The sequence below is a fragment of the Paenibacillus sp. MDV22-iso6 genome (assembly GCF_058408365.1).
The window spans coordinates 585696-643366 of sequence record NZ_JBZVDZ010000001.1; the positions used below are offsets into that span (position 1 = coordinate 585696).

The following is a 57671-nucleotide window of genomic DNA, read 5'->3' on the forward strand; positions in this document are numbered from 1 at the left end:
AGATTTTGATCTACATCTTTTTCCGATACCCTTCAAAAAGGAGGTGAAAGTACTACGACATGCAATAACTGAAAAAAGGACTTTATGATTTTTAAAATGAAATCGATTTCATTTTGAGTATTTGATATTCGGCAGTCCAAATTATCATAAATCAAAGGAGATATGTTTATGAAGATATGGAAAAAGAGTGCGTTAGTGTTGCTGTCCACTTTTCTGGTAACGGCGGGTTCATATGGTTCATATATGCCCAAGACTGCGCATGCAGCGGGTGAACAGGTGGAGGTATGGATTTCAACTTCAGACCCTAATTCTGAACCAGCAGTGGGGCTTAGAACAGATGCGAGACTCACCAAGATTGCATCAAAAAACTTCAGCAGCAACTCAGGCAATGCGGATGTTACCATTACGGTCAACGAAAACCAAACGTATCAGCAGATGGATGGTTTTGGGGTGTCATTAACGGATGCGTCCGCATGGCTCATGAACTACAAGCTGGATAATAATAAGCGCGCGGAAGTGATGGAGAGGCTGTTTGGCAACACAGGCATTGGACTTAGCTTATTGAGACAGCCGATCGGAAGCTCCGATTTTGCTTGGGCCGCCTATACCTATGCCGATACGGCAAATGATACTTCACTCAGCCAATTCACGATCGACCGGGACAAGGCTTACATACTGCCCATGGTCAAAGCGGCAATCGCCAAGAATCCCAATATCAAAGTAATGGGTTCCCCATGGAGTGCGCCTGCCTGGATGAAATATTCCAACAATCTGAACGGCGGCAAACTGAAAGCAGAACACTACGGAACATATGCGAATTATTTCAAAAAGTACATTGAAGCCTACCAGGCTGAAGGGGTACCCATCTATGCTGTTACGTTGCAAAACGAGCCAATGTACGAGCCATCCCATTATCCTTCCATGGGTATGAATGTAGAGGATCAGACGGGCTTTATCGGCGATTATCTTGGACCAACACTCCGCAATGCCGGAATCAACACCAAGATTATTGCATTCGACCATAACTTTCTGAACTGGACCTTCCCGAACCAGGTCATTACGAATCTGAAGAACGCAGGCAAGGGTAGTTACGTATCCGGGAGCGCATTCCACCATTATGACAGTGGGGACGGATCAACAATGACCTCCATGCATAACAGTCACCCGGACAAGGAAGTTTGGTTCACGGAGGGTGGTTTCGGGAACTGGAATGATCCGCAGAATGGTACCTCATCTGGTTTCGATAATATGATGAATGAGTTCATTAATATTACGAGAAACTGGTCCAAATCGATCATTCTCTGGAATGCTGCCCTGGATCAAAAAGACGGTCCAGCATTGCTATCACCGAACAACACGAACAAAGGCATGATTACAATCCGCAACTCGGACAACCGTAATGACGCACCTGAGAATAATGTCACATATCACAAACAATATTATTTGCTGGGTCACTTTAGTAAATTTGTAGTACCCAATGCATACCGCATTGACAGCAACACCGGATCTGAAGTCAAAAATGTGGCTTTCCGCAATCCGGACGGTTCCAAAGTGGTAGTTGCCTACAACTCTTCCAGCTCGTCGAAAAATGTGAAGATCCAATGGGGCAGCCAAAGCTTCGTTGTCACTATTCCAGGCAAGTCCGCTATGACGTATAAATGGAATGGAAATGTTTCTTAAGGGGTAGCAGGAATTCAGATTCCCGCATCCAACAAGCTAGGGGCCGCGAGCAGTCGCGGCTCTTTTATTTGCTTTTATTTAAAGATCATCCACGGTATACATTTGTTGTGGTTTTTACATATTCAAGGATTTTACAATTTTAATATTATGAATTTTTAGTTTAACTGTCCTCTTACATTGGGTTGATATACTAGCCTGAGCTTTTATATGGGAGAGGGGTTAGACAACTTGAAAGACATCAATCAACGCTGGGTAGCGACGATCCTTGTGGCAGTAATGGTTATCCAATCATTCTGGACATTTGCAGGAATCGGACATGCTGCAGCATCAGAAAACCTTAATACCAGCAATTTAGCGAAAAACGTGGTGATCAGCCATTTTTATGGAGGCAAAAAAGACGACGTACTCGACGTGTACGGCAACGACTTTGTAGAACTATATAATCCGACAGCAGAACCTGTTTCGCTGAACGACTGGTCTATACAATTTGCTGATAACCAAAAGAATAACTGGAAAGTAGCTCAGCTAGGGACAATGACTGCCCAGATTCCGGCATTTGGTTATTATCTGATTGCGCTTGGCAGCAATGGTAATGTCGGGGAGCAGCTTCCACAGCCGGATGCGATTGAAGCTTCATTTAAACTAGATAACAACAATGGAAAGCTGGTTTTGTTGAATACGACACAACTGTTGACGGCCAATGATCCGATGGCTGACGCTTTACAGCAACATGTGGTTGATTTTGTTGGATATAATGCAGATGCTTATTGGGGAAGTCCGGCTCCACAAGCTGGCAAACAAAACACCATGCAACGATTGGTGTTCGATCCGCTAAATCCGGAGAAATCCACTAAAGAAGCTGCGTTTCCGAATCGCGGAAACAACTGGGACACTCGGAATAACGGAAATGACTTTGAGAAGGTCAAAGGGGCGAAGGCTCGCAATTCAAGCACAACTTCCGCCTATGTCATTCTGGAAAGTAATCAAAGGTTAGAAATGCAATCGGCTTCGAGCGTAGATCCTGTACATAACAAGATTGTGTTGAATGCATTTGGAGGCTTGGTTAAGCAGGGACCATGGTCATCCGACGACTTCAGTGTGCTCGGCCTCCCGGCAGGATTCACTGCTGAAGCCAATGCGAACGGAGATCAGATCGAAGTGACCATAACTGGAGACGATACCGGGAATGTGGTTTCAGACAGCCTTCTGACATTTGAGATTCACCCTGGTGCGTGGGATCAAGTACACAGACCAACCTCATCCTTAACGGTGTATCAAGGAAACAACACCGTAACTTTGGCTCAATTCACACCATCCAATAAGATTGTAGCAACATTGGACTCCTCATCGTCCAACATTCGTATGAACAGCGCGAAGGACTTAAATACCACGATCCAACTCAATCTTAGCGCCGGCGTTCCCGTGGATGGGGTATTGGACTCGAATGCTTACAGTGTGACGGGCCTTCCTGAGGGAGACTGGAGTATCCAGGCTGAGGGCCGAAGCAGTGATCGTACAATTACGCTATCCATTTCGGGTACATCCACTTCTGCTGTCATGAACTCCGTCATGTTGAATGTGACGTTAATGGCTGAGGCTGTGCAGGATCCGGACTGCCTGGCTTCGGAAGTGATCAGCGTCCCCCTGCTTCGGTACAGTCAACCACTTCTTGCTGATGAGAATCGCAAACATGTCGTTGAAAACAGCATCATAGCGGACAATACAGGTTTTAATGACCCTGCCACCAAAGAATATAAATATGGAAGTGACGCCATGGGAGCGAATGAATATACATTCCTGCGTGGTACACATTCCTTATTCAAGGCTGATCTGGCAGCGGGTCTTATTCCTTCACCGAATTCGGTCATTCCAGGCTGGAATGAGAAGGACATCCTTACGTACACGCAAGGCGATGCCCATATTCAGAATGTGGGAACTTTTAACGACAGTACTAATCAAATGGTGTTCAGCTTGAACGATGTGGATTCTTCCGGCATCGGCAGCTTTTATGATGATCTGATTCGCTTTGTTACAAGTATTTATGTAGTCAAATACGAAAAAGACAGCTCTGCGATTACCAATCTGCAGGACGCCGATTTCCGGGACGTATCTCGTACTTTTCTAGATACCTATAAGGATACTCTGATGAAGATTAATAGCGAGATAAGCCCCAAAAACACTAAGTTGACCAAAAGCAATGTAACTCCATATACGAAAGAGGTCATGGACAAAGTCTCCAAAGTGTCTTATGAGGAAGCATTGCAAAAGTTGCTCGGGAAGCGGGCACTTGATGGAAAATTAAACATTGCCGGCAACTCCGATAAGTTTGAAGCCGCTACAGATGCGGAGAAATCTTCCCTGCAAGACGCTTGGGAAGCATACAAATTGCAAGTCAGAAGCAATTTCCTCAATCTGAGCGATGATGAATTCGATGCCTATTTTAAGATAAAGGATATTGTACGCCGTATTCATCAGGGAATTGGCAGCATTGGGGTTGAACGCTACAATGTGTTAATCGAAGGAGCAAGTGAGGCCAATACGGATGATATTCTGCTCGACGTGAAAGAGCAGACCCGGGACGCCAATTTATCGAAAGATGCTTATCTTAAAACTTCAGTTGATCCCGATTCTTATCTGGGTGTACTCGAAGCAATGAATCGCTCGTATCTGATCAAGGAAGTCTCACCTTTTAAAGGGGATTACACGGATAAGCCGTTTAAGAACAAGCAAGAGCTGGAGCAGTATTTGGTCGATGCAGCCAAGGCTTACGCTTATGCAAGCTCGCGCTTGGACAAGGTATCCGATGAGTTGAACTACCGTTTTGAGGAACGTTTTGTAACAAATATCGTACCCATCTGGGATGATTTGCAGAACTTTATTCTTAATGCAGCGGAGGATTACTCCCACCAGGTCGCAGCAGATTTTGCGCTTGTAAAGGAAGATATGCGAACCGGGAAGCTGATTGACGTTTCCACATTGGATGATTTATCTGTTGATCAAGGCGCTTTGACTCCAGCATTCAATCCTGCAATCACGGCGTATACTCTGAATGTTGAACAAGCAACAGACTCCATCAGTATTACGGCGAAGGCTACGGATAGCCAAGCTACTTTGTCTGCTAAAGGTGAACCCTATGCAAACGGAATAAATCAATCTTTCGGGTTGTCTGTTGGGAAAAATGTAATTCCAATTACGGTGCAAGCACGTAATGGATCAAGCAAGACTTACAGTATAACTGTCGTCAGAGCCGGAGATTCCACCTCGGTTCCACCAATGTCTTCGACTCCTTCAACTCCAACTGGAGGAACGAATGGTGATCAAACGGGTACCAATGCCAACAGTGGAACGATTAGTGTGAATGGTGGATCGTTGAGCTTGGGCAGGGTCAAAATCAATGTGCCAGCCGGAGCGATGGAGAGCAGCATCGTCATTTCCGTAAATATAGTAAGCCAAACGTTGAATCTGTTTACCGATTCCACATTGAAACTGCTCGGAGATGTCTATGAGATTACTGCAAGCAAGAGCGGGAATTTCAGCAAACCGGTAACTGTCACCTTGCCATTCGACAAGAACAAGGTGGACTTTGACAAATCAATAGTGGGATTGTATTGGTTCAACGAGCAGGCCCAAAAGTGGGTTTCACTCGATAATATGAAAGTGGATCAAATGAATGGAACGGTATCGGGAACCATTAATCATTTTACCAAGTTTGCTGTTCTGGTATCCGATAAGATCGTAACGCAAGCTCCGGAAGGAACCAAGAATTTCACGGATCTCGTAGGACATTGGGCTTCCGGCAGTATTATGGATTTGGTTGAACTCGGTGTGATCCAGGGTTATCCGGATAACAGTTTCAGACCGGATAAAAAAATTACCAGAGCCGAATTTGTTACTCTTATCATTAAGGCTTTACATCTGCAAGGCTTTGCTGACAAAGGATTTGCGGATACTACGACGCATTGGGCGCAAGACGCAATTTCCACTGCGGCAGGTCTGGGCATTGTAAATGGATATAGTGATGACACCTTTGGTCCAGATGAATTGGTGACCCGTGAGCAAATGGCGACAATGGTCGTTCGTGCAGCGCAGATCGCTGATTCAGACAGTAATATCAGCTTCTCCGACGGCGCTGAAATATCCGGTTGGGCACGTTCAGCACTTGCTGCCGCCATTACTAATGGGCTTGTTAACGGTTATCCAGACGGAACATTGAAGCCAAAAGGGAATACAACTCGCGCAGAAGCCGCTGGACTCATCGAAAGAACTATTCAATTGACAAAACAATTCACAAAATAAATCCAAGATTTTAAAAAGGCTGCTCTCCAGCAAGTTTAACTTGCTGGGAAGCAGCCTTTCTGTATTGTTTGTATGTTTTTGTATTGCTTATATCTTTTTGTACCTGGTTCATTCGTTTTGTTACAATGATATCCCATTTTCGATAATGACGCGATTGAGCTTGGTATTCACCGGATTGGAAATCGTATCACCCACAGGACATTTACTTTCTAGAAATTGTACAAATGATTCAACTTTTTCTTCAGATGAGCTGGTTTTGATATAAAACGTGTATCGGATATCGGAATAACCGGGGCGTACATCAGATCGGTTAAAAAATCCGTCAAGATCCAGTTCACCTTCAACTTCAACTCTGAAATCATCAAGGACGACATCGAATTTGGATGCATAGACCCGGGCCACAATGGATTGACATGCGCCAAGGGAGGCAAGTAAAGCTTCTACAGGATTCATTCCTGTATCCGTACCACCGAGGTTTGTTGGCTCATCGATGATCAGTTCGAATTGTCTTGCTTTGGTGATTACTTTAACCCCATCTTGTAGGTGTGCAGTAGCTTTGAAAGTCTGAACATTAGCCATCCGATACCTCTCCTTTATAAAACATTGTATGTAACTTGGTTTAGTATGGATTATAGTTCCATGAATCACAAGTTGTCAATATAAGGATGGGAATAGAATTAGATATTCACTCTTTAAATTAAAAAATGGATAGCCTAATGCTATCCATTTCCCTAACATTTCAACTTCTCAGCCGGTGTACTTATTCACTCATAACATGATCATATTTTTCCTTCAAACGTTTGATATCTGCTCTCGGCGGCGCGCCGAACATGCGGGAGTACTCCCGGCTGAATTGCGACGCACTCTCGTAACCAACCCGGAATGCTACATCCGCAGCATCAGCTGACTCAGCCATAAGGAGACGACGTGCTTCCTGAAGCCTCAGCTGCTTCTGAAACTGAAGTGGGCTCATGGCGGTAATTTCTTTGAAATGTCGATGGAACGAGGACACACTCATATTGGCTGTCTCCGCAAGATCTTCGATTCGAAAAGGCTGCTCCCAATGTCGAACAATATGCTCAATGGCTTCCCGAATCCGGTAGCTACTGCTGCCTTCCACTGCAATCTGGGCCAGTTCAGCTCCATAAGGTCCCTGCAAAAGCCGGTACAGGATCTCCCGCGTATAGAGTGGGGCAAGGAACGGGATTTCTCCTGGTGTATCCAGCAGCCGAACCAATCGAAGTACAGCATCTTGAATGGAGGGCTCCATCTGTCCAACAAATAGGGCGCGTCTGGCGTTTTCTTTAGACGTGACCTTAATATTACATTCATTCAGTACTTCAAGAATCTGGTTCTGTGTAAACTCAAGCTTCAGACTCAGGTAAGGCATATCAGTGGATGCTTTTATAATCTGACCAATCACTGGAAGGTTCATGGAAGCAATTAGATAATTGGATGGTCCGTATTCGAATCTTTCCTGTGCCAGCAAGATTTCTTTCAAGCCTTGAACGATCACACAAAAGGAAGGCTTGTAAACCCTGTAAGCAGGCTCACTTATGCTGGAATGCTGATAGACATACAGGGAAGGGATTACCGTTTCCTTAGAGCTGTTATGAATGGAATGGCGCTTGATTAGTTCGGTGAGTTCCTGTTTCTGCTGCACTGCGTTATCGGACATACATATCCTCCTTGCAAGTTGTTCTTGCTTAATTATAAGACTTAACGACCTTAGACAAAAGTGGGACTGAGAGGATCAGGCAATCAATTAAGACAAATGATATACCGCTTCGCTCCTTCAGTTCGGCATAATAATATTATGCTCGCAGAATCAAGCAAGGGGACGCAAAAAGGCAATCAGCCAGCAAACCTGTAGTACTTCTACGAAAGCAGAAAATTTATCCTGAACAAAAGGAGGTATGGGAATGAGTCATGTATTAGTTTTGGGTGCCAACGGTCAAATCGCCCGCGAAGCGATAGACTTGTTTCTCAAGGAAACCGATGTCAGGCTAACACTCTATTTGCGGAAATCCAGCAGGCTTGGAAATATCGATTCGAATCGTGCGCGTGTGATCGACGGTGACGTGATGGATCAAGTCAAATTGAAAGACGCCATGAATGGCGTGGACGTTGTCTATGTCAATCTTGCAGGTGATCTGGAACAGTACGCCAGAACCATCGTGGAAACGATGAAATCTGCAGGAGTGAAACGACTAATTTTTATCAGTTCTATGGGGATCTACGATGAATTGCCTGGACAGAAGTACAGCAGTATATTGGACCCTTATCGTAAAGCAGCTTCCATTGTTGAAGCTTCAGATCTAGATTATACAGTCTTACGGCCAGCGTGGTTTACCAGATCAAACGAGATTGATTATGAAATAACCCAGAAAGGCGAGCCTTTCAAAGGAAGCGAAGTATCCTGCAAAAGCGTGGCCGCTCTGGTGGTTAAGCTGGCAGAGTCACCAGAACTGGAAATACGACGCAGTCTTGGTGTGAGTAAACCCCATTAATTCAGTGTACTCCTAAATGGAGATAATAAATTCATGTACATTAGTTCACATTCACATTCACATCATTTGAATGAAGAAAGGAAGTTATATGATGCAAAAACGAACACTGGGAAATAGCGGGTTAGAAGTTTCGGCAATTGGGCTTGGTTGTATGGGAATGAGCTACGGGTATGGTCCGGCTTCGGACAAAACGGAGATGATCGCGGTCATACGGGAAGCTGTTGAACGCGGTGTAACTTTCTTTGATACCGCCGAAGTCTATGGTCCATATATCAATGAAGAACTCGTCGGCGAAGCACTTTCCCCTGTACGTGATCAGGTTGTCATAGCGACAAAGTTCGGATTTGACATTCAAGGTGGCAAACAGAGCGGGATGAATAGCCGTCCTGAGCAGATCAGGAAAGTTGCTGAAGAGTCTCTTAAACGACTTAAGATCGAGGCAATTGATTTGTTTTACCAGCACCGTGTTGATCCGGATGTGCCGATTGAAGAGGTTGCCGGAGCCGTGCAGGATCTGATTCGAGAAGGTAAAGTGAAGCATTGGGGGTTATCGGAAGCTGGCGTGAACACGATTCGACGTGCGCATACCGTTCAGCCAGTCGCTGCTGTTCAGAGCGAATATTCCTTATGGTGGAGACGTCCGGAAGAAGAACTGATTCCAGCGCTTGAGGAGCTCGGTATTGGGTTTGTCCCTTTTAGTCCTTTGGGTAAAGGATATCTCACGGGAAGTTTTAATGCAAAAACAACGTTTGATCAGGGGGATTTGCGTAATATTCTGCCACGCTTCACGCCCGAGGCGCTCGAGGCCAATCAAGTGCTGGTTGATCTGTTGAAAGAGAAGGCGGAGAAGATGCAAGCTACCCCTGCGCAAATCGCACTTGCTTGGTTGCTGGCCCAAAAACCATGGATTGTACCGATCCCGGGAACGCGCAAGTCAAGTCGTCTCAAAGAAAATATGGGTGCGGCGGACATTGAACTTACACCCGAAGATGTACAGAGCATTAATGAAGCAGCTTCAAAAATCACCCTGATGGGTTCTAGATATACGGAAGAATTGGAGAGAAGAACGGGTCTTTGATCCATTTTAGTATGCCAGAAAGATGGGTGGAAAGGTTAAGTAAACGCTTATCTAACCAAGTGAAACAAATTGTAATCGAGAGATTGGAGTCCCAGATCAAATGGGAAGAGAATCCGATTTTCAAAGAATTGTATCTCAGTTATTGGATAAAATTAACTTCATAAAGGAGTGTTTGATTATGGAATATGTAAAACTGGGTCGTACCGGACTGGACGTTTCGAGATTATGTCTTGGTTGCATGAGTTATGGAGTCCCTGAACGCGGAATCGCTCCATGGTCGTTGAATGAGGAAGAGAGTCGTCCTTTTATCCAAAAAGCGCTGGACTTGGGTATTAACTTCTTTGATACAGCCAACGTCTATTCGGATGGTACAAGCGAAGAAATCGTGGGTCGTGCGTTGAAGGATTTTGCTCGTCGTGATGAGGTTGTTATTGCAACAAAGGTTTACTTCCGCATGAAGCCGGGGCCAAATGGTGCAGGTTTGTCGAGAAAAGCCATTATGAATGAGATTGATAACAGCTTGAAGCGCCTAGGCACCGATTATGTGGATCTGTATCAGATCCATCGATGGGACAGCAGTACTCCAATAGAAGAAACGATGGAGGCCCTTCATGATGTTGTTAAGGCGGGGAAAGTCCGTTATATAGGAGCTTCTTCAATGTACGCCTGGCAGTTTATGAAGGCTCAGCATACGGCGGAACGCAACGGCTGGACCCCATTTGTCTCCATGCAGAATCTATTGAATCTGATGTATCGGGAAGAAGAGCGGGAAATGCTGCCTCTCTGTCGTGAAGAGGGAGTGGGTGTAATTCCATGGAGTCCTCTTGCCAAAGGGCGTCTTACTCGGGATTGGGATGAGAAAACAGCCCGTTCATCGAACGACGAAGCAGGAGACCGACTTGCTGCGGGAATGGTTGATGCCGATCGTAAAATAGTGGAGACTGTCGCTGATATTGCGAACAAACGAGGTGTTTCCAGAGCAACCGTTGCACTGGCATGGGTATTGCAAAAAGAAGGTGTCACCGCACCAATTGTTGGTGCAACAAAAGAACATCATCTGGAGGATGCCGTAACAGCCTTGTCCGTGAAGCTAGATGCGCAGGAGATTGCAAGCTTGGAGGAATACTACGTACCACACAAAATATACGGCATGTAAGTTCCCTCTATCCCAGTAACGGAAAAAGGTTATCCTACTTAAATTACAATGTGCCAAAGGGTTGCCAATCAAAAAGAATTGTGTATAATTGGAGTCACATCAAAATACTCAAATGTTTTCTAGGGTTCCGCGACAGTTATGTCGGTCTGGTCCGAGAGAAAACTCACAGCCTATTGGTTGTGTCACGGAGGGACAAAAGCCTGGGAGATGAACTGCTTAATGCAGTTTGTTTCCCGGGCTTTTTTATTTTGGCTTCATGTAACTAATAATACACGTAGCAAAATTTGATAAGGAGTGTGACAGAAATGAACAAAACATGGTTGTCCGTCGTTATTGCAGCTTTATTTGAGGTCGGTTGGGTCATTGGATTGAAACATGCCAGTGGTTTTCTGGAGTGGGGGGCTACACTGATCGCGATTATTGTCAGTTTCACCTTGATGATTGCGGCTTCCCGCTCACTTGATGTAGGGACTGTATATGCGGTATTCGTTGGACTGGGTACAGCAGGGACTGTACTGGCAGAGATTATATTGTTTGATGCGGCGATTCAATCCGGGAAAATGCTGCTCATTGGGGTTCTTTTACTGGGCGTAATCGGTCTTAAAATGCTTAGCAAAGGAAAAACAAAGGAGGTACATGAATCATGAATTGGGTATTTCTTATTTTGGCAGGTGTCTTTGAAATGATTGGCGTTTTGATGATTAATAAATTGCACAAAGATCGTAACCTGATGTCAATCATACTGTTGGTTGCAGGTTTTGGACTAAGCTTCCTGTTCCTATCACTTGCGATGAAGACTCTTCCGATGGGAACGGCATACGCCGTATGGACGGGAATCGGCGCTTCCGGGGGAGCTATTCTCGGCATGATATTTTATGGGGAACCTCGAAATGCGTTAAGAATTCTGTTTATTGCCATGGTGCTTGGATCAGCAGTAGGGTTGAAACTGGTAAGTTAATAGATTGATGTTTCATCGTTTGTTCAGAGCTAATGTATGTTCAACCAAAATGGCATCCAGGGCTGAATTTTCAAAATATGATATACAGAAGTGCTTTTTAATGTTATCCTTATGTGTTACGTTTTGAAATGAGATATACGTCAAATGAATATTTGTTGCGTAAATTAAGGAGACCTAATGACATTTAAAGACTTGAATATTATACCCGCAATTTTGGAAGGCTTAAGCAAAGCAAACTATACTGCCCCTACACCTATACAGGAACAGGCGATTCCGGCCGTATTGGCAGGCAGAGATTTACTTGGCTGTGCGCAAACAGGTACAGGCAAGACGGCAGCATTTTCTGTGCCTATCATTCAGTTATTAAGCGAAAAGTCGAACGGTCCCAAAGCCGCACGCCATATTCGCTCATTGATTTTAACACCAACAAGAGAACTTGCGATTCAGATTTCAGATAATATTAAGGCATATAGCCGTTTTACCGATATTCGTTGTGCCGCAATCGTTGGTGGCGTTTCACAGAAAGTCCAGGAGCGTGCGCTCAATCAAGGTGCAGATATTATTATTGCAACGCCCGGTAGACTGATTGACTTGGTCAATCAAAAGCGTATTGATCTGAAACATGTGCAAATACTGGTTCTTGATGAAGCAGACCGCATGTTGGATATGGGCTTCATTCATGATGTGAAGCGAATCATTGCGAAGATGCCGAGCAAGAAACAGACGTTATTCTTCTCAGCTACAATGCCTCCTGAAATCACAAAAATGGTAAAAACACTGCTCGTTGATCCGGTAAAAGTAGAAATTACACCCGTCTCCTCCACAGTGGATCGAATTGAACAGTCTGTGTATTTATTAGAAAATGGCAAAAAACAGAGTCTGTTGAATCATATCTTGCAGGATAAATCTATTGTTTCGGCATTGGTATTCACTCGTACAAAGCGTGGAGCTGACCGTGTAACTCGCGATTTGTCCAAAGTGAATATTACGGCTCAGGCCATTCATGGCAACAAATCTCAAAATGAGCGTCAAAGAGCCTTGAATAATTTCAAAAGTGGAGTTACACGAGTACTGGTGGCGACGGATATAGCGGCAAGGGGCATTGATGTTGAAGAGCTGTCACATGTAATCAACTTCAACCTTCCTAATATTCCGGAAACGTATGTCCACCGAATTGGCCGTACAGGTAGAGCAGGGCATAGCGGAATGGCGATTTCCTTTTGTGAAAAGGAAGAGCTTCCGTTCCTGAAGGATATCGAGAAAGTAATCAAGAAGACCATTCCTGAAGTGAAAAATCATCCTTATCCGATGACAAGTGTGCCTGCTTTTGTAAAATCGAATCAAACATCGAAGTCTGCACCTCATAAATCTGCAGCCGATAAACCCGCGAAGTCAAAAGCGAATCCGGCTCGCAAACCTAAATCCGAGTGGTTTAAGAAGAGCGGTAAAGCTAATCACAGTAAGCCAAACGGTAGTAAGCCAAATAGCAGTAAACCAAACCACAATAGTACAAGTCACAGTAAACCAAAGAGCAGCAAAGTGAATAAAGCTCTCTAAAATAACGAGCAAATGCCTTCTCCATTTCGTGGAGGAGGTTTTTTTATGAACACAAAATCGATACGATATTGATAATCATTTTCAATAAGAATAGAATAATAGAGAGGAACTTAAAAAATGTCCCAAGGCCATTGTATCCAAGTAGTGACTTGAGGCAATCAGGAGGCGTAATTCATGTTCATTCAAACTCGCGTTATGGTAGTCGAAAAGGGCCATAGTCATAAACTGGTGGAACGTTTCAGTGCCCCTAGCCCTGTAGAAGAAATGCCGGGAATGATTGATTTCAGTGTAATGGTTAACAAAAAGAGTAAAGAACACGAAGAAGTGATGGTGCTGATTCGTTGGGAGTCGGAAGAAGACTGGAAGAATTGGGAGAAAAGCGATGTGCATATTAAAGGTCATAAGGAGAAAAGAGGACAGGAGAAACCCGAGTATCTGATTAGCACTACGGTAAATATGTACGAAGTACAGAAAGTGAAGACAGCTAGAGTATCGAATGCATAGTTCGAATGATGAAAAACCGATTTCATGAATTATTTCATGGAGTCGGTTTTTTTTGTTGTATGTCCATATAAGTTGCGTAGCGATCAAGGAAGCTGTCTGAGAAGATGATGCCTGTGATACAGGAAGAATAGTTGAAAATGAAATGCTTGATATTTACATGCAAACGTACATTCGGTATCATTAGATTGGGTAGGGAAAGTTGTTGTCTTCTGCGCAAAGGAGAGATACTGAATTGAAGAATAAGATTATAGAGTACTGTTTGAAGAAAAAAGGTGCAACAAAGGATTATCCCTTCGGAGCCGATCCTGTTGCTATGAAAATTGCAGGGAAAATGTTTGCGCTTATTTTTGAGGACAAGGCGGAAAACGTTCGCTTGAACTTAAAATGTGATCCGATCATTGCCGAAAACCTGAGAGAGCAGCATGAAGCCGTTCAACCGGGGTATCATATGAACAAAAAGCATTGGAATACCATTATTCTAGATGGCTCCTTGTCGGAGCAGGATATCTTTGTCATGATTGATCATTCGTACGATTTGGTTGTCAAAACGCTGTCCAAGAGTCTTTTGGAATCCATATCTTAATTAGACCACATGCAATAACAATTTAGACAGCAGGTGGTCGGCGCCAATTGCAGAAAAATCAGCTTTTTTTGAAAAGTAATAGCGGTAGTCCCAGGGTGTTAACTTCGTATCCTGAGACTACCGCTATTTTAGTTACGTGCACATTGCACGTTATCCCAAATTCATTTTGATTAATTCTCCTAATTGCTCAGACATGACTTCGGGTGGATGGGGCATTTCGTTCTTGATCCACCACTCAACGACCCCCACATAAGACATGACCACATATTGGAGAATGATATCCTCACTTAATCCGGATTTTCTGGCCTGAGATAAGTGTACTTCCTCCTTAAAATCCTCATTAAGAAATTCAACCAAGCGGTTGCGGAATTGTCCCGCTCCCTTACTGGCCATCATCGTCGAGAAGAACAAGTAATTCTGTTCCAAATAGGTAAACCAGGGAACGATGGATTCTTTCCATTCCAAGTCGGAAACCGAATGACAAATTTCACTTAATTCTTGGATATGCCCGTCAATGAGCTTGTCCAACAGATCATACTTATCGACGTAGTGCAGATAAATGGTGCCTCTGCTAACGTCCGCTCTATCGGAAATATCCTGTAGAGTAATATCATCGAAATTTTTTTCTGACATCAATTCAATCACTGCTGCTTTGATGGCTTCTTGTGATTTTCGAATTCTTCGATCCACTTTGGTCATGTGATTCTCACCAAACTTTCTAAAGATAATAAACAAATTTATGTTTAATGTTCACTAATTAACGAAACGCGTTCAATTAACAATGGTAAGCTTTCTTATTCTGTCTATAATTATTAACAGATGTTCATTAATATATCAATATTTGTTTTTATACAAAAACAGGTCAAAACATAGATTTCATAACTAGAGTGGGGGATGAATGATGCAACGTTTATGGACAAAGTCATTTATTCTAATGACGCTGGGTTTGCTTTTTTTATTTACTGCATTTTATATGCTGTATCCCACACTGCCACTTTTCATTAAAGAGATGGGTGGCAATGAAAAACAGGTGGGCTTGGCTATGGGAGCTTTAATGTTATCTTCCGTCATCCTTCGTCCTTTTGTTGGTGGACTACTGGATCGATTCGGCAGACGTCCGTTTATGATCGGAGGGTTGATTTTATTTATATTGGCGATGTACATGTACAACTGGGTTGGTGGAATTATCATGCTGATTGGACTTCGTATCGTGCATGGAATGAGCTGGGCTGTATCCACAACTTCCATGATGACAGCTGTGACTGACATGATTCCATCGGCTCGGCGCGGGGAAGGTATGGGGTGTTTTAGCACCTCCATGACGCTGGCAATGGCGGTTGGCCCCATGATTGGTCTGGGGATTATGCAAGGCACATCATATCAGACGATGTTTCTCTTTGCTGTTGGTTTGTCCGTCGTGGCCCTGCTTTTGACGCTAGGAGCCAAAATGCCATTTCAACCACATACGGACAGAAAGAAAATCCAAATCTTCGAAAAATCAGTCCTGCCTGTGATGGCGCCAATCTTTTTTCTTTTCATTGCATATGGGGGAATTACTACATTTGTGCCCTTGTTTGCGGAGCAGATCAAAGTCAATTCCGGCACATTCTTTCTGGTCTATGCCGCGACACTTGCACTATCCCGGCCCATTGCGGGAAAGCTGTCCGATAAGAAAGGAGAGACAGCGGTCATTCTCCCGGCGCTTATCATTACGATCATTGCTTTGATCGTGCTTAGCTTTGCAACCAGTTTGCTTGGCGTGCTCGCTTCAGCAGTTCTGTACGGGATCGGCTTTGGTTCCGCTCAGCCAGCTCTTCAGGCCATAACGCTCCGCCTTGCCCCCGAGGATCGGAAAGGGGCAGCCAATGCTTTCTTTTCAACGGCGACTGATCTCGGTATCGGACTGGGTGCGATGGTCTTGGGTCTGGTCTCTGAATACATGAGCTATCATATATTGTTTATGGTTAGTGCCTTGTCGGTCCTGGTTTCTTTTCTGCTTTTTATGATCTACGTAAGACGGTTGTTGAAAATCAAACAGACACTGCCTGCCAAAACGAGTGATTCCGTTTCATTGTAGTTGAATGGTAGTGTGTTAAATCAAATTTGTAGTATAATTTGTGCAGTTAAGAGCAGCAATTATTTCAGGATGCGGAGGCTTACTGCATGTTCATTAGAGAGATAGAAGAAAGAGATAATCAAGAAGTAGAGTCTCTGATTCGAAGTTGTTTGATCGAATTCGGGGCCAATAAATCTGGGACAGCGTGGGCTGATCCGAATCTGGGCGATTTTTATCATCTTTATCAACGCGAGGGCTCCAGGTATTGGGTGGTTGAGCATAACTCAACCGTTGTAGCTGGCTGCGGTATCGGACCCGTGGAGGGATTTTCACATATTTGTGAATTGCAGAAGATGTATGCCTTAAAAGAAGCACGAGGTACCGGAATCTCCTATGAATTGCTTCGGATTTCCCTTGATTTTGCCAATGAACACTATGAACAATGTTATCTTGAGACGCTTAACAATATGGTTGCAGCCAACAAGTTCTATATCAAGAACGGTTTTATTCCTTTAGAAGAACCGTTAAATGCAACGGAGCATTTTGCTTGTGATGCATGGTATATCAAAACATTATAAATTCCACAACTCATGCTCAAAGAGCCTAGTTCAAGCGGCAGATTGCCGACGATGAATTAGGCTTTTTGAGCATTTTATATACCCATTTACGTTAAAGAAACGTCAAACAGAGCTGCTCTACAATGCGGTCAGGAGAGTTGCCGCGTACGTTTTTTTGAAACAGATACGAATCATTACTCATGGCAGTCAGAAGCATGTCCGTTTTGAACAAGCTGATGGCCTGCGATTCGTCGCTCTCTGTTGCCATCTCTTCGAATAATCCAAATAGCTGTTGATGCAATTGGTCATAAAGAGGACTTGAGGTTCTGGACTCTGATCCTTGATATACTGCATTCTCGATGCCCGAGAGCAGCTCCGCATTTTTCTCTCTAAACTGGATAAACAACGTCAGCAGACCCCGCAATCGCTCAGTTGGTGGATACTGTGCGTTTTCCTGCAAATATATCTCCACATCATCGAAGAACAGCGCTGCGTTATCTTTGATCAAGTCCATACATAACTCACTTTTATTGCGGTATCGGCGGTATAAGGTACCCGCTCCAATCTGCGCTTCGGAAGCGATCTGATTCATGCTGACCCGCTCCACGCCGTGCAGCTCGAATAATGTGCTAGCCACATCCAAGATACGTTGGCGATTCTCGGCAGCATCCCGTCGCTCCGAACGAGAGGTTGTATTGGTTTTATCCACTGTCTGTCACTTCCTATCCTTCAACGTCCAAAATTTGACAAGGGGAGAACCCTCCGTTTAATATCAAGAAGAGGTTAAGCGGAGAGTTCTCCTTTTAATCTTAATCAAAACGAGAGGAATGTGCAACCCATGGAGAGTCATCATAACCAAGCTGCACTTCTGGTCATGGATATGCAGAACATCATTGTATCGCAATATGCGAAGCACGAGGATGCACTGTTCCCTTTTCAGAAAGCGATAGAAGCAGCTCGCAGACATAACGTACCTGTGATTTTTGTGAAGGTTGGTCATCGCCAGGATTCCCCTCCAATCAGTGAGCGCAACAAATTGTTTGGAAAAAAGTCGAGCCGTGGTGGAGAGAACGCAGCCAATCCGGCGATGAAAATGGCAATGGACATTCACGAATCGGTACAGCCGCTTCCAGGAGAGCACATTGTGGACAAGTTCCGCGTCAGTGGATTCTCAGGAAGCAACCTGGAAAACCTTCTTCAATCCCATGGCATTAATACACTTATTCTTAGCGGTATCGCAACAAGTGGAGTAGTGCTGTCTACCTTGTGTGAGGGGGCGGATAAGGATTACGCGCTGACTGTACTTTCTGATGCTTGTCTGGATAGGGACCCTGAAGTTCATCGAGTTCTAGTAGAGAGCGTATTCCCCAAACAAGCTGATGTAATGACAGTAGATGATTGGATAAATTCATTAATGTAAACCAATAAAATGGTCGAAGCGAAGGGATGGTAATTATGAGTGAGTTAGATCTTAATGTTTCACAAAAAGCAGCACTGAGCCTGTTTAGTGGGGAAAGTGGTGAAAATCCGTTTTCACTGATCAAGCAATTGCGTGAAACAGGTCCTGTTATTCCAGTATCCTTGCCAATGGGTGGTACAAATCGCGGGCAGTGGTTGGTCACACGAATGGAAGAAGCGTCACAGGTACTCAAAGATCATGCCCACTTCACGGTAGACCCACTCTCCATCGACGGCAATGAGAATATTCTGAAAGCCTATGTGGAAAACGTAGATCCAGATGCTCCTCCAACGTTCTTTACCGGAAAATCAATGCTCTCTGTAGATGATCCTGATCATCGGAGATTACGTCGACTGGTCTCCAAAGCCTTTACCCCCAAATATATGGAAAGTCTTCGTCCACGTGTGCAGCAGATCGCTGATGAATTACTGGATCAGGTTCAATCCCAGGGTGAGATGGACTTGGTCAAGGACTACGCCTTTCCCTTACCGATTCATGTGATATCCGATATGCTGGGAGTACCTAAAGCAGATCGCTCGCAAATCCAGACCTGGTCCTCCGCGATTGCACACGGTCTGGGCCTCGGAGTGCGTGAACCAGGAGTGGAGGAACACCTCAAAGCCTTCGGTGACTATACCGCACAACTGGTAGCTGAGAAACGCAAACATCCTGCGGATGATTTGATCAGTCAATTGATTGCTATAGAAGAAGAGGGCGATCGACTAAGTGAACCAGAACTGCTATCCATGATTACGTTATTGATCTTTGCTGGCCATGAGACGACATCCAATCTGATTGCTACGGGTGCAATGATGTTATTGGATCATCCTGAACAATTGGAGAAGCTTAAGGCTGATCTTAGTCTGGCACCTTCTGCTGTTGAAGAATTGCTGCGTTTTAACGGGCCTGCAACCATTGCTGGACCTCGTTTTGCGACTCAGGATATAGAGCTGGCAGGGCAACAGATCAAAAAGGGAGATATGGTCATCCCCGTGCTGAAATCAGCCAATCGGGATGAACTTCAATTTGAACAGCCAGAGGATCTGGATGTTACACGTCATATTAATCGTCATCTGGCTTTTGGTCATGGCATTCATTCCTGCTTGGGAGCTCCACTTGCTCGTGTGGAGGGAGATATCGCCTTTACAACATTGTTAAGACGCATGCCTAATCTGCGACTTAATATTCCTCGGGAAAACATTGAGTGGCATTTGGCGCTAAGTTCGCAGAGCCTGGCTGCCTTACCTGTCGCATTTTAGCAGCAAGAGTTAGAGCTAGCTTCTATCGGCAAGAAAAAAATATATACCCAAAAAATCCGCCATGTTTGGCGGATTTCTTGGGTTAGGCTATAAGTTTTATGACGATAGGCAACACTCCAGGAATAAAGCTGTTTGATATTATGCTAGATTGATCATCGCACATTACCCGGAAATTGTATGAAAAACGAAGAAGAATGATGAAGTAAAAAGCAATTTGATACAAAATAAATGATTTGTTACAATATTATCGACTGAATTAAACTTTACGTTTAAATTTCCTGTTTCATAAATACATAAGAGGTGGTGAACGAATGCTTGAGCTGAGTTTTGATAATCCGGATGAACTGGTCAAGGTCACGCATGCGTTATCGACTCGATCCAGAGTGGATATTCTCCGACTATTGATCTCGCAAAACCTGAATATCGTTGAAATCGCGGAAGCTCTCAAACTTCCCGTATCCACAGTAGCCAGCAACATCAAGGTTTTGGAAGCAGCAAGGCTGATTAATACCGAACTGCTGCCTGCCTCTCGCGGGGCGATGAAGGTATGCAGCCGCAATTACGATGATATTCATATTGCTCTTAATCTGGAGAAAGCAATACCCAAAGGCGACATTCAGGTATACGAAGTGGATATGCCTATCGGTCATTATAGTGATTGTGAAGTGTCACCCACTTGCGGCATGGCGAATGGCGAGGGCATGATTATTCGTGAGGATGAACCCGCCAGCTTTTATCATCCGAAGCATGTCGGAGCGCAGATTATGTGGTTTCGTAAGGGATATGTCGAATATTTGATGCCACTGGAGATTCCGGCAGAAGCGGTAATCGAATCGCTGGAATTGTCCATGGAAATATGTTCTGAAGCGCCAAACTATGATCATAATTGGCCTTCCGATATCTCCGTATGGATTAACGGTGTGGAAATTGGTATGTGGACATGTCCTGGTGACTTTGGAGATCGGCGCGGAAAGCTCAACCCGGCGTGGTGGTTTGAATGGTCAACACAGTATGGTTTATTAAAGACATGGCGGGTGGATAAAAATAAGACGACGCTGGATATGGAGAAAATTTCAGCAGTGGATCTGGCTCAGCTTAACCTTCAAAACAGCCATAAGTTAAGGGTGCGGATCGGTATGAAGCCGGATGCGGTTCATCAAGGAGGCGTAAATCTCTTTGGGAGACAATTTGGAGATTATGACCAAAATATCAAGATGACTGTACATTATGCTGTTCATTAGAATGAGATGAGGAAGAAAGGCCTTGGTTGCAGATATTATGTAACTAAGGTCTTTTTTTATTTGATAATTACACTAAATATGTTTGAAAGCGTTGACAAGTAATAATTACCCTTATATAATCCCCTATAGATACAGTAATAATGTAATAAAACAATTATATCGTTTGTATCTACAAATTAGAGTAAAGGGGATACTCGCATGAAAAAGAAGATCGGCAGGTTAGCACTGACATTATTGCTCTCATTCTCAACCGTTTTAAGTGCATGTAGCGGAGGCAGTAATGAGGCGGGTGAGAGTGGCTCTGGTGATGGAAAAGTGACATTGTCCTTCTGGACATTGTTCGATGGTGGTGATGGCGCAAACATGCAGACATTGGTCGATGAATTTAACAAAACCCATCCGGACATTGAAGTGAAGAATACCAAATTGGCCTGGGGCGAGTATTATACGAAGCTCGTAACTGCTGTGGGTAACGGCAATGGACCCGATATTGGGATTTCCCATTCCTCCAGACTGCCCGATCTGATCAATCAGGGGGTTGTCACAGAGCTTGATACTCCGGCTACGGATGCAGGTGTGGACTGGAGCACTTATAACCAGAATCTCTTGGATGCGGTTACTGTAGAAGGTCAACATTATGCAGTCCCCATTGACACGCATCCCTTTATCATGTTCTACAACAAAAAATTGTTAAAAGATGCAGGCTTGCTTGGTGAAGACGGAAAACCGATTCTGGAGCAATCGGCTGACGGGTTTGTGAGTTTCCTTCAAACTTTAAAGGAGAAGTTGCCTGCCAAAACGACCCCGTTTGCATTGTCCAATAATAATGATGACCCTTACCGCCTGTGGTGGTCGCTGTACTCCCAGTTGGGTGGTAACGACGTGGTGTCGGATGATCTGAAGTCCGCAGCCATTGATAAAGAGAAAGGCATCAAAGCCGCTGACTATATCCAGAAGCTTTATACCGAAGGCTATATCAAGAAGAATGATCCAGATTTCTATAAAAATTTTCAAAGTGGAACAGCCGCAATTATCATGACAGGGGTCTGGACGACAGGAACGTGGGAATCCACCAAAGGACTTGAGTTTGGTGCTATGCCAATTCCGAAATTCTACGACCAGGAAGCAACATGGGGAGATTCTCATACCATTGTTTTGCCACTGACTAAGGATGAGGACCCGGCTAAACGCAAAGCAGCGATGACTTTCGCCGACTGGGTTGCTGACAATGGTCAGGTGTGGGCGAAAGCCGGACATATTCCATCCAAGCCATCCGTGCTGGAAAAACAGGAATTCAAGGATCTGCCATACCGCAGTGATTATTCCGAAGTTGCGAGTGTAGTTAAATTCAGCAAACATTCCACCAAAAATGCACAAATCCGCGATGAAGCTGCCTTTAAATTTTTGAATGAAGTATGGATGAACAAAATGACTCCTGCGGATGCCATGAACAACATGGAGACAGCCATTCAGAAAATACTGAGCGAATAGAAGGAAGACGGGTCACGCAAGCCTGCGTAATCACTATCTCTAGACAAGAAATCGCCGGCTTGCGTGCCAATCAAAGGGGAGACGCATATGAAGATCAAAAAAATGAGAGCGGATATGCAAGCGCTGGTATTTCTGCTTCCATTCTTAATTATTTATGGTTTATTTACGATCTGGCCCATGATTAAAGGTGTGGAGATGACCTTCTACAAATGGACGTTGATCAAGAAAATGGATTTTGTTGGCCTGGATAACTTCCGAAAAGTTTTTCAGGACAGAGAGGTTTGGGAAGCGATCTGGCATTCAACCTTCTTTGTTTTCTTGAGTACACCGACCATGATTATACTCGCGATTCTGCTGGCTTTGATTGCCAACCGAAAATCGTCTTTACAAAAGTTCTACCGCATCATCTTCTTTATACCAAGCGTACTCTCCGTTGCCGTCGCAGCTTATCTGGGTTTATTCGTATTTCAGCCTTATACGGGATTCGTCAATTCCGTCCTGCATCTTGTCAGGTTATTGCCTCAAAATTCCGAAATATTCTGGCTGACGGAAACGGGGCTCGCCTGGGTCGTTATTACCGTAATTACCTTGTGGTGGACAGTCGGATTTAACTTTATTTTGTATCTTTCCGCCATGCAGGAAATACCGGATGAAATTTATGAAGCAGCAAGGCTCGATGGTGCGAGTGATACACAAATATTTTGGAGGATTACTCTTCCTTATCTGAAGCCACTGACCAAAACCATTACCATGTTGCAGATTATCGCTTCCTACAAGGTCTTTATGCAGATTTATGTCATTACAGGCGGGGGACCGCTGGATCAGACACGTCCGATTATTCAGTTAATCTATCAGACCGGATTCAAGAACAATAATCTGGGCTATGCCGCAACGATGTCCTATATTTTATTCGTGATCCTGCTGGTGCTGTCGGCGCTGCAATACTGGATGACTAACCGGAAAGGGGCGGAATACTGATGAAATGGTTATATCGCACAGGTTCTGCGTTGATGGCGGTTATGTTTGCGGCCCCACTTGTGTGGATGCTGATGGTCTCCATCAAAGAAGAAGGCATGAAGATTATTACGGTCCTGGACTGGTTTAAACCGCCATATTCACTTGCTGTCTATAACGAAATTCTGACAACGACAAAGCTGTCACAGTGGGTGGTTAACAGTCTGTTCGTCGCTGTGGTTGTGACCGTATTGACTGTGATTTTCGCTGCCATGGCTGGATTTGCCCTGTCCAAAGTACCGTTTCGTTTCCGTACATTTGTTTTTTTCTTCATTCTTGGCGGGCTGCTGATTCCGGGTGAAGCAACCATTATTCCACTCTATCAGGTAGCCAAGGATTTGCATTTGCTGAACTCATACAGTGGATTGATTATTCCTGCTTTGGCTTCACCAGTAGCTGTCATAGTGCTCAAAAGCTTCTTCGATGGGGTTCCCAATGATCTGCTGGAGAGTGTGCAAATTGACGGGGGAGGCTTTTGGCGAATCTTTACCAGCATCATGCTGCCTTTGACACGTCCGGCCATGGCATCGATGGCGATTCTGACATTTATCGGTTCGTGGAACAATTTCTTATGGCCATTCCTTTCCATAACCGATGATAATCTGTTTACGCTGCCAATGGGTATCCCAACGCTAATGGGTCAGTATTCAGAAGATTACGTCAAACCAATGGTTATCAATGCAGTGGCCTCTGTTCCCATCATTATATTGTTTATCATTTTTGAGAAACAGATTGTTAAAGGCATCAGCATGTCTGGTATTAAGGGTTAACACTTTTTCAGGCCTATGAGCCAAATACAGAGGAGATCGGAGAGAACAAGATGACAACTAAATTTTATAACAAGGATTATCCAAGACCGCAATTTGTACGCAATGAGTGGTTGGATTTGAATGGAGAATGGGATTTTAGTTTTGATGATAATCAGGCGGGTGAAAGCGAGCAGTGGTACGACCAGAATCAGTTTCCGGAAGGGACGAAAATTAAGGTTCCCTTTACCTATGAGACCCAAGCGAGCGGTATCGGAATCGAGACATTTCATCCTCTGGTCTGGTACCGCAGAAGTGTTCAGATTCCCCAGGAAGCAAAAGGAAAACGGAGCATTCTGCATTTTCAGGGAGTGGATTATCGCGCAAAATGTTGGGTGAACGGAACGGTTGTTGGTGAACATGAAGGTGGGTACGCAGCGTTTTCATTCGACATTACCCCTTATATCACTTACGGATCGGAGAATAATATTGTTCTTGAAGTAGAAGACAGTCAGAGCGCGATGCAGCCTCGGGGGAAACAACGCTGGGTGGATGACAATTTTGAATGTTTTTATGTACAAAGTACCGGGATATGGAAAAGTGTCTGGCTGGAGCATGTGAGTGAAGCAAGGGTTGAAGCAGTTAAGATGACACCGGATATCGATCGTCATATGATTCGTATGGACTTTCAATTGAATGGGATTGAAGGCAAGAACAACTTGCGTTTGGAGACACGGATTGAGCTGAAGGGTCAGCATGTGCAAACTATTAGCCTATCTCCAGACAGACCCTGGATGACCGTGGAAGCTAGTGTCAAACATGAAGCAGGCGGTCCGTGGAAACAGTCGTTATGGTCACCGGGCTCACCGAACCTGTACGATATCGAGTTTGTGATGTACGAAGATGAGAAAGAAATCGATCGGGTTCATTCCTATTTTGGTATGCGAAAAATATCGATTGAAAATGGGCAGATTCTGCTGAACAATGCTCCGTTGTACCAAAGAATGATTCTGGATCAGGGCTATTGGACAGAGAGCCATTTGACCCCACCTTCAGTGGAAGCGCTGATTGAGGATATCGATAAAATTGCCGAGATGGGATATAACGGAATCCGTAAACATATGAAACTGGAAGATCCACGCTTTTTGTATTGGTGTGATGTAAAAGGCATGTTGGTCTGGTCTGAGATGGCAGCAACCTTCGAGTTTAATGATGAGGCAGTGAGCCGATTCACCAAAGAATGGCTTGAAATTGTACCTCAGCAATACAATCATCCTAGCATCATTACCTGGGTGCCATTTAATGAATCGTGGGGAATACCGACGATTGGTCACGAGGTAAGGCAGCAGCAATTCACGCAATCCATTTACCATCTCACCAAAGCCATTGATCCGTATCGTCCGGTCATTACCAACGACGGATGGGAGCATACGGTATCGGATATTTTGACAATCCATGATTATGTGGAGACGGGAGAAGCCTTTCTGGAACGGTATCAGGATAAGGACTTGATCGTAAATAACAAGATTGCTTCCAATCGATGGAAGTTTGCATTTGCTGAAGGTTACCACTATAAAGGACAACCCATTATCATCAGTGAATTCGGCGGTATTGCTTTTCAATCGGATAAAGGCTGGGGTTATGGCAATCAGGTGGACTCGGTTGAAGCCTTTATTGAACGTTTCCGTTCCATCACCGAAGCGATCAAAGCCATTCCCTATATCTCGGGCTATTGTTATACACAGGTCACCGATGTGCAGCAGGAGATTAATGGTCTGTTGACGGAAGACCGTAAACCGAAAGTGCCACTGGAAGTGATTCGTAAAATTAATCTGGGGTGACAGGAGAGCTGAACATCATGCTGCTACAGGATTATCCAAGGCCTCAATTTGTACGTAAAGATTGGCTGAGTTTAAATGGGGAATGGGAATTTGAATTCGATGATGATAACAAGGGACGTTCGGAAAAATGGAGTGAGGGCAAGCAAGCATTCAGCCGCCGAATCCAAGTGCCATTTGCTTTTCAAAGTCAACTTAGTGGCATTGAAGATCCGGAATTCCACGATAATGTATGGTATAAACGAACCTTTGACATTCCGGAGAGCTTCACTGGCAAACGGCTGCTGCTGCACTTCGGAGCCGTGGACTATGAAGCCTCTGTCTGGGTCAATGGACAGCTTGTGGTTCGGCATGAAGGGGGACACACCCCTTTTCATGCCTACATTACGGATGCTCTGCTGGAAGGAAACAATACGCTGACCGTACAAGCGATAGATTATAGCAGGGATGTAACATTACCACGCGGAAAGCAGTTCTGGCAGGAGCAATCTGCCCAAATTTTCTATACCCGAACTACTGGAATATGGCAATCGGTGTGGCTTGAAGCTGTCGCACCCGTTCATCTACAGAAGGTGCGTCTCACTCCCGATGTCGATCGCAACGAGATCGAAGTTACGGCTCATCTTCAAAGGGAGCAAACAGAACCAAGGGATTGGCACGCACAGGATGTCAGGCTCCGTGTACAAATTGCCTATCAAGGAGAGCAGCTGTCTGAGGATGAATATCGGATTAGCGGCAGGACAGAGACCCGTACCATCGGACTTCACACCTTTAACGAGCATGGCCTTGGCAGGCTGTGGTCACCAGAGCACCCCAATCTGTATGACATTCATTTCACTGTATTGGTGGATGGTGTGCCCGTCGATGAGGTCGATAGCTATTTCGGCATGCGCAAAATCTCCATTGAACAAGGTAAGCTGTTTCTGAATAACCGTCCTTATTATATGAAGCTTGTTCTGGATCAAGGGTATTTCCCGGATGGAAATCTGACTCCACCGAGTGACGAGGCCATCCGGCGTGATGTGGAATTAACGAAGGAACTGGGGTTTAACGGCGCCAGAAAACACCAGAAGATTGAAGATCCGAGATATCTGTACTGGTGTGATCAACTGGGACTGCTGGTGTGGGGAGAGATGGCGAATGCGTACGATTTCTCGGATCAATACGTCGCCCAGATAACAAGGGAATGGCAGGAGGCGCTGGAAAGGGACTACAACCATCCATGTGTTGTGGTCTGGGTACCTCTTAATGAAAGCTGGGGTGTTCCGAACATCCTGACCAGCAAGGAGCAGCAGTATCATGCCTTGTCGATGTATTATTTGACCAAGTCACTGGATTCTACCCGTCCGGTCATTTCCAATGATGGCTGGGAGATGGTTCAGACCGACTTGTATAACATCCATGATTATGAATGGAGAAGAGAGGTTCTGGAGGAACGCTACCGCACTCGTGAAAATGCGGTAAAAGCCCTTCCGGGCAGTCGAAAGCTTAGCGTGGGTAACTATCGTTATGAAGGACAGCCCGTTTTAATTACCGAATTCGGTGGAATCGGGTATAAGAAAAGTGACTGGGAAGGCTGGGGTTACTCCGGAGCGGAAAATGACGAGGATTTTGCACAGCGATTACATGCCGTAGTACAGCCACTATTGGATTCTCCAGTAGTAGAAGGATTTTGTTACACCCAGCTGACGGACGTGGAACAGGAAATTAACGGTCTGCTGACGTATGACCGACAGCCCAAGATGCCGATGGAACAGATTCGGGCGATTATTGAAGGACATTATCCATCGTCGGCCGGCGAATAAGGAGGGGAATACGTGTTGAATACAAAGGAGACAAGTAGATCCTGGGAAGGCGATTTTCAAGGGGAAAAGGCCATTTACCTTCGCTTTGGTTCCAGTGAGGCTGTTATGCTGCCGGAGATCGGTGGTAATCTGGTCGCTTATCGTGATTTTGAGCGGGGGCTTCGCTTCCTTCATGAACCGTCACCAGAAGAGATGGATTCATTCAAGGCAAGACCCATGATTCACGGGATCCCCGTTTTGTTTCCGCCAAATCGCTATGAGGACGGGCGGTTTGCCTGGAACGGGCAGACGCTTCAGTTTCCGGTCAATGAGGAAACCACAGGCAATCATTTGCATGGATTTTTGTATAATACGCCCTGGGTTGTGGATGAGTATGGACATACCGAGAATGAAAGCCATGTCTCGGTGTCCATAACTGTTGATGAAACTCATCCGATATACGTATGCTTTCCTTTTCAATTCAGTATTACATTACGTTACTCGCTGAGCAGTGATGGACTCATGCAACATGTCCGCATTCGCAATCATGGAAGCTCGAGCATGCCGTGCCTGATCGCTTTTCATACCTCAATTAACGCTCCCTTTAATCCGGGAGGATCGGCTCGTGATTACAAGCTCAAGTTGACCATTGGAGACAGATGGGAATTGAATCAACGTATGCTGCCAACGACCTGTTTTCAGCCCTTGATTCAGGAGGAAGAGCAGATGCGTGACTCCGGGGTATATCCGTTCTTTGCAGAAATGGATAATCACTACACTGCTGTACCGCAAAACGGGAGAAACCGGATGGAGCTTCAGGATACGAGGAATGGAATGACCCTGATCTACGATGTGGGAACTTCCTATAAACAATGGATGATTTGGAACAATCATGCGGAAGAAGGATTTTTCTGCCCCGAACCGCAGATTAATCTTGTGAATGCACCAAATCTGGATATGCAGGCCGAGGAAGCTGGATTATTTAGTTTGCAGCCGGGAGAAATCTGGGAGGAAACGAGCAGATTATATCTGCGTCATTCGTAAAAGTAAAGATGAAGGGAGCAGCCAGGACAGCTAATGCTGTGATCGCTGCTCCTTTTAAAAACCATTGAAGGCAGTGAATTCAGCCTGTCGTCGCCACACTGAATTAAAATAAGATAATGCCTGCTGCTCCAGCAACACTGAGAATCAGAAGAGGATGAAGCTTGTACTTGAGCAGGAGAAACAAACAAACTCCGCTAATTAGCAGTGTCCCGAGCCATACCCAGCTTATGCTTGCGACTTCACTTGGATAACCAAAATGAATGGCAGCATAGATAATGAGTCCCGTTGTTACGGGGCGTAAGCCATATAAAGAGGACTTTACCCATAAATTGTCGTGCATCCGATAAAATAAGGCGGAGAGTAGCACAATTACGACGAGTGAAGGCAAAATCATACCTGCAGTAGAGACAGCGGCTCCGATATAACCTGCCGTCCGATAACCAATCAACGTTGCGGCATTGGTTGCAATCGAGCCTGGCGCCATACCGGCCAGCGCTACGGTTTGTTGGAATTCAGCGCTTGTCAGCCATCCTTTTTCCGTTACCTCGTGTTGAATGATCGGGATAACGGCGTAACCGCCACCAAATGAAACGAGGCCTACACGTATAAACATCATGAACAGGTCCCAGTACATCTCAATCGCTCCGATTCGACTTACTTAAATGTAATATTCCAGTTCCGGGTAGCTGCCTGTAACAGACTTCTTCTCCATTTTCACTTGAAGGCCCAGCCGTTTTTTGATCCGAATCACGGCCATGCCGCATATCAATCCCGAAATAATAAGATAGAGGGGATGAATTCCTGCAAACAGAAGAACAGTTACGGTCACAATGGCAGCTATCGCTGTTGTTGTATCTAAGATAGAATACCTGGCCGTCCGATAAGCTGCCATGCTAATTAGTGCAATAATTCCACCGTTCATTCCTTTTAAAGCAGCTTCAAATTTGGGTTGGTTACGAAATAGGATGGCTAACAAGCTGATCAGGATCACAATCAAAAACGTGGGACATGTCACGCCGATGACGGCAGACACAGCCCCCGCAATTCCTGCCTGGCGATGTCCGATCATCGCAGCGGCATTGACGCTAACTCCTCCGGGGGCAGAGCCGGCAAGCGATATAAGCTCACCGATCTCGTCCTCTTGCATCCATTTTTTCTTGTTCACCACTTCGCGTTCAATAATTGGCAGCATCGCATATCCGCCTCCAAATGTGGAAGGACCGATGCAAAAGAAAGTCCAAAAAAGCTGGATCAGTAACATGAATTGTTCTTTCAGGTTTTGGATGCTACCCTTATCCTTTCCATCACGCATGATGAATTCGAGGCATCGGCATGGACTCCTTGCCAAGCTCAGCCCAGATGTATTTGAGCAGAAGCTCAGACTTGAGCTGGGTGTACTCAGGTTCATTCCACAAGTTAAAACGTTCATCGGGATCCTGTTCAAGATCGAAAAGTTCACCATAGATTTGATTGTAATAGACGGTGATTTTATACCGCTGTTCGATATATGTTTTTTGATGAATCGTCGTGGGTTCGTGTCGAAATTCGCAGAGAGCATGATTACGAACGGCTTCCTTGGCGCCCATCCACACTTTCTTCTGATCGATGCCCGTCATGGCGTGCGGAATTGCAATGTTGCAAAGAGACAAGAAGGTAGGAGCCAGATCGACCAGCGATTGTATGGCATTTGATTTTTTCGCAGCAGGCACCTCACCAGGGTATCTTACGATAAATGGGATTTTGATAAGATCTTCGTAATTGAATCCACCCTTGGCCTGAAGACCATGCTGTCCGAAGAAATGACCATGATCCGTTGTGAAAACGACGATTGTATCGTCTGCAATACCCAACTCATCCAGCTTATCGAGAATTTTGCCAATATATTTATCCATCATGCTGATCATTCCGTAATACACGCCGACCAGTTTTTTCTTGTCATACTTCGTTAGCCGGGATTTGTCGCCATATTCATAATAATGATGCGAACGGTAACCGTGAATGCCGAAGCCGGTTTCAACCAGATGCTCAAAATTCGGATTATCCTCCTGGGTCAGTTGAAAATGTGGTGGGTTACGATCATGCTCTCCAGGTGTTATAGAGGGAATCGTCAGATCATCGGGGTCATACATGGAATCCCAAGGTTCCGGTACCAGATATTCCGGATGCGGGTCGAAAAAGCTGGCCCACAGAAAAAATGGATCATCATCATGGGTGTATTGCTCCAAAAGTGAATTGGTTCGTTCGGCGATCCATGTGTTGTAGTGATATTGCTCAGGGATGGGCCACGTATACGTTACGGAAGGGTCCATCGTCCCAGTTGGGGGAAGGAAGTAATCCCTCCAGTTCGTACATCCCTGTTCTTCCAGCCATAGCGCGTAATGCTGACCGACATGCGCTTCATTCGTATGATTACGTGTTAACTCTACGTGGTCAAAGCCGTAAAATGGACCGTGGAAATGTCTCCAGTACTCCAAATCCTGTAAGATGGGATACGCTTCTGCCGACGGGTATTCCTCCGTAGATTTCAAAGGCTGAAAATGTGCCTTACCTACTAGGGCAGTGCGGTAACCTGCCTCCTGGAAACTGTCCCCGACGGTATGACGGTCTTCAAGCAGTTTTGTGCCTAACGTCCAGGCTCCATGCTGACTGGGATACATACCTGTAATAATAGAAGCACGGCTAGGGGTACAGGTAGGGTTTGGGCAATAAGCCCGATCAAACGTTGTTCCTTGCCGGGCAAGACGGTCCAGATTGGGCGTGGAAATCTCAGACTGAAAAGCTCCGATCGTGTTCCAGTGCTGCTGGTCACTAGTGATTAGCAAAATGTTAGGTGTTCTCGACAAGTGTAATCGCCTCCTAGTAAGATGATATTGAAAAAAACGAGTTATAAAAATAGCCCGGTGTTATATTTTTATTGTCATTTTGTTATGATCAAACAAAATAGGAGAAGGAGGGAACTCCCTACGATGCAGGAATATGAGTATGAGCATGCAGAATTCATCTACTATAAGCCAGGTTATTTGGATAAAGAAGAACACATCTGGCCAGTCCGGGCAGGGCGAAGTATAGCCAAATCCAATTACCGAGTTGGCCCCAAACGTATCGAGTGTTACAGTCTTCATTTTGTGCATGAAGGTAGGGTCAGGCTTGAATTTGATGGCAAGCGAGTGGACCTGCAGAAGAATGATCTGTTTTGTCTGTTTCCCGGCAGAACCTATTACTATCACATGCTTCCCTCGGAATCTCCGCTGAAAATGAACTGGCTGGCATTGGATGGGCCTAAAGTCAAACCTTTATTGGAGCTGGCTGGTTTAACTCCGGAAAGTCCGTTTGGCAAACAGATGTTTTCTCCACAGGTCCAGGAAACGTCCGAACGACTGATTCATGCATTAGCATGTGTGGAACGGTGGAAGCCAGCAGTATCGCTGGAGTTGCATGGGTTGGTATATGGATTGTTAGCCAGCCTTGTTCCAGACACCAACTACGCACAGCCTACAGAACTAGCGGGCTGGATTCATGAATGCATGGATTACATGGAATTGCATGCAACAGAGGGTATTTCCGTGCAGCAGGTCGCCGACTTCGCAGGGGTACATCGTTCATACTTCTCCAACATGTTTACCACTCAGGTTGGACTGCCTCCGTTAAAATTCATGCAGAGAATACGAATGGATAAGGCCAAACAGCTTCTAAAGGATACGGATGCTACCGTTACGGAGATTGCTTTGTCTCTCGGTTATCCGAATTTATATTCATTTACCAGAGCATTCAAAATCTATTATAAAGTACCTCCAATCATGATGCGGAGAGCCTCAAGCTGATCCTGAAAAAACGCATGTCCAGTACGGAGAACGCTTACTTTTTTATTGGATCTTGAAAAAGGAGACTCCCACAATGAAGCTCTCTACATTGCAGAGATGGATTTCACCGAAACGCAGCATTCAAGGAAAAATTTTTATCGCTTTTATTGCCGTTACCCTAGTATCCATTATTTTAATTACGGTCATTGTTTATATGAGCATGCGTGAAACGATTACGCAAAATGCGATTACTTCGGTTTCGGACAGCATAAGGCAGGCAGATGAATCATTGAACATAATGCTGGAAGAGATCGACCGTCTGAATACGGTCGTGGTGACTAACAAAAACACGGTTATTGACACTTTGCTCAGTCCGAATGAGGAAATCAGTTACGAGTGGTTTCAGGAACAGAAGCGGATGGATGAATTTCTATCGTCCCTGATCGATTATAAGGCCTATATTTCACGGATAGCTGTGGTGGGCCTGAGCGGAAAGGTATTTTTCTCAGGTGGACCTTGGCTGGACAGGACCATCTTGGGTACGCCAATGATGAATTACATGCTGCAAAATGGATCAAAGCACGCATATTTCAAGCAGACAGGAGTATCAGATGCGGTTACCATTGGTCGGGAGATTCGTTATAACCGTGCGACCATAGGGTTTGTCATGGTGGATCTTAATTATGAGTTTATCCAGAAAACATATGACGTGAGACCAACTACAGATAGCATGATCTATGTGCTGGACAAGGGAAATCAATTCATCTATGAAACCCGAACTGACTCACCTCTTACTCCATCTTATCAGCAAATTAAGAAGATCAATCAGCAATTTACAACGAATGGTGAAGCGGTCAGGCGCTACATTGATGGAAAAGAATATATCGTTGTTCGCCGTCAATCCGACTATACTGGGTGGAGTACTATTTCTTTGGTTCCGATGGATTCTCTGCTGACCGAATCGGTGAAGCTGCGCAACCTGCTGGCAGAGGTGTCCATTATTGTGTTTGTCGTTGTACTGATCGTTTCACTTCAAGTCTCTTCCCGAATTACCCTGAATATCCGAAAACTAAAATCACTGATGATGTTGGTGAAGGACGGAAATCTGACACTTCCCCAAAATGAGATTAAAAGTGAAGATGAGACAGGACAACTGTACCATGTCTTTAACGGTATGGTGGAAGAATTGAAAGATCTGCTCGAAGGAATCCGCGTCAGCGAGAAAGAGAAGCGGGAAGCTGAGCTTACTGCGCTCCAAGCACAAATCCATCCTCATTTTTTATACAATTCGCTCAATACGATCAAGTATCTGGCCAGGCTAAACGGAGTTCCAAACATTGAAGCGGTCTCGGGATCGTTGATTGAACTCATGCGAAGTGTCCTTGGTAATTCAAGCGAATTTCTTACGGTACGTGAAGAATTGGCTTATGTTGAGCACTACATTTCCATCATGAAGTACAGATATATGAAGCCGATTCGGATGATTACCGAAATTGAGGATGACGCATTGCTGGAATGCCGGGTGTTGAAGCTGATGCTGCAGCCCCTGGTTGAAAATGCAATTATTCATGGAATCGGACCACTTGAACAGAATGGATTCGTGTTGATACGGGTGTATGAAGAAGGAAACAATCTCCATATTGATGTGGTGGACAACGGAAAGGGGATCACGGAGGAGCAACGGGAGTATTTACTGAAAGGTACGGGTACAAACGGAGAAACATCACGTTTTAGTGGAATGGGTGTACGTAATGTACACGAACGAATCGTTCGCACATACGGCGACTCATATGGTGTCCATTTGTGCAGTGAACCGGGGGTGTACACCAAAGCTGAAATTTGGCTCCCCAAACTGGAGAAAAGTATGGAAAATACCAAACGAGAGGTGATATAAGCCATGTTTCAGGTGCTACTCGTCGATGATGAACCCTTAGTACACCATAATCTATGGACATTATTGGACTGGGCTGACTATGGATTTGAATTATGCGGTCAGGCGCATAATGGGTTAATTGCTTTAACGATGATTGAGCAGTCGCCACCGCATATTGTCATTATTGATGTAGATATGCCTGAAATGAACGGTGTAGAGCTCAATCGGGCTATCAAGGAACGTTTTCCGTGGATTAAGACCGTTATGCTCAGCAGTTATGACGATTATGACTATGTGCGAGATTGCCTGAACAATGGCTCCATTGATTATTTGCTCAAGCATCGATTGGATGAGTCAACGCTGCTCAACATCCTGAATAAAGCCGTATCGGAATTGCAGCAGGAAGATCGGTTGCGTGAGAAACAGGTCGCCGAGAGTGCCATGGCCGAGAAAGGGAGTCCCGAGGTTATGCGCGAGTATTTGCTGTATTTACTCAAAAGACAGACGAAGACAACGTACGGGTTTGAAGACGTTTCCCAGAAAGACAATCTGTATCCGCATGCGTCCAGATATGCAACCGCAGCTTTACAGATTGTTCCGTTCCTGCTGCTGACAGAGTCATACAGTGACGTGCAGACCAATGGTCTGGTTCAGCAGGTGGTCGATATGATGCAGCAGAGCCTGGGTGATATCCATGAGCGGACAGCGGTGTACGTTGAGGAAGGGCGATTTGTTATCGTGTTTTCTTTCAGGGAACGAAGCGAGCACATCATGCAGCGTGAGGTAGATGGACAACTGCGGAAGATTCAGCATGCGTTGGAACTGTTCCTGAATCTGCAAAGTGTAACCGCAGTAGGGCCAATATGCACCAGTCTATCACAGCTTGCATCCAGTTACTGCTCCGCCGAATACGAACTCGATGGAGCTTCGTCTGTGAAAACGCTCAGAAGCCATACCCTCCAAGTTAAAAGTCCATGTTCGGACAAGCGTTCACATGAAAACGATCAGAGTCAACGAGTTTCTCTGACCATTGAGGAGCACAAGCAGCTTCTGTTATCCATTGAAAGGTTTGACAAGCAAGGCGTGCATCAATTGATTTCCACTATTATTGCTTCGATTGACCACTTGCCTATCCATTCACATACGGTTCAGATGATTGTCAGCGAGCTCATGCAAACGGGTGATAAAGCATGGAGGACCTGCTTGCCTTCCACAGATCCAGCGGTAGCTAATCTGCCTTCAAGAAGCGAGCTTGGGCGCATGAAAACGATAAGAGAACTGGAGCAAGGCCTGCAGTCCTTTTTCTCCAGTCTGTTTCATTTGTTGAATCAACATCGTGTAATCGGTTCCTATTCTCGCCATGTCACGCAGACGATCCAATTCATTCTGGAGAGGTATTCCGGTTATGTCACATTGGAGATTGCGGCAAGCGTTATCGGCCTGAATGCCTCCTATTTAAGCAGAATATTCAAGGAGGAGACGCAGCGGACTTTTTCAGAATATCTGAATCAGGTTCGGATTGACGCAGGGTGCAAGCTGCTGGACAGCGGCCGATACTCGATTAAAGAAATAAGCTTGCAAGTGGGATTTACGACACACAACTACTTTTTCAAAGTATTCAAAGAAATAACGGGTTTAACACCGCAAGCGTATTTGAGCAATCCAGGAAAAAGGAAGAACGAAACGAAACTCCCGACTTTGCACTTGGGAAACTAGGCAGATAAGAGCAGAACTCTAAACTCGTAAAATATGTGGAGTAAAGGGTCATATTATTGTAATTACCTTCCATGCCCGGTGAATTATAATGAGCACACACCAACCGTGAACGCTTACAAATTACGTTGGTGATAAAGAATTGTGGGGGGCACAACTTTATGCGCAAACGCTGGGGAAGAAATATGATCATGATGATGATCGCTTCCAGTTTGATGCTGGCTGGATGCAATTCCGGTGGAAGCAATAACGAAGCTTCACCAGAGGTTTCGAAGAACGACGTTCATACGAACGGGTTTCCGATTGTGGACGAACCGGTGAATCTCAAGATGTTTACCCGCATTGCACCCGTAAATGGCCCTTTCAAGGAGATGCCGGTTTTCCAGGATTACGAGAAATTAAGCCATGTAAAGGTGGAATTCATTGAAGCGCAGACGGATGGTTTTCAGGAGAAAAAAAATCTGTTGTTTGCTTCGAATGAACTGCCGGATGCCCTGTTCCGTTCAGGTATTTCCCCGCTTGAAGCCATCCGCTATGGCTCTGCCGGCCAATTGATCCCACTGGAAGGTCTTATCGATGAATATGCTCCGAATTTGAAGAAATTAATGGAACAATATCCCGAAATTCGCTCAGGCATTACTACACCAGAGGGCCACATTTATACAATTCCGGGTATTGTTACGCTAAGTGCGGCGCGTACGGATAAGAAATGGATCAATCAGATGTGGCTGGACAAGCTGAATCTGAAAGTGCCGGAGACCACCGAAGAACTTTACAATGTATTGCTTGCCTTCCGTGATGGTGATCCGAATGGAAACGGCAAACAGGATGAACTTCCGATGACAGCCCGCGTAGGATTGGCTGTTGTAAACGCGATGAGTGGGTCATTCGGATTGGATTCACAGCTCGGCTATAACATTAATATTGAAAATGACAAAGTTAGTATCTGGATGGGCAGCGACCAGAATAAAGAAATGCTGATGTACTTAAATAAGCTGTATAAGGAAAAGCTGCTGGATCAGGAAATATTTTCACATACGGAAGCGCAATATCTGGCCAAGCAGGGATCGGGAAATACAGGTTTTTTCTTTGACCAGACGAATAATAACTTCTTGTCGATCAAAGACCAATATACTGGTATCGCCCCACTGGAAGGTCCACAAGGTGACCGTTTACAGAGTCAGGCTCTGCCAGTAGCCAGGGATTTTGGAGCCTTTGCAATCACATCCGTCAATAAATATCCTGAAGTCACGATGCGTTGGATTGATTATTTCTACAGTGACGAGGGTTCTACCCTGCTCCGATTCGGAAGAGAAGGCGAGCATTACGAGATGAAGGATGGTATTCCTTACTATAAAGAGGACTTCCTAAAAGAAATCAGTAACCAGGCCAAAATTACGCCTTATGCCGGCGGAGGCGCGCCACATCTCATCAGTGAACAGGTTGCTTCCTTTATCAATCCACCTCAGGTGCAGGAGGCGCAGCAAAAGCTCGATCCGTTCATGCCAAAAGTTCGCTATGCGGCTCCGATGTTTGATGAGCAAACCGCCCAGGAAGTTAACATCCTTCGAAATGATATCGATAAATATTACGAAGAACAGAGTACAAAATTTATAGTCGGTGCAATCGGTTTTGACAAGTGGGAGCAATTCCAGGCCACGCTCAAAAAGATGAGAGTTGAGGAACTGGAGAAGTTGTATCAGGATGCCTTTGACAAGATGCAGAAATAATGCTGAAACATCATGGATGAGGAGCAGTTGCCTATGAAAAGCGTCAAAACCGATACAACGATGACGATGCCACGAAGCCATCCGAAAAAGAGTTCAGGCCTGTTAAGACAAATGGGTAAAAGATTGGACCTGTACCTTATGCTGCTTCTGCCAGTCACTTGGTATGTGGTATTCCACTATGCCCCTCTGTATGGACTGCAAATTGCGTTCAAAAATTTCAATCCGGCTAAAGGGATTCTGGGCAGCAGCTGGGAAGGCTTTGGACACTTCGAACGATTCTTTGATTCCTATTATTTCTGGAGACTTCTATGGAATACATTGTCAATTAACTTGTTCTCCTTATTAATTGCTTTTCCGATTCCGATTCTGCTAGCACTAATTATTAACGAAATTCGCAATAAAACCTTCAGCAAGTGGCTGCAGAATATTACGTATATTCCCCACTTTATTTCAGTGGTCGTTATCGTTGGCATACTGAATGTGTTTCTCTCGCCTCATACGGGTCCAGTCAATCTGTTGATTGAGGCTTTCGGAGGTACACCGATCCGTTTTCTTGAGGAAGCAGGTTGGTTTAAAACCATTTTTATCAGTTCGAATATATGGCAGAACATGGGCTGGCAATCCATCATCTATATTGCAGCTTTGAGCGGAGTGAATCCGCATCTGTATGAAGCTGCCAAGATGGACGGAGCATCAAGGCTGCGGCGCATTTGGCATATTTCGCTGCCCGGCATCGCTCCAGTCGTCATCATTTTGCTCATATTGGATATCGGTCATTTCATGAACATCGGGTTTGAGAAAATTTTGTTGATGCAAAACAATCTCAATCTGGAATCGAGCGACGTCATTTCCACGTTTGTCTATACGACAGGTATTCTCAAGGGAGAATACAGTTATACAGCTGCTATCGGGCTTTTTAATTCAATCATTAATCTGCTGTTACTTTTACTGGTCAATCGGATTGCGCGCAAGACGTCTGAGACGAGCTTATGGTAAAGGAGGGTAAGATCCCATGTCCAAGCAGGCGACAATACAAACCAGTTCCAATGAACGGATTTTCGATGTAATCATCTACATCATAGCCTCAATCATTATCATCGCTGTGCTGTACCCACTGATTTTTATCGTGAGTGCTTCGTTCAGTGATCCCACAAAAGTATTAAACGGAGAAGTCTGGTTACTACCCAAAGGACTGACGCTGGATGCTTACACGAATATTCTACACAACGAGAAGATTTGGCTGGGGTATCGTAATACGATATTTTATACGGTTGTGGGCACTGTGATTAACATTATCATGACCGTATTGGCCGCATATCCTCTTTCCAGACCTGACCTTCCTGGACGTAATGTAATCATGGTTTTCATCACGCTAACAATGTTCTTCAGTGGCGGATTAATTCCAACGTATCTATTGGTCAAAAATCTGGGCATGGTGGATACGATGTGGGCTCTGATCATTCCCGGCGCAATCGCCACGTACAATCTAATCGTGATGAGAACGTATTTTCAGTCGAGTATTCCCTGGGAGCTTCAAGAAGCTGCCCACATGGATGGGTGCTCCAATTGGCGGCTGCTTGTGAGCATTATCCTGCCCCTGTCCAAGCCGATCCTGGCCGTGATGGTGCTGTTCTATGCCGTAGGCCATTGGAATTCTTTTTTTAACGCGCTCATCTATATTCGTAACGAAAATCTGCATCCGCTTCAGTTGGTACTGCGCGAAATTCTGCTGATCAGCCAATCCGATGCAGTGGACGGCAGCCTTGGTTTGGAAGACAAAATCCTGCTCGCGGAGAGCATCAAGTATGCGGTGATTATCGTCTCCAGTTTGCCTGTACTGTTGATGTATCCTTTTGTGCAGCGCCATTTTGTTAAAGGGGTCATGATTGGATCGATTAAAGGTTAAATCCATATCAACCACAATGATGGAGGACTTATGTTGAAATCAAACGCCAGAATTAGTATAGATTGTAGTCGTGTAAGCGAACACACGGTCAACCCTTTTTTGTTTGGGCATTTTGTGGAAGACATCCGAGATCATATGGAAGCGATGCTTGCATTTCCATTGAATGATATGGACTTTGAAAGCGAGGCTGAATCAAGCGCTTCTGTATCGGGAAGCTGGAGTACCTACACCAACGGAAGAAATACGCAATATGCAATGGAAGCCCCGGCTCCCAGACATTCGGGTCGCGCTCAGCGTATTCGTATCTTTAGTGATGATGAAGCTTACGCCGGGATTGCACAAAGCTGCGCATTGAAAGGGCCTATGGACTACACCGTTCGTATAGTTGCGCGAGCCTCCATCGAACTCCAGTATTTGATGGTGGAGGCGGTCGATAGACGTACGGAAGAAGTGCTCGGTCAGTTGAAAATCGAATTGCACAGCCATAACTGGCAGGATTATGAAGGACGGCTGAAGATCCTACGTGCTTGTTCAGATGCAGAGATTCGGGTGTATGTTCCGACAGAGCATCCAAGATGGATCGATCATGTCTCCACGGGAATGCTCTGGCTGGACCATGTGTCTTTATTGCCTGTGGATCATATTGCTCTGGTAAAAAGCGAAATAATAGAGATGACCAGAGAACTAAACGCAGGCATGATGAGACTTGCAGGGAACTACATTAGCGCCTATCACTGGGAGCATGGCGTTGGGCCGATTCTGGAGAGGCCAGTCATGTACAACGAGGCATGGGGAGGATGGACCAGCAAATATTTCGGAACGGATGAATTTATCCGCTTTTGTTACGAGCTGGAGGTGGAACCTCTGATTTGTGTGAACGATGGATCGGGTACACCTCAAGAGGCCGCCCAATGGATTGAATATTGTAATGGAAGTGTAGATACCCCAATGGGGGCTCTTCGGGCGAAGAACGGATCTCCGGAACCATATCATGTGAAGTATTGGGAGATCGGCAACGAGGTTTGGGGGCAATGGCAAGTTGGAGCTTGCTCTGCGGAGCAATTTGCGGAGCGGACCGTACAGTTTGCCAAAACGATGAAGGAAGCAGATCCTTCCATTGTATTGCTGGCCTGTGGACATTACGAGCAGGATTGGAATAAAACTGTGCTTGCTCTGGCAGGGGAGTATATCGATTATTTAACATTACATTTGTATCACGGCTACGGTGCCTTTGGCATGAATCGGGATACGCCGGCTGAGGATCGGTATAAAGCAATGGCTAGTTATCCCGAGTGGACCCGGCACTATATACACCAGACAATGGAGGTCATTCATTCCGACATCAAGCATCAGCATGTGAAGCTGGCCATCACCGAATATAACACGATGTACTATCCAAACACTGTGCGAAAAGGACTGCCAGACGAGCATACCCTTGGAGCAGCCGTGGCGAATGCCGCCAATCTGAATGAAATGATTCGTTGCAGCGATAGCGTGCAAATTGGCAGTTTCTCCGATCTGGTCAATGGTTGGCTTGGGGGATGTATCCGTGTCGGGGATTTCTATGCGGATCAATATCGGGGCAAGCATGCTGGATGGAGTGGACACCCACTCACGATCTATGGAACTCCAACCTATGAAGTATTAAAGCTTTACGCGAATCGGGATATTCATCATATCCTGCCTGTCGAAGCTGAATGTGGAACATTCTCTGTAACTTCAAACCAAAAAACGCCTGTAGAGCTGGATGCACTCCCCGATCTGGATGTTGTAGCCGGAATGAATGTTGATGGCAGCAGGGTCACCTTGTTTATTGTGAACCGAAGCTTGGAGGAAGTATCGGTTAAGCTGGATTTACAAGTTTTCGATGCGAGTGAAGAGGGGACCTTATATGAGATTACCAGCGATTCGCACAATAACATCAACTCCGTGTTTCAACCCGATCATATCAAGTGCGCAGAACGGAGTGTTTTGACTGAGGATTTGCAGCGTGGTTACGTATTACGTCCTTCATCCATCTACGTGCTGGAGTTTGGAAAGGTAGACTAATTGTCTCGACATCCCGGACTGTAGACAAATAGGGTTTCAGAACCTTTACCTAAGTTCTGAAACCCTATTTTCTGTTCTGTGGTGTCTTGACCACCAATCAATCCGATACTTGCCTGATGAAAGTAGGCAATTTAAATAATTACTTGTTTTCGCTTATACAAAACGGGTATTGCCGCTGCTATAAGGATCACACCCATAATGGCGGGTGCAGCATGACCAAGCGATACATAGATTTGACCTCCAATGATAGGACCAATCATTCTTGCTAAAGCCTGGATAGATTGGCTACCGCCTTGAACCCTGCCTTGTTCATTAGAATCGACAGATTTGGAGAGCATGCCATTGAAGGAAGGCCCGAAGATCGAATCACCAAAACCAAAGATAAACATGCCCACGATAAACAGTGGATAGAATGAGAACAAAGTAGATAGTGCGATCAGACTGTAACCTATAATTTCTGAAATCATTCCAAGAATGGCGATCTGTTTATCGCTAAGCTTTTTCAAAAGCTTAGGCATGATGAGACCTTGTGAGATGATATCCTGGACACCCATAATTGAGAACATAAGTCCGATGATTGCAGGCTTCCAATTGAAAGTATCCATTGAAAATTGTGAGAAAACGGCCTGTAAAGATCCGTTGGGTATCCAAAGTAAGAAGGCTGAGATCAGTAGTCTGTTTAAGTTTTTCATGGAAAGCAGGTTTGCAAGCTGTATGAAAGGATTAAGTCTCACCAAAGTAATTTCTTTCAGTCTATGTGTCTTGTCAAGACTCTCAGGCATAAAAAAGAATCCATATATAACATTCACCAAAGTTATGATTGCTCCAAAATACATGGGTGCAGAATAATCAATCTTGGCGAGTAATCCGCCAACAGTCGGGCCAATGACGGTGCCTACACCTACAACCGCACTCACCCATCCAAAGTATTTGGTTCTCTGTTCGGGTGGGATGATGTCCGCAAAATATGCGAAAATTGTACCTATGCTTCCGCCTGTTACCCCCTCGATTATACGCCCCGCAAAGAGTATCCATAGGGCTCCACCTATGCCGAAAACCAAGTATCCGATTGCGGAACCCAAAAGGCATACCAGGAGCAATGGACGACGGCCATATTTATCGCTCAGAGCTCCAAGCACGGGGGACGCAAAAAATACGCAAAAGGCATAAACAGAGGTCAGCAGCGTAACAACGATAGCTTGTTCTCCTGGACTGCTTGTATAAGGCTGTACTAGAAATGGGACAACAGGCGCGATAATACTGAAGCCTATTCCGCAAAGAAACACAGAGATCAGACCGAATAATAAAGCGTGTTTGTCTATGGTTTGTTCTGTGTTCTGTGTATGATGTGATCGTGATTTAAACATTAATTTCTCCTCTCAAACGTCGTGATTTTATTTCCTTGGAAACATTAATATCGTACAACTGCTTTGTTTCCTTGTCAACAAAATAATAACAATAAAAAAACAGCCTGTTCTCAAATAGAGTCCGGCTGCCTTTAGTTTAACTTTCATTATTGAGATTTATTCCGACTTCAGATCTGTACCCAGCTTCTTTATTTCTGCATCCAGATGCCGATTATACTTGTCCACGAAGTTAAGCATACTGTCAAATTGTTCGTCGGTTACCTGTTCGAATACAACTTTATCTCGCTCTTGAAACTCGTTGTGAAGATCCTCATGGATTTGATAAATGACTTTCCCTTGCTCTGTAAGCCTAAAATAGATCTCTTTCTTGTTATCTGATTTCTGATAGCTTTCGATCAGGCCTTTTTCTATGAGCTTCTTCGTTAATTTACTTATCGCACCTCGAGTCATATAAAAGGACTCTGCAAGCTTTGTTACATTGGAATCTGCATTTTTTTCAATGTATTCGATGCAATGTACTTCAGAAGGTTTATACCCCTTAAGACTTTCTTCCATCTTATCTTTATTAAGCCAAACCAGCTTGTTATATAAGTCCCTGAAACCCACTAAGACCTGTTCCTCTTTATTCATGGCCTATCCTCCCACCCATTGGTGCATTACAATATTATATTCAATTTTGGTTTCCAGTTCAAAAATATTGAAAACAATTATTTAGGAAGGGATCTATACGTGATAAAAGAGAGACAAAAGCTTCTAAATTACAGTGTGAATCAAGGTTAATTTCTGAATAAACTTTTTTCTTAACGACATACTACTTCAGAAGAGGTGGTAAAATTTGCAGCGAATCCATGAACAGGATCTTCACGATATTGAAAAGCAACTCTATGACCGTTTCGAAAAGAGCACGGATTTCAGCAATAAGGACGTGCTTATCGCCAATCAGAAATTCAGAGCATACTTCGTGAAAACGCTAGTCGATCTTCCGACAACGTTGTCCACAATAAATCAAGCGGCAAGTGGTAATGAGAACGAATCTTTTCTGAAAATGTTCAGTCCTTTTGAAGAAGAAGCATCCATGTCATTGGACGAACTATGCAACAATCTTCTGCATGGAAAACTTGTGTTGTTCAGCACAAAAGGATTAGCAGCAGTCATTGAACCGGAACATCCTGGAATTTCACGATCCGTAAGCTCACCAGAGAGCGAGAATCCCCTTCAATCCGCGTTCGATGCTTTTACAGAAGATATTGATAAAAATATAGGTTTGCTGCGAAAAAAAATGATATCCGACCAGTTGGTAATTGAAAGCAGAGAGACTGGGACCCAGTCGACCAAGAAAATTGCCATGGTGTATTTGGAGGGAGTAGCCCAAACCAAAGTTATTGCGGCAATTCGGGACAAATTGGAACAAAATAAGGACAAGGAACTGACTACGGTAAGGGACCTGCTTAGTATACTGGGGCATCCGAAATTCTCCATAACACCAACGTATATCTCTTCGGAGTTACCTGGGGAGATGGTACAGAATCTGATGAATGGTAAAGTGGTTATACTGCTTGACCAATATTCGTTTGCATTTGCTTTTCCTGCGATTATAACGGATTTGTGGTCAACAACGTTGGACGTCAACTACCCGTATCTATTTCAGGTGTTTTTACGAACCATCCGGGCGATTGGTGCACTTCTGGCCATCACACTTCCGGGTCTGTATATTGTGCTTAATTCGGTAAACCCGGAACTGTTGCGAATCCAGTTAGCCATCACGGTAGCCAAGAGCAGGGAAGGGGTCCCTTATCCTTCGTTGATCGAAATGCTGCTGGTAATGTTGCTTCTGGAGATGATTATCGAAGCCACGATTCGACTACCAAAGAACATCGGACCCACCATAACCATGATTGGCGGTATTCTGTTGGGTCAAGCCATTGTCCAAGCTAAACTTGTCAGTAATCTATTAATTATTATTCTTGTTGCCTCTGCGATCGCTAATTTTGTGCTGGCGGGTTATATGAATACGACGGGTATTCGAATGTATAAATATGTTGTCATGATCATCAGTTCCTTCTTTGGGATATGGGGTCTTGAGGCTGCGATGATTTGGATTATATTGTATTTTTCCTCGTTGAGTACTTGCTCCGTTCCCTACTTAAGTTTAAGTGTGAAAGGAAAGGCTCAGGATGAATAAAGCCCAGATTCTTACTATGTTTGTTCTGCTTCACCTCGCTTCGATCTTTGCCATCTTTCCTGAACGGATCATCTCTGCGACTTCAAAAGGACACTGGGAACCCATAACGATCCTCTTTTTGGCAGAGCTACTGGTTCTATGGATGTACTTAAAAGCGTTGTCGCAGTTTCCGGGGAAAACAGTGGTGGACATCTGTAATGAATCACTGGGCAAATGGGTAACGAGACTGATCGTTCTGCCGATGTTGATCTTCCTATATATCGAGCTGTTATTGCTTATGTACTTCCAGTCTGTCGAAATCAAAGCTGTATTACTACAGAGAACACCGCCAGTAGCAACATCAGCTCTCTTTATCGTTCTGTGTTTCTATGCTGTTTGGAAGGGACTCGAGGTCATGATTCGGGCGAGCATCGGATTGTGTATTCTCTTGATGCCATTCATTTTTTTCTCCATGATGATCAGCATCCAGAATTTCAGAATCAGCTACATTTTTCCGATTTGGGATAGTGGAATGTCGTTTTTCTCCAATTCGGATTTCTATGTATGTACGGTCATTTCAGCCGGGTTCCTATTCCTTGGCATGATTCCCTCCAAGCAACGGCTTAGTTTTGGTAAAGCAGCTGCTGCGGTTGGTATCATATTTGTGTTTGCTTTGGGATCTGTATATGTTCCGCTTCTCGTATTCGGTCAGGAAACGGTAATTCATTTGCAATATCCCATGCTTATGGCATCGGATACCATTGATTTGGAGTGGGTTGTATTTGACTGGCTTCCAAGCTTCTACGTGGTAGCCTCCAGTGCGCTGGGTGTTCTAAAGGTTTCCGTTTTACTCTGGATTCTGGTGTCCCTGCTGAATCAGTTATTTATGCCGAAAATCAATCGATTATGGGTTCTTTCCGTGGTGTGCTTCACCTTGTACGTGTTCAGTCTCATGATACCGGATGTCAACGCTTTGAATTCATACCTGTACCTGAATTCTTTCTTTTGCGTTTATAGCGTTATCGGTTTTCCAATCATTGTATTCCTCGCGGCGCAATGGCAGCGAAAGAGGGTGAGTACATGAACATGCGCATCATCAAGACTCTGATTTTAGGCTTATCTATGATGATGTTACTTCCGGGATGTTGGGATACCAAGGATATTAACAAACAATATCTGCCTGTTGTCATGGGAGTGGGAAAGGGAAGCACGGAAAAATACAGGATCATTCTCCAAATACCCGATGCATCAGGCAAAACCCAAATTCTTGACAAAGAAGCGAAATCCATCAGTAAAGCCATTGATTTGATTCGCACGGATTCCGAAAAAAGCATCGAATTGGTACATTTGAGATTATTGCTAATCGACAGGAAAGTCGCAGAGCAGGGAATTGATAACATCATCAATTTTGCTGTGAGAGCGAATGATATCTCGATTAAAGGCTTGGTAGGGGTTATTGACGGTGATTTTGAGAAGACGATGTATCATCAAATTTCGCCAACACCTGAAATTTCTTCCTACGACTTTTTTAGCCAGGATGCCGGGTGGACGCCCAATCAATCCATCGTCCGAATATGGGAAGCTTATCAAAACCAAAATTCATATACGGAAGACATGGCCATCCCCATGCTCAAAAACGGCGATCGAACTTTGTTCACCTTTAAAGGCACGGCCGTGATGCGGGATGACCGCATGGTAGGAACGCTCAATCAGGAAGAGACACTTTTGTTTAATTTATTTAAAGGGAAATATTCAGGGGGAACCATTGAAGTGGCACAGAACACGAGTGTTCTTATTCAAGACACTAAAATCAAACACAAGACCTCCTGGTCGGAGAACGGGCCATCCATCCTGACGGATATTCTTCTCAATGTAGTGATTACGGAAAGCCCTGAAAGTAAGGGTAACGCGGTGATTGAGAAAGAAATGAAAGAACAGATCAGCCAACAGTTTAATGAAACGGTAAGGAAGGTTCAATCTTTTAAATCGGATGTATTGGGTGTAGGCATGATATTTCGACCCCAACTGTCGGAGGGGAAATTAAAGGAATGGAAAACCAAGTGGTTTCCGAAGCTGGAGCAAAAGATCAACGTTCGTGTCAACGTTCTGAACGAAATTTATTTTAAAGAAAATGCCAATGATAATGATAGTCAGGGGCAAATGTTAAAAAAATAGCTTAGCATTGTTAACTCCGCTATAAGCGAGGAAAATGCTATACCGTTATGAAGTCGCCCTGGTGGCGACTTTTTTTATAATATCAGAAAGGTTCAGCGTGAGTTTTTATTTATGAAAGATTCAGCTCCAATAACGTATTCACTTGTTCTTCCATGACATGAGGTGGATAGGGCATTTGGTTTATAAACCACCATTCCACAATTCCCACATACGCTGGCGCAAAGAATTGAAGCAAAATATCTTCACTTATCCCGCGATTTTTTCCCTCTTTCATGTCCCATCCGTTCTTTATATCCTTGATAACAAATTGGAGAAAACGGCTGCGAAAGAAGGGTGCTCCTTTACTTGTTAACATAGCTGAAAAGAATAAATAGTTGCTCTCAAAGTATTCAAACCAGCTCATTCCCCCATCTGTAGCATTCGTTTCAGATTCGGATTCACACAATACCTGTAGTTCGTTCACATGTTCCTCGATGAGCTTATCCAGTAAATCATACTTATCCAGATAGTGAAGATAGATGGTTCTGCGGCTAACATTCGCTGTGTCGGAAATATCCTGAATCGTAATCTGGTCGAAATGCTTTTGAGACATAAGTTCAATCAACGCTTTTTTAATGGCATCTTGAGATTTGAGTATTCTTCGATCCACTTTGGGCATTTCGAGTCACCTGACTTTCCTCTGTTTGTATCCAAATTTCCACGATCTGTGCACTAATGCACAAATCATCATCTTTTAGTCATTGTAGATAAGACGTACTTTCTATAATAATACACATAAGCGCAAAAATACATTCTTGTGCATTTATTTTTTATCTGCGTCATTCGTAAGTTTAGAGAATGAATCAGAAATAGTGAAGGAGTTTTGCTTGTGGTCAAATCAAATCATGTACTCATGTATATATTAATTATCGGTGTTTTCGGCATCCTAACTACAGAGATGGGAATCATTGGGATATTACCTCAAATAGCTGATTATTTTCATGTCAGTGTTTCCAAGGCTGGCTTACTCGTGAGTCTCTTTGCACTCGCTGTTGCGATTGCGGGTCCTACGATGCCTTTATTATTTTCCGGTATAAACCGTAAAACGGTGATGTTACTCGTGCTCGGTATTTTTGTTGCATGTAATATTATTTCCATCTTTGCACCAACGTTCACCGTTGCCCTCGTGGCTCGTATCATTCCGGGCTTTTTCCATCCCATTTATTGTTCATTGGCTTTGACCGTAGCAGCGACCTCTGTAAGCAGTGAAGAAGCTCCCAAAGCGGTATCTAAAGTAATGCTTGGAGTCACCGCAGGAATGGTACTTGGCGTACCAATCACAAACTATATCGCGAATGGAACATCGGTAGAAATGGCAATGGTATTCTTTGCGATCGTAAACGCGTTGGCATTTCTGGGTACATGGATATTTATCCCCTCTATGCCTGTTAAGGAAAAACTTGCGTATGGAACACAATTGGGAATCTTAAAAAGAGGTATCACTTGGCTAGCCATCGCTGCAGTGATCCTTATGGCTTCGGCAACAGCAAGTGTGAATAGTTACATCGCAGAGTACTTGGGCTCTATCACTCATATTTCGGGAAAAACATTGAGTATCGTGTTATTTATATATGGTTTAGCCAGTCTAGTGGGAAACGTGGGGGGAGGCAGGCTGCTTTCTAAAAACACACGTAAAACCGTTATACTTTTTCCCGTAGTATTGGGCATCGTATATCTTTTATCCTTTTGGACGGGCACATCCACTGGACCTATGATTTTAACCGTGATTTTATGGGGAGTATGTTATGCAATAAGCAATCTAATTGGTCAGTATTGGATCACCTCTGCCGCGCCAGAAGCGCCCGATTTCTCGAATGGTTTGTTCCTTTCATGCGGTAATTTGGGAATAACCTTGGGAACTGCTGTAGGCGGGCTGTTCATCTCGGGGATTGGCACACAGTACATCGTGCTTGGAGGTGTATTGTTCCTGGTACTAAGTCTGTTATCCATTTTGCTGAGAATTCGATTATTTGACCCCGTAAAAAAACAACATGTAAGCTAAGCAACCTTAAGTGACATACACAAAAGGGAAATGTTCATTATTCATCATCTTGCTTACCAAATAATGAACATTTCCCATCGTGTTGTTTACTAATGCACGTTTTATAGCCATTTGGGAATTGCGAGATTTTTTCTCATGCTTAATACTATACTCAAGAATAGTTATTCTTCCGTGTGTATCTTATGCAGGCATCAGAGCTATCTGCAAAGGTAGCAAAAACCATCCGAAAGCGAGGAATACGCAAATGGATTATGTGAAGCTTGGCAATACAGGTCTGGATGTGTCCCGTCTGTGCTTGGGCTGTATGGGATTTGGTACAGCCGTTCCTGGAGGCCATCAATGGGTCATTAATGAAGAGAACAGTCGTCCCGTTATTAAAAAGGCGTTGGATTTAGGCATCAATTTTTTTGATACAGCAAATGTATATTCAGCTGGAACCAGCGAGGAAGTGATTGGGCGCACCTTACGTGACTATGCCAATCGAGATGAAATTGTACTTGCAACGAAAATTAATGGTCGTATGCACCAAGGCCCAAATGGTGCCGGACTTTCCCGTAAGGCCATTATGAGTGAGATAGATAAAAGCCTGAAGCGGCTGGAAACAGATTATGTGGATTTGTATCAGATCCATCGCTGGGATTACACTACACCCATTGAAGAGACGATGGAAGCCTTACATGATGTGGTCAAAGCAGGAAAGGTAAGATACATAGGCGCTTCTGCGATGTACGCGTGGCAGTTTTTGAAAGCGTTACATATAGCTGAGCAAAATGGGTGGACCCGCTTTGTATCCATGCAGGATCACTACAATCTTATCTATCGTGAGGAAGAAAGAGAGATGCTTCCGCTCTGTAAAGCTGAGAAAATCGGTGTGATTCCGTATAGTCCGCTTGCGGGAGGTCGATTGACAAGAGACCCTCAGGAAAAAACACATCGTTCCGAAACCGATCAGATTGCAAAGCAAAAATATGATGCAACTGCAGATACCGACCGATTGATCATTGATCAGGTTGCCGCGATTGCTGAGAAGCATGGGGTTCCTCGTGTACAAATCGCACTTGCCTGGTTACTGCAAAAGGAACCAGTCACAGCTCCCATCATTGGTGCTACCAAAATATCGCATCTGGAGGATGGCGTAGCCGCTCTTTCGATTAAGCTAACACCTGAAGAAATAGCATCGTTAGAAGAACCCTATGTGCCTCACCGAATTGTTGGTCATCAATAATCAAGATGATTGGATAAGGAAGATGGAAAAAACGTAAATTAACAGGTTCATCACATATACAAACAGAAGTCGCCTAATTGGCGGCTTCTTTATGTTTTTATCTGGCAATGCAGCATCGAATTTATTCGTTTTAGAGTGTAATGGAATTAAGCATTCTGAGATGGAGGAAGTCTTCGTAAAATAACATATCGCAGTGCTTACGATTATAAGGCTTGGTTAAGGGGATAATTGTTAATTGGAGAAAATCATTCACAATATACAGCTGTAAAGGAGCGGGATCATGTCCTTCTTTAGAACACTTTCCGTACGGGCAAAGGAAGACGAGTTGATGGACGATTTCTCCATGGGGGGAGAAGAATTGAGCGAAGCGCTCAAACATCTGAGACGGCTGAACAAAATATTTGCTGCTCCCGCTCCAACCCGCGCAGGGGTGGAGAAGTTATGGAAAGCGATTGGCAGTCCAACTACGCTGACCATTCTTGATGTGGGAGCCGGTTCAGGTGATGTAAACCAGAAGTTATTGCGCTGGGCGGACCAGAAGGGAGTTAAACTGGAGATTACTCTGGTTGATCTGACAGAGGAGGCATGTGAGCAAGCGAGGAACCTTTTCCGGAATGAACCGAGAATCAAGGTTCGGCGTGCCGATGTCAAGGAATTGCCGGATGCCTCAGCAGACATCGTGACCGGCTCGCAATTTGTCCATCATTTTGAAGGAAAGCAACTCGTGGAGATGGTCTCGCATATGCTGCGTGCCTCCAAATATGGTGTTGTCATTAACGATATCCATCGGCATCCCATATCTTATGCGGCTGTCTGGGTAACCACTCGAATTATCTCACGCAATCGATACATTCGTCATGATGGACCGCTGTCTGTTGCAAAAGGCTTCACGGGAAGGGATTGGCGGGAATTGAAACAGCAGTTGAACCATGACACGCTGACCTATGAATGGAAGCCGTTGTTCCGCTATTCTGTCGTGATACCCCATCATGGGACGTTATCATAGCATCATTACATCAATAGGCAGTTATCATAAATGGACAATGAAAGGCGGGTGTTCTTACGTGTCTACACCATTGGATGCCATAGTCATCGGAGCGGGAATTGCCGGCAGTGCCTGCGCGTTGCAGCTTGCCAGGCAAGGGCATCGGACACTGCTGCTGGATCGGCAGGAATTTCCACGTCACAAAACATGCGGTGAATTTATGTCACCTGAGACAAAGGAGATGCTGGATTATTTGGGGATTAACCTTAGTGAACAAGAGATAAAGCCGAGTACGCTGGATCATGCCAAGATCATTATGCCTCAGGGAGGGGAGATCGTGGCGCCTTTGCCGGGATTGGCCTATGGCATTAGCAGATATGAGCTGGATCGGATTTTACACGAGCAGGCTACAGCCGCAGGCGTTGAGATCGTTACGAAGGCAACGATAACCAACATTCAGCAGTTAGATGATTGTAGCTATGAAATCGAAGCCAAACAAGGACATGAACGAATTCAGTATAGAGCAAAAACCGTTATTGGAGCCCATGGCGCGAAGAAGCCACGCGGGATGACCTCGCCAGCAGAGCTGCGAGATAAAACAGCATATGTTGGTGTCAAATCACACTATCGGGGGATCACCATCCCGCCACGGGTAGAGCTGTATTTTTGCAAGGGAGGATATGTCGGCATTTCACCGATTGAGGATGGTATCGCAAATGTAGCTGCATTGCTGACACTTGATACGGTGCGGGGAAGCGGCAAGTCTGTAGAGGATATTTTGCAGGCTGCATCCCTAACCAACGAAAGATTGGCCGCGAGGCTTGCTGAGAGAAGCCCAGTTCCAGGAACACAGGTCTCGATCGCACCACTCCATCTCTCCAATGTTCCTGAACCGTGGTCCCAATATCCCCATATTGGGGATGCGATGCTGATGATCCCTCCCCTGTGTGGTGACGGGATGTCCATTGCACTTCGTTCCTCACTGCTGTGTGCTGAATGGACTGACAGGTATCTTCAAAGGAAGATCAGCTTTACGCAATGGCAGCAAGAGTATTCGAAAGAAGCCAATCTTGAATTCTCCCGACTGCTCCGGCGTGCACGAAGAATTCAGAAGCTGGCTTTTGCCAAAACGAATAAATTCTATCCTGGTTTGGCCCGGATGGTACCTGGTCTGGCGACTTATCTGGTTAAGGCAACACGGTTATCAGAAATCAATCTTGTCCATCGATCATAGATGGCAGCAAAGTGACATCCATAAAGTAAAATCCGTAGGAGTAGGGGGCGGCTTATGTCAGCCTCTTTTTTGTTGTTTCTCTGCCAATTTTGACGAGACCGTTTAGAAATCTGCCAAATACTCGTATAATAGAATCTAATTGTAGCTATAGAGACAAGAGTCTGATTTGAATTCGGGAGGCATTATTTTAAGATGAACTATTCATTTTCCAACCGGATTGCTGCATTGCAGCCATCCATCATTCGTGAGATCCTGAAGGCTTCTTCGGGCCAAAATGTAATTCCGTTCTCTGCGGGGAATCCCGCTCCGGAGACGTTCCCTATTGAGGCGATTCGCACATTTACTCAATCGATTCTGGAACAGGACCCGGTAACAGCACTGCAATACGGAATTACCGAAGGCTATGCCCCGCTGAGGGATACATTGACTACACATCTGAAGACAGGCTTTGACACGGGTAAAGCATCGGATGAACTGTTCATTGTATCTGGAGCACAGCAAGGAATTGAACTTGCTTGTAAAGTATTCTGCAATGAAGGGGATACGATTATCTGTGAGAGCCCAAGCTTTATCGGTTCACTGAACTCTTTCCGGGCTTCAGGTGCAAACCTGGTCGGCGTTCCGATGGAGACGGACGGTATGGATATCGGGAAGCTGGAGCATGCCCTGCAAACCGAGCAGAATGTAAAGATGATCTATGTGATTCCGAGCTTCCAAAACCCTACAGGTTTTACCACCAGCCTGGAGAAGCGCAAGGCAATTTATGATCTTGCCAAGAAGTATGGAGTTATGATCCTGGAAGATAACCCTTACGGAGAACTTCGGTTTCGTGGAGAAGATGTAGCGACAATTAAGTCGATGGATGATGAAGGTCTGGTTATTTACGTAGGTTCATTCTCCAAGATTCTGTCCGCTGGCCTGCGTGTTGGTTATGTTCTGGCTCCTTCCGAGGTTGTTCAGAAGATGGTTGTTGCCAAACAGGGAGAGGATGTACATACAGCCATGCTGCCGCAGATTCTGGCACACAAGTTCATGACTGAGTATAACTATGCAGAGCATATCAGCAGTATCCGTGCGATTTATCGCAGGAAGTCTTCCTTGATGATTGACAAGCTGAAGGAGCATTTGGGTGAGTCCATTACCTTTACCCAACCGGATGGAGGACTGTTCCTCTGGTGTGATCTGCCGGCTCATATCCCGATGCTTGATTATGCCAAAACAGCCGCTGCGGAAGGCGTAGCTGTTGTTCCAGGAACAGCTTTTCTCGTCGATGAGAACGAACCCTGCAATGCGATCAGACTTAATTTCTCAACACCTTCCGATGAGCAAATTGTGAAGGGCATCGAAATTCTGGGACAGGTTCTGCACAAATTCTAATTGGAGGCATATTTCATGAATCAACGTTTTCGGATCACTCGATCCATGCAAGAAAATAACGAGGAGCAATCCATCTCCTTGGAAGAATGCAAACAGTATTTTGCATCCAAACCGGACTTCACGTACTCACCTGTTCTTACCGTCCAGGGACCGGAGAGCGTCATGTCCATCGATGGGGATTTCTTCATGTGGACGTATGAGAACCTGCAGATTCCATTTCGTCTGTATATGGGAGATCTGTATGTTGCCATTGTCAATGAAGCTGTCGTTCCGCAAATGATTGAAGTTGCAACGGATTTGCGAGCCGATGTGGTTGAAGGGTAAGCAGAGGCTTGGAATGAAGTCATCCGTCCAATTGTAACCATAAAAGTGTCGGGAAAGTCGCCAATCTGGCGACTTTTTTTGCTCTGAATCTATTCGTCAGTTTGCTTATTGAAATATTCAATCGATGGGGAATTGACGCTTAGGACCTGTTCGTGATAATTTATATAAATCACAAAATCCAATAAATCCAATGAGGGAAAGGGGTTTTACGCAATGTCGTCGATCGTACTTGCTGCCGCCGAAGATATTCGAAGCGAGGATTCGGAACTTTTAATCAAGGAGCTAAGCGAAGAACTGGGATTGTTATATGGCGGCGATGGGACAGCGGGATTTCAGCCATCCGATGTGGAGACACCGCGAGCAGCCTTTATTGTCGCGCGTTTGGATGGATATCCGGTAGGCTGCGGAGCCATCAGGCCCCTTGATGATACATCTGTGGAGGTCAAGCGTATGTATACACGTTCGGATTTCCGTCGTAAAGGTGTGGCCCAGGCCATTCTGGCCGAAGCAGAACGTCTTGCGCTCGAATTCGGCTACACCAATCTGAAGCTGCAGACTGGCCCCAAACAGCCTGAGGCGGCGGCCCTTTATGAAAGAGTTGGGTACTATCGGATACCGATTTTTCACGGGGATTGGGATCGAGTACTTGCTTATCAGAAAGATCTGGTACTCAGTGCAACCCAAAGAAACGAGCATTCCTCATTGAACGCATAGATAATATCCTTGTATAACAAACGAACCGAAATCTCTTGTCAGCATCCAGAGATTTCGGTTCGTTTTTTTTGGTGTGTGGAAAGCCAATGGAGTCAAGAATATCTAAATTATTTACTCTTTTATAACAGAGGCATTTACAGCGTCTTCCATCTGATTATTGTAGGTACGGAATAAGCCAAGGCGCCAAAAGGCTGCTCCTTTTAGATCATATCGCTTGGCAAGACCCAGTTTATCATCTATGGAAGATGAGGTTTCACTATTTAAGCTAATACCGAGCAAAAGCTTTTGTTTGGAAACACCAGCATCTAACGCAAGCTGGATGGCCTGATCCACAAGACTGTTTGGCTCAGGAACCTGCGATTTGGTGCCGACCGGATTATATTGGTAAGCCATAATGATGATGTCGTCTGCCAACGAAGCGAGCGTTTTGTAATCATAGCCTTTATATGCACTATTTAATGGAGGTACAGCCAAAGATAAAGCGATGTCTTTAGGCAAGGAATCCTTCAATTGTTTGACATAATTGTTCAGCAGCTTCTGCTGCTCTACTGCGTCTAGCTTAAAACCTAGTCCTTCAAAATCAAGAACAACCCCTCCGAAACCATTCTCAGCTATGGCAGCAGTTATGCCCTCAATGGACTTCTGGCGCATGCTGCTGTCACTCAACACCTTGGTCAGTTCCCCGTTTCCATCCAAAGAATAAACCATAAGATACGGTTTAATACTCTGTTTCGCTGCATCAGCAACGATGGATTTAGGTGTAACGTCACCTGCAGCAGCAGGAATTTGATACTCATCACCCTGAAGCGTAAATTGACCTTCACGATCGATGCGACTCCAGCCAAAAGCGACGGAGTTCATGGATGGTACCAAATCGATTTCCTTATAGGATTGCAGCGCATAGAAGACTCTCAAATGCATTTCACGTTGAGGTGAAACAAGAGAGACGGTACGAGTTGACTGGTTCCAGCCTACATTAACACCGAACTGACTACTGAACGAACTGAGTGGAATAAGCACACGACCTTCCCGCTGAACGGGTGGCGCTGCGAGCTTAACTTTTTCTCCATTGACGGTTGCTGTGGTGCTTCCCACTTGAAGCAGGACTTCTGTCGCTTGACCTTTTACCTTTCCAATCGCTTTTACGGTTTGCGCCTTACTGTTCCATGTAATGCTAATTCCCAGGGCTTCGCCAACCGTCCGGAAAGGGACATAGGTAACACCTTTATCAATCAGAGGGGCTGCATCGAATTTCAGAGGAACATCATCTAGCAAGACCGAAATGGCCGGTGCAGCATAAGCATCATTAAGGTTTGCAGTGGTTCCGAGTAAGGATATGGCAAGAATAGTGGCAGCAGCAGTCTTTCCTATTCGTGTATGTAACATGTTTTTTGCATTCCTCCAACTCATCAAATATAGTAGAATTGCCTCTCATCTGAATCGTAATCTAGCATAAAATAGTATAGCAAAATTTTCATAGAGTTCCAATTACAAGATATGATAGGTTAAAGTAAATACGCAAAGAAACGGAAATTCGTACAATTTCGGTTTCTTTGCGCATAATCGCATTTCCATTTTTTTATTTTTAAAGGGAATGAAATCAGAGGAAGTTGAATGCTCATTTTACAGCTGTGGTATTACCCATTTTATTCGTATCGGCAGCCAGATTCGCTGCTTCTTCCTCCGCTTTGAGGATCGAGAAATAACCAAGTATATCCCCGATCACGTTTAACGTTAGTCCGATTTTAGCTAATTCCAAGGAAGTTAGCTCCTCGTTCATCAGGTTATTTCTTTTGCCTTTGGCCACGACGTCACCCCGAGAATCAATTTTATTTCAACATATGTTAATCATGCTCTGTATACTTATGTATACGCCTAATTGTTGGATTAAATGGGCGGAGCAATAATTGTCCCTTCGGACAGAAACTTCTGATTTTCTATTTGGTTCGAAGGATTTATATTGGCAGGGTAGTAAATCATAGGCTGGAATATTAACGAATGATATTATGAAGAGTAATAATTAAACCAGGTATATTAATTTTAGTCAGGAGGAGGAGAATGCTATTGGACTTCCGTGAACAATTAGAGCGTTACGCATCACTCGTGGTCAACGTGGGTGTTCATGTTCAGAGGGGACAAACGCTTGTCATAACCGCGCCAATATCGGCTGCTCCGTTTGTTCGACT

Annotated in this window: 51 protein-coding genes and 1 riboswitch (1 of these 52 only partly in view); of the genes, 39 read left to right on the forward strand and 12 right to left on the reverse strand. The window is 44.7% G+C overall.

Annotated elements, in window-relative coordinates; all coding sequences use genetic code 11:
* Positions 1-168 precede the first annotated feature (168 nt).
* Together AC4PM4_RS02515 and AC4PM4_RS02520 are read left to right on the forward strand one after the other, a co-directional pair.
* Positions 169-1680: a glycoside hydrolase family 30 protein gene (locus tag AC4PM4_RS02515; protein WP_072732756.1), complete on the forward strand. Its 1512-nt coding sequence runs from the start codon at positions 169-171 to the stop codon at positions 1678-1680.
* Between the two features lie 228 nt (positions 1681-1908).
* Positions 1909-5976 carry an S-layer homology domain-containing protein gene (locus AC4PM4_RS02520; protein WP_491612658.1) on the forward strand — a complete coding sequence of 1356 codons (4068 nt, stop codon included), beginning with the start codon at positions 1909-1911 and terminating at the stop codon, positions 5974-5976.
* Positions 5977-6096: 120 nt separating this feature from the next.
* Here the strand turns inward: AC4PM4_RS02520 and AC4PM4_RS02525 are convergent, their stop codons facing one another.
* Positions 6097-6555, reverse strand: coding sequence for an OsmC family protein (locus tag AC4PM4_RS02525; RefSeq protein WP_063565136.1), 459 nt, complete (start codon positions 6553-6555; stop codon positions 6097-6099).
* Positions 6556-6736: 181 nt separating this feature from the next.
* Positions 6737-7654, reverse strand: a complete 918-nt coding sequence (locus AC4PM4_RS02530; protein WP_063565135.1) for an AraC family transcriptional regulator — start codon at positions 7652-7654, stop codon at positions 6737-6739.
* Between the two features lie 244 nt (positions 7655-7898).
* Here AC4PM4_RS02530 and AC4PM4_RS02535 point away from each other — a divergent pair, with 244 nt between their 5' ends.
* The 8 genes from AC4PM4_RS02535 to AC4PM4_RS02570 all read left to right on the forward strand — a co-directional run bounded on the left by AC4PM4_RS02535 (position 7899) and on the right by AC4PM4_RS02570 (position 14322).
* Positions 7899-8486, forward strand: a complete 588-nt coding sequence (locus AC4PM4_RS02535; RefSeq protein ID WP_274566851.1) for an NAD(P)H-binding protein — start codon at positions 7899-7901, stop codon at positions 8484-8486.
* A 91-nt stretch (positions 8487-8577) separates the two neighbouring features.
* Positions 8578-9564 (forward strand): aldo/keto reductase, encoded by a 987-nt coding sequence (locus AC4PM4_RS02540; RefSeq protein WP_170867787.1) that lies wholly within the window; start codon positions 8578-8580, stop codon positions 9562-9564.
* 178 nt (positions 9565-9742) lie between these two features.
* Positions 9743-10720: an aldo/keto reductase gene (locus tag AC4PM4_RS02545; protein WP_400344640.1), complete on the forward strand. Its 978-nt coding sequence runs from the start codon at positions 9743-9745 to the stop codon at positions 10718-10720.
* A gap of 108 nt (positions 10721-10828) precedes the next feature.
* Positions 10829-10929: riboswitch (guanidine-I (ykkC/yxkD leader) on the forward strand.
* A 96-nt stretch (positions 10930-11025) separates the two neighbouring features.
* Positions 11026-11367 (forward strand): DMT family transporter, encoded by a 342-nt coding sequence (locus tag AC4PM4_RS02550; protein ID WP_063565132.1) that lies wholly within the window; start codon positions 11026-11028, stop codon positions 11365-11367.
* On the forward strand, positions 11364-11678 hold the full coding sequence (locus tag AC4PM4_RS02555; protein WP_064638568.1) for a DMT family transporter: 315 nt from the start codon (positions 11364-11366) through the stop codon (positions 11676-11678). The genes AC4PM4_RS02550 and AC4PM4_RS02555 overlap by 4 nt, the downstream gene beginning before the upstream one ends.
* Before the next feature lie 177 nt (positions 11679-11855).
* Positions 11856-13235 carry a DEAD/DEAH box helicase gene (locus AC4PM4_RS02560; protein WP_090949771.1) on the forward strand — a complete coding sequence of 460 codons (1380 nt, stop codon included), beginning with the start codon at positions 11856-11858 and terminating at the stop codon, positions 13233-13235.
* A gap of 174 nt (positions 13236-13409) precedes the next feature.
* Positions 13410-13739: an antibiotic biosynthesis monooxygenase gene (locus AC4PM4_RS02565; RefSeq protein ID WP_090806173.1), complete on the forward strand. Its 330-nt coding sequence runs from the start codon at positions 13410-13412 to the stop codon at positions 13737-13739.
* Positions 13740-13971: 232 nt separating this feature from the next.
* Positions 13972-14322 (forward strand): MmcQ/YjbR family DNA-binding protein, encoded by a 351-nt coding sequence (locus AC4PM4_RS02570; RefSeq protein ID WP_063565128.1) that lies wholly within the window; start codon positions 13972-13974, stop codon positions 14320-14322.
* A gap of 150 nt (positions 14323-14472) precedes the next feature.
* On the opposite strand, the gene AC4PM4_RS02575 is transcribed toward AC4PM4_RS02570, so the two are convergent.
* A complete protein-coding gene (locus tag AC4PM4_RS02575; RefSeq protein ID WP_090806175.1) occupies positions 14473-15021 on the reverse strand; it encodes a TetR/AcrR family transcriptional regulator in 549 nt (182 codons plus the stop codon).
* A gap of 202 nt (positions 15022-15223) precedes the next feature.
* Here AC4PM4_RS02575 and AC4PM4_RS02580 point away from each other — a divergent pair, with 202 nt between their 5' ends.
* Positions 15224-16399, forward strand: coding sequence for an MFS transporter (locus tag AC4PM4_RS02580; RefSeq protein ID WP_090949777.1), 1176 nt, complete (start codon positions 15224-15226; stop codon positions 16397-16399).
* Between the two features lie 86 nt (positions 16400-16485).
* Entirely contained in the window at positions 16486-16956 is a 471-nt protein-coding gene (locus AC4PM4_RS02585) for a GNAT family N-acetyltransferase (RefSeq protein WP_491612660.1), read from the forward strand.
* Positions 16957-17047: 91 nt separating this feature from the next.
* Here AC4PM4_RS02585 and AC4PM4_RS02590 read toward each other — a convergent pair whose 3' ends face one another.
* Positions 17048-17644, reverse strand: coding sequence for a TetR/AcrR family transcriptional regulator (locus tag AC4PM4_RS02590; RefSeq protein ID WP_064638562.1), 597 nt, complete (start codon positions 17642-17644; stop codon positions 17048-17050).
* Between the two features lie 129 nt (positions 17645-17773).
* Here AC4PM4_RS02590 and AC4PM4_RS02595 point away from each other — a divergent pair, with 129 nt between their 5' ends.
* The 9 genes from AC4PM4_RS02595 (at position 17774) to AC4PM4_RS02635 (ending at position 28811) form a co-directional block, all read left to right on the forward strand.
* Positions 17774-18355 carry a cysteine hydrolase family protein gene (locus tag AC4PM4_RS02595; RefSeq protein WP_491612661.1) on the forward strand — a complete coding sequence of 194 codons (582 nt, stop codon included), beginning with the start codon at positions 17774-17776 and terminating at the stop codon, positions 18353-18355.
* Between the two features lie 35 nt (positions 18356-18390).
* Entirely contained in the window at positions 18391-19653 is a 1263-nt protein-coding gene (locus AC4PM4_RS02600; RefSeq protein WP_400344648.1) for a cytochrome P450 family protein, read from the forward strand.
* A gap of 311 nt (positions 19654-19964) precedes the next feature.
* The gene (locus tag AC4PM4_RS02605; RefSeq protein WP_491612663.1) at positions 19965-20894 is read left to right on the forward strand and encodes an ArsR/SmtB family transcription factor; all 930 of its coding nucleotides are present in this window, start codon (positions 19965-19967) and stop codon (positions 20892-20894) included.
* Positions 20895-21092: 198 nt separating this feature from the next.
* Positions 21093-22385: an ABC transporter substrate-binding protein gene (locus AC4PM4_RS02610; RefSeq protein WP_491612665.1), complete on the forward strand. Its 1293-nt coding sequence runs from the start codon at positions 21093-21095 to the stop codon at positions 22383-22385.
* Positions 22386-22472: 87 nt separating this feature from the next.
* Positions 22473-23363, forward strand: a complete 891-nt coding sequence (locus AC4PM4_RS02615) for a carbohydrate ABC transporter permease (RefSeq protein ID WP_076288454.1) — start codon at positions 22473-22475, stop codon at positions 23361-23363.
* Positions 23363-24169: a carbohydrate ABC transporter permease gene (locus AC4PM4_RS02620; RefSeq protein ID WP_062318999.1), complete on the forward strand. Its 807-nt coding sequence runs from the start codon at positions 23363-23365 to the stop codon at positions 24167-24169. Before AC4PM4_RS02615 ends, AC4PM4_RS02620 begins: the two co-directional genes overlap by 1 nt.
* A gap of 50 nt (positions 24170-24219) precedes the next feature.
* Positions 24220-25986, forward strand: coding sequence for a glycoside hydrolase family 2 protein (locus AC4PM4_RS02625; RefSeq protein WP_491612666.1), 1767 nt, complete (start codon positions 24220-24222; stop codon positions 25984-25986).
* A 17-nt stretch (positions 25987-26003) separates the two neighbouring features.
* A complete protein-coding gene (locus AC4PM4_RS02630; protein WP_491612667.1) occupies positions 26004-27788 on the forward strand; it encodes a glycoside hydrolase family 2 protein in 1785 nt (594 codons plus the stop codon).
* A 12-nt stretch (positions 27789-27800) separates the two neighbouring features.
* Positions 27801-28811: an aldose 1-epimerase gene (locus tag AC4PM4_RS02635; RefSeq protein ID WP_491612668.1), complete on the forward strand. Its 1011-nt coding sequence runs from the start codon at positions 27801-27803 to the stop codon at positions 28809-28811.
* A gap of 103 nt (positions 28812-28914) precedes the next feature.
* Here the strand turns inward: AC4PM4_RS02635 and AC4PM4_RS02640 are convergent, their stop codons facing one another.
* From AC4PM4_RS02640 to AC4PM4_RS02650, 3 genes are read right to left on the reverse strand one after another with little or no spacing between them, the layout of a single operon-like run.
* Positions 28915-29445, reverse strand: a complete 531-nt coding sequence (locus AC4PM4_RS02640; RefSeq protein ID WP_491612669.1) for a chromate transporter — start codon at positions 29443-29445, stop codon at positions 28915-28917.
* Between the two features lie 24 nt (positions 29446-29469).
* On the reverse strand, positions 29470-30123 hold the full coding sequence (locus AC4PM4_RS02645) for a chromate transporter (protein WP_491612671.1): 654 nt from the start codon (positions 30121-30123) through the stop codon (positions 29470-29472).
* On the reverse strand, positions 30116-31654 hold the full coding sequence (locus AC4PM4_RS02650; RefSeq protein ID WP_491612672.1) for a sulfatase family protein: 1539 nt from the start codon (positions 31652-31654) through the stop codon (positions 30116-30118). The genes AC4PM4_RS02645 and AC4PM4_RS02650 overlap by 8 nt, the downstream gene beginning before the upstream one ends.
* A 123-nt stretch (positions 31655-31777) precedes the next feature.
* Between AC4PM4_RS02650 and AC4PM4_RS02655 the strand changes: the two genes are divergently transcribed.
* From AC4PM4_RS02655 to AC4PM4_RS02685, 7 genes are all read left to right on the forward strand, one after another.
* On the forward strand, positions 31778-32632 hold the full coding sequence (locus AC4PM4_RS02655; protein ID WP_090949808.1) for an AraC family transcriptional regulator: 855 nt from the start codon (positions 31778-31780) through the stop codon (positions 32630-32632).
* Positions 32633-32705: 73 nt separating this feature from the next.
* Complete coding sequence (locus AC4PM4_RS02660; protein ID WP_491612673.1) at positions 32706-34505, forward strand: sensor histidine kinase; 1800 nt, start codon at positions 32706-32708, stop codon at positions 34503-34505.
* Between the two features lie 3 nt (positions 34506-34508).
* The gene (locus tag AC4PM4_RS02665) at positions 34509-36200 is read left to right on the forward strand and encodes a response regulator (protein WP_491612674.1); all 1692 of its coding nucleotides are present in this window, start codon (positions 34509-34511) and stop codon (positions 36198-36200) included.
* A 158-nt stretch (positions 36201-36358) separates the two neighbouring features.
* Complete coding sequence (locus AC4PM4_RS02670; RefSeq protein ID WP_491612676.1) at positions 36359-37927, forward strand: extracellular solute-binding protein; 1569 nt, start codon at positions 36359-36361, stop codon at positions 37925-37927.
* A 33-nt stretch (positions 37928-37960) separates the two neighbouring features.
* Positions 37961-38923, forward strand: coding sequence for an ABC transporter permease (locus AC4PM4_RS02675; RefSeq protein WP_274566875.1), 963 nt, complete (start codon positions 37961-37963; stop codon positions 38921-38923).
* Positions 38924-38939: 16 nt separating this feature from the next.
* A complete protein-coding gene (locus AC4PM4_RS02680) occupies positions 38940-39833 on the forward strand; it encodes a carbohydrate ABC transporter permease (protein ID WP_076288464.1) in 894 nt (297 codons plus the stop codon).
* 33 nt (positions 39834-39866) lie between these two features.
* On the forward strand, positions 39867-41882 hold the full coding sequence (locus tag AC4PM4_RS02685) for an alpha-L-arabinofuranosidase family protein (protein WP_491613063.1): 2016 nt from the start codon (positions 39867-39869) through the stop codon (positions 41880-41882).
* Between the two features lie 131 nt (positions 41883-42013).
* Here the strand turns inward: AC4PM4_RS02685 and AC4PM4_RS02690 are convergent, their stop codons facing one another.
* Positions 42014-43249, reverse strand: coding sequence for an MFS transporter (locus tag AC4PM4_RS02690; RefSeq protein WP_072732784.1), 1236 nt, complete (start codon positions 43247-43249; stop codon positions 42014-42016).
* Between the two features lie 156 nt (positions 43250-43405).
* Positions 43406-43879, reverse strand: a complete 474-nt coding sequence (locus AC4PM4_RS02695) for a MarR family winged helix-turn-helix transcriptional regulator (RefSeq protein ID WP_063565106.1) — start codon at positions 43877-43879, stop codon at positions 43406-43408.
* A 205-nt stretch (positions 43880-44084) separates the two neighbouring features.
* On the opposite strand from AC4PM4_RS02695, the gene AC4PM4_RS02700 reads away from it, so the two are divergent.
* The 3 genes from AC4PM4_RS02700 to AC4PM4_RS02710 are packed head-to-tail and all read left to right on the forward strand — an operon-like array spanning position 44085 to position 47585.
* Entirely contained in the window at positions 44085-45431 is a 1347-nt protein-coding gene (locus tag AC4PM4_RS02700) for a spore germination protein (protein WP_491612679.1), read from the forward strand.
* A complete protein-coding gene (locus AC4PM4_RS02705) occupies positions 45424-46494 on the forward strand; it encodes a GerAB/ArcD/ProY family transporter (RefSeq protein WP_090806200.1) in 1071 nt (356 codons plus the stop codon). The genes AC4PM4_RS02700 and AC4PM4_RS02705 overlap by 8 nt, the downstream gene beginning before the upstream one ends.
* Positions 46491-47585 (forward strand): Ger(x)C family spore germination protein, encoded by a 1095-nt coding sequence (locus AC4PM4_RS02710; RefSeq protein ID WP_491612680.1) that lies wholly within the window; start codon positions 46491-46493, stop codon positions 47583-47585. Before AC4PM4_RS02705 ends, AC4PM4_RS02710 begins: the two co-directional genes overlap by 4 nt.
* A gap of 109 nt (positions 47586-47694) precedes the next feature.
* On the opposite strand, the gene AC4PM4_RS02715 is transcribed toward AC4PM4_RS02710, so the two are convergent.
* Positions 47695-48243, reverse strand: a complete 549-nt coding sequence (locus AC4PM4_RS02715) for a TetR/AcrR family transcriptional regulator (RefSeq protein ID WP_063565102.1) — start codon at positions 48241-48243, stop codon at positions 47695-47697.
* 210 nt (positions 48244-48453) lie between these two features.
* Between AC4PM4_RS02715 and AC4PM4_RS02720 the strand changes: the two genes are divergently transcribed.
* The 7 genes from AC4PM4_RS02720 to AC4PM4_RS02750 all read left to right on the forward strand — a co-directional run bounded on the left by AC4PM4_RS02720 (position 48454) and on the right by AC4PM4_RS02750 (position 55485).
* Positions 48454-49626 carry an MFS transporter gene (locus AC4PM4_RS02720; RefSeq protein ID WP_491612682.1) on the forward strand — a complete coding sequence of 391 codons (1173 nt, stop codon included), beginning with the start codon at positions 48454-48456 and terminating at the stop codon, positions 49624-49626.
* A gap of 244 nt (positions 49627-49870) precedes the next feature.
* Complete coding sequence (locus tag AC4PM4_RS02725; RefSeq protein WP_491612684.1) at positions 49871-50851, forward strand: aldo/keto reductase; 981 nt, start codon at positions 49871-49873, stop codon at positions 50849-50851.
* A 280-nt stretch (positions 50852-51131) separates the two neighbouring features.
* Positions 51132-51857: an SAM-dependent methyltransferase gene (locus AC4PM4_RS02730; RefSeq protein WP_491612686.1), complete on the forward strand. Its 726-nt coding sequence runs from the start codon at positions 51132-51134 to the stop codon at positions 51855-51857.
* Between the two features lie 58 nt (positions 51858-51915).
* Positions 51916-53070, forward strand: a complete 1155-nt coding sequence (locus tag AC4PM4_RS02735) for an NAD(P)/FAD-dependent oxidoreductase (RefSeq protein ID WP_491612687.1) — start codon at positions 51916-51918, stop codon at positions 53068-53070.
* A gap of 192 nt (positions 53071-53262) precedes the next feature.
* Positions 53263-54447: an aminotransferase-like domain-containing protein gene (locus tag AC4PM4_RS02740; RefSeq protein ID WP_491612688.1), complete on the forward strand. Its 1185-nt coding sequence runs from the start codon at positions 53263-53265 to the stop codon at positions 54445-54447.
* Between the two features lie 15 nt (positions 54448-54462).
* A complete protein-coding gene (locus AC4PM4_RS02745) occupies positions 54463-54771 on the forward strand; it encodes a hypothetical protein (protein ID WP_064638513.1) in 309 nt (102 codons plus the stop codon).
* A 213-nt stretch (positions 54772-54984) separates the two neighbouring features.
* Positions 54985-55485 carry a GNAT family N-acetyltransferase gene (locus AC4PM4_RS02750; RefSeq protein WP_072732788.1) on the forward strand — a complete coding sequence of 167 codons (501 nt, stop codon included), beginning with the start codon at positions 54985-54987 and terminating at the stop codon, positions 55483-55485.
* 111 nt (positions 55486-55596) lie between these two features.
* On the opposite strand, the gene AC4PM4_RS02755 is transcribed toward AC4PM4_RS02750, so the two are convergent.
* Positions 55597-56871: a stalk domain-containing protein gene (locus tag AC4PM4_RS02755; RefSeq protein WP_491612689.1), complete on the reverse strand. Its 1275-nt coding sequence runs from the start codon at positions 56869-56871 to the stop codon at positions 55597-55599.
* A 232-nt stretch (positions 56872-57103) separates the two neighbouring features.
* The gene (locus AC4PM4_RS02760; protein ID WP_157258453.1) at positions 57104-57244 is read right to left on the reverse strand and encodes a hypothetical protein; all 141 of its coding nucleotides are present in this window, start codon (positions 57242-57244) and stop codon (positions 57104-57106) included.
* Between the two features lie 305 nt (positions 57245-57549).
* Between AC4PM4_RS02760 and AC4PM4_RS02765 the strand changes: the two genes are divergently transcribed.
* Positions 57550-57671, forward strand: partial view of an aminopeptidase gene (locus tag AC4PM4_RS02765; RefSeq protein WP_491613064.1) — the 5' portion only. It continues 1108 nt past the right edge of the window; the window shows 122 of its 1230 coding nt (coding positions 1-122); the start codon lies at positions 57550-57552; its stop codon lies off the right edge, out of view.

Coding starts and splice junctions, on each gene's coding strand:
- AC4PM4_RS02515 (WP_072732756.1), top strand. CDS start 169: ATGAAGATATGGAAAAAGAGTGCGTTAGTGTTGCTGTCCACTTTTCTG.
- AC4PM4_RS02525 (WP_063565136.1), bottom strand. CDS start 6,555: ATGGCTAATGTTCAGACTTTCAAAGCTACTGCACACCTACAAGATGGG.
- AC4PM4_RS02530 (WP_063565135.1), bottom strand. CDS start 7,654: ATGTCCGATAACGCAGTGCAGCAGAAACAGGAACTCACCGAACTAATC.
- AC4PM4_RS02535 (WP_274566851.1), top strand. CDS start 7,899: ATGAGTCATGTATTAGTTTTGGGTGCCAACGGTCAAATCGCCCGCGAA.
- AC4PM4_RS02540 (WP_170867787.1), top strand. CDS start 8,578: ATGCAAAAACGAACACTGGGAAATAGCGGGTTAGAAGTTTCGGCAATT.
- AC4PM4_RS02545 (WP_400344640.1), top strand. CDS start 9,743: ATGGAATATGTAAAACTGGGTCGTACCGGACTGGACGTTTCGAGATTA.
- AC4PM4_RS02550 (WP_063565132.1), top strand. CDS start 11,026: ATGAACAAAACATGGTTGTCCGTCGTTATTGCAGCTTTATTTGAGGTC.
- AC4PM4_RS02555 (WP_064638568.1), top strand. CDS start 11,364: ATGAATTGGGTATTTCTTATTTTGGCAGGTGTCTTTGAAATGATTGGC.
- AC4PM4_RS02560 (WP_090949771.1), top strand. CDS start 11,856: ATGACATTTAAAGACTTGAATATTATACCCGCAATTTTGGAAGGCTTA.
- AC4PM4_RS02565 (WP_090806173.1), top strand. CDS start 13,410: ATGTTCATTCAAACTCGCGTTATGGTAGTCGAAAAGGGCCATAGTCAT.
- AC4PM4_RS02575 (WP_090806175.1), bottom strand. CDS start 15,021: ATGACCAAAGTGGATCGAAGAATTCGAAAATCACAAGAAGCCATCAAA.
- AC4PM4_RS02580 (WP_090949777.1), top strand. CDS start 15,224: ATGCAACGTTTATGGACAAAGTCATTTATTCTAATGACGCTGGGTTTG.
- AC4PM4_RS02585 (WP_491612660.1), top strand. CDS start 16,486: ATGTTCATTAGAGAGATAGAAGAAAGAGATAATCAAGAAGTAGAGTCT.
- AC4PM4_RS02595 (WP_491612661.1), top strand. CDS start 17,774: ATGGAGAGTCATCATAACCAAGCTGCACTTCTGGTCATGGATATGCAG.
- AC4PM4_RS02600 (WP_400344648.1), top strand. CDS start 18,391: ATGAGTGAGTTAGATCTTAATGTTTCACAAAAAGCAGCACTGAGCCTG.
- AC4PM4_RS02605 (WP_491612663.1), top strand. CDS start 19,965: ATGCTTGAGCTGAGTTTTGATAATCCGGATGAACTGGTCAAGGTCACG.
- AC4PM4_RS02610 (WP_491612665.1), top strand. CDS start 21,093: ATGAAAAAGAAGATCGGCAGGTTAGCACTGACATTATTGCTCTCATTC.
- AC4PM4_RS02615 (WP_076288454.1), top strand. CDS start 22,473: ATGAAGATCAAAAAAATGAGAGCGGATATGCAAGCGCTGGTATTTCTG.
- AC4PM4_RS02620 (WP_062318999.1), top strand. CDS start 23,363: ATGAAATGGTTATATCGCACAGGTTCTGCGTTGATGGCGGTTATGTTT.
- AC4PM4_RS02625 (WP_491612666.1), top strand. CDS start 24,220: ATGACAACTAAATTTTATAACAAGGATTATCCAAGACCGCAATTTGTA.
- AC4PM4_RS02630 (WP_491612667.1), top strand. CDS start 26,004: ATGCTGCTACAGGATTATCCAAGGCCTCAATTTGTACGTAAAGATTGG.
- AC4PM4_RS02640 (WP_491612669.1), bottom strand. CDS start 29,445: ATGTACTGGGACCTGTTCATGATGTTTATACGTGTAGGCCTCGTTTCA.
- AC4PM4_RS02645 (WP_491612671.1), bottom strand. CDS start 30,123: ATGCGTGATGGAAAGGATAAGGGTAGCATCCAAAACCTGAAAGAACAA.
- AC4PM4_RS02655 (WP_090949808.1), top strand. CDS start 31,778: ATGCAGGAATATGAGTATGAGCATGCAGAATTCATCTACTATAAGCCA.
- AC4PM4_RS02660 (WP_491612673.1), top strand. CDS start 32,706: ATGAAGCTCTCTACATTGCAGAGATGGATTTCACCGAAACGCAGCATT.
- AC4PM4_RS02665 (WP_491612674.1), top strand. CDS start 34,509: ATGTTTCAGGTGCTACTCGTCGATGATGAACCCTTAGTACACCATAAT.
- AC4PM4_RS02670 (WP_491612676.1), top strand. CDS start 36,359: ATGCGCAAACGCTGGGGAAGAAATATGATCATGATGATGATCGCTTCC.
- AC4PM4_RS02675 (WP_274566875.1), top strand. CDS start 37,961: ATGAAAAGCGTCAAAACCGATACAACGATGACGATGCCACGAAGCCAT.
- AC4PM4_RS02680 (WP_076288464.1), top strand. CDS start 38,940: ATGTCCAAGCAGGCGACAATACAAACCAGTTCCAATGAACGGATTTTC.
- AC4PM4_RS02690 (WP_072732784.1), bottom strand. CDS start 43,249: ATGTTTAAATCACGATCACATCATACACAGAACACAGAACAAACCATA.
- AC4PM4_RS02695 (WP_063565106.1), bottom strand. CDS start 43,879: ATGAATAAAGAGGAACAGGTCTTAGTGGGTTTCAGGGACTTATATAAC.
- AC4PM4_RS02705 (WP_090806200.1), top strand. CDS start 45,424: ATGAATAAAGCCCAGATTCTTACTATGTTTGTTCTGCTTCACCTCGCT.
- AC4PM4_RS02710 (WP_491612680.1), top strand. CDS start 46,491: ATGAACATGCGCATCATCAAGACTCTGATTTTAGGCTTATCTATGATG.
- AC4PM4_RS02715 (WP_063565102.1), bottom strand. CDS start 48,243: ATGCCCAAAGTGGATCGAAGAATACTCAAATCTCAAGATGCCATTAAA.
- AC4PM4_RS02725 (WP_491612684.1), top strand. CDS start 49,871: ATGGATTATGTGAAGCTTGGCAATACAGGTCTGGATGTGTCCCGTCTG.
- AC4PM4_RS02730 (WP_491612686.1), top strand. CDS start 51,132: ATGTCCTTCTTTAGAACACTTTCCGTACGGGCAAAGGAAGACGAGTTG.
- AC4PM4_RS02740 (WP_491612688.1), top strand. CDS start 53,263: ATGAACTATTCATTTTCCAACCGGATTGCTGCATTGCAGCCATCCATC.
- AC4PM4_RS02745 (WP_064638513.1), top strand. CDS start 54,463: ATGAATCAACGTTTTCGGATCACTCGATCCATGCAAGAAAATAACGAG.
- AC4PM4_RS02750 (WP_072732788.1), top strand. CDS start 54,985: ATGTCGTCGATCGTACTTGCTGCCGCCGAAGATATTCGAAGCGAGGAT.
- AC4PM4_RS02755 (WP_491612689.1), bottom strand. CDS start 56,871: ATGTTACATACACGAATAGGAAAGACTGCTGCTGCCACTATTCTTGCC.